Annotated in this window: 47 protein-coding genes, 1 tRNA gene and 1 riboswitch (2 of these 49 only partly in view); of the genes, 14 read left to right on the forward strand and 34 right to left on the reverse strand. The window is 64.2% G+C overall.

Features of this window, described 5'->3' with window-relative positions; all coding sequences use genetic code 11:
- Window positions 1-216: the 3' end of a cobyric acid synthase gene (locus tag ISM_RS05550; protein ID WP_040617883.1), read on the forward strand. 1,260 nt of this gene lie to the left of the window's left edge; the window shows 216 of its 1,476 coding nt (coding positions 1,261-1,476); the start codon falls outside the window, past its left edge; its stop codon occupies window positions 214-216.
- 21 nt (window positions 217-237) lie between these two features.
- On the opposite strand, the gene ISM_RS05555 is transcribed toward ISM_RS05550, so the two are convergent.
- From ISM_RS05555 to ISM_RS05570, 4 genes are all read right to left on the reverse strand, one after another.
- Window positions 238-1,329 carry a hypothetical protein gene (locus ISM_RS05555; protein WP_009813143.1) on the reverse strand — a complete coding sequence of 364 codons (1,092 nt, stop codon included), beginning with the start codon at window positions 1,327-1,329 and terminating at the stop codon, window positions 238-240.
- A 71-nt stretch (window positions 1,330-1,400) separates the two neighbouring features.
- Window positions 1,401-2,834, reverse strand: coding sequence for a TolC family outer membrane protein (locus ISM_RS05560; protein WP_009813144.1), 1,434 nt, complete (start codon window positions 2,832-2,834; stop codon window positions 1,401-1,403).
- A 104-nt stretch (window positions 2,835-2,938) separates the two neighbouring features.
- Window positions 2,939-3,592: a protein-L-isoaspartate O-methyltransferase family protein gene (locus ISM_RS05565; protein WP_009813145.1), complete on the reverse strand. Its 654-nt coding sequence runs from the start codon at window positions 3,590-3,592 to the stop codon at window positions 2,939-2,941.
- 193 nt (window positions 3,593-3,785) lie between these two features.
- Entirely contained in the window at window positions 3,786-5,723 is a 1,938-nt protein-coding gene (locus ISM_RS05570) for a polysaccharide biosynthesis protein (RefSeq protein ID WP_040617884.1), read from the reverse strand.
- 353 nt (window positions 5,724-6,076) lie between these two features.
- On the opposite strand from ISM_RS05570, the gene glpD reads away from it, so the two are divergent.
- The 3 genes from glpD to ISM_RS05585 all read left to right on the forward strand — a co-directional run bounded on the left by glpD (window position 6,077) and on the right by ISM_RS05585 (window position 9,781).
- Window positions 6,077-7,690 (forward strand): glycerol-3-phosphate dehydrogenase, encoded by a 1,614-nt coding sequence (gene glpD, locus ISM_RS05575; protein ID WP_009813147.1) that lies wholly within the window; start codon window positions 6,077-6,079, stop codon window positions 7,688-7,690.
- Window positions 7,691-7,700: 10 nt separating this feature from the next.
- A complete protein-coding gene (gene glpK, locus ISM_RS05580; RefSeq protein ID WP_009813148.1) occupies window positions 7,701-9,203 on the forward strand; it encodes a glycerol kinase GlpK in 1,503 nt (500 codons plus the stop codon).
- A 110-nt stretch (window positions 9,204-9,313) separates the two neighbouring features.
- Window positions 9,314-9,781: a YHS domain-containing (seleno)protein gene (locus ISM_RS05585; RefSeq protein WP_254655653.1), complete on the forward strand. Its 468-nt coding sequence runs from the start codon at window positions 9,314-9,316 to the stop codon at window positions 9,779-9,781.
- Window positions 9,782-9,854: 73 nt separating this feature from the next.
- Here ISM_RS05585 and hutU read toward each other — a convergent pair whose 3' ends face one another.
- From hutU to hutI, 3 genes are read right to left on the reverse strand one after another with little or no spacing between them, the layout of a single operon-like run.
- Complete coding sequence (hutU, locus tag ISM_RS05590; RefSeq protein WP_009813150.1) at window positions 9,855-11,528, reverse strand: urocanate hydratase; 1,674 nt, start codon at window positions 11,526-11,528, stop codon at window positions 9,855-9,857.
- Between the two features lie 27 nt (window positions 11,529-11,555).
- Window positions 11,556-13,094, reverse strand: coding sequence for a histidine ammonia-lyase (hutH, locus tag ISM_RS05595; RefSeq protein WP_009813151.1), 1,539 nt, complete (start codon window positions 13,092-13,094; stop codon window positions 11,556-11,558).
- On the reverse strand, window positions 13,091-14,293 hold the full coding sequence (gene hutI, locus ISM_RS05600) for an imidazolonepropionase (protein WP_009813152.1): 1,203 nt from the start codon (window positions 14,291-14,293) through the stop codon (window positions 13,091-13,093). Before hutI ends, hutH begins: the two co-directional genes overlap by 4 nt.
- A gap of 216 nt (window positions 14,294-14,509) precedes the next feature.
- Between hutI and ISM_RS05605 the strand changes: the two genes are divergently transcribed.
- The 4 genes from ISM_RS05605 to ISM_RS05620 all read left to right on the forward strand — a co-directional run bounded on the left by ISM_RS05605 (window position 14,510) and on the right by ISM_RS05620 (window position 16,768).
- A complete protein-coding gene (locus tag ISM_RS05605; protein WP_009813153.1) occupies window positions 14,510-15,196 on the forward strand; it encodes a ZinT family metal-binding protein in 687 nt (228 codons plus the stop codon).
- A 180-nt stretch (window positions 15,197-15,376) separates the two neighbouring features.
- The gene (locus ISM_RS18590; protein ID WP_009813154.1) at window positions 15,377-16,000 is read left to right on the forward strand and encodes a thermonuclease family protein; all 624 of its coding nucleotides are present in this window, start codon (window positions 15,377-15,379) and stop codon (window positions 15,998-16,000) included.
- A 41-nt stretch (window positions 16,001-16,041) separates the two neighbouring features.
- On the forward strand, window positions 16,042-16,263 hold the full coding sequence (locus ISM_RS05615; RefSeq protein WP_009813155.1) for a hypothetical protein: 222 nt from the start codon (window positions 16,042-16,044) through the stop codon (window positions 16,261-16,263).
- Between the two features lie 217 nt (window positions 16,264-16,480).
- Window positions 16,481-16,768, forward strand: coding sequence for a hypothetical protein (locus ISM_RS05620; RefSeq protein ID WP_156783320.1), 288 nt, complete (start codon window positions 16,481-16,483; stop codon window positions 16,766-16,768).
- A gap of 33 nt (window positions 16,769-16,801) precedes the next feature.
- Here the strand turns inward: ISM_RS05620 and ISM_RS05625 are convergent, their stop codons facing one another.
- From ISM_RS05625 to ISM_RS05645, 5 genes are all read right to left on the reverse strand, one after another.
- A complete protein-coding gene (locus ISM_RS05625) occupies window positions 16,802-17,623 on the reverse strand; it encodes a hypothetical protein (protein ID WP_009813157.1) in 822 nt (273 codons plus the stop codon).
- Window positions 17,624-18,001: 378 nt separating this feature from the next.
- Window positions 18,002-18,075, reverse strand: a tRNA-Cys gene (locus tag ISM_RS05630).
- 174 nt (window positions 18,076-18,249) lie between these two features.
- On the reverse strand, window positions 18,250-20,256 hold the full coding sequence (locus tag ISM_RS05635; protein WP_009813158.1) for a TonB-dependent receptor domain-containing protein: 2,007 nt from the start codon (window positions 20,254-20,256) through the stop codon (window positions 18,250-18,252).
- A gap of 104 nt (window positions 20,257-20,360) precedes the next feature.
- Window positions 20,361-21,860 (reverse strand): D-alanyl-D-alanine carboxypeptidase/D-alanyl-D-alanine endopeptidase, encoded by a 1,500-nt coding sequence (dacB, locus tag ISM_RS05640; RefSeq protein WP_040617886.1) that lies wholly within the window; start codon window positions 21,858-21,860, stop codon window positions 20,361-20,363.
- Window positions 21,861-21,909: 49 nt separating this feature from the next.
- A complete protein-coding gene (locus tag ISM_RS05645; RefSeq protein WP_009813160.1) occupies window positions 21,910-22,545 on the reverse strand; it encodes a nicotinate-nucleotide adenylyltransferase in 636 nt (211 codons plus the stop codon).
- Between the two features lie 121 nt (window positions 22,546-22,666).
- Here ISM_RS05645 and ISM_RS05650 point away from each other — a divergent pair, with 121 nt between their 5' ends.
- On the forward strand, window positions 22,667-24,526 hold the full coding sequence (locus ISM_RS05650; protein WP_009813161.1) for a putative bifunctional diguanylate cyclase/phosphodiesterase: 1,860 nt from the start codon (window positions 22,667-22,669) through the stop codon (window positions 24,524-24,526).
- Window positions 24,527-24,615: 89 nt separating this feature from the next.
- A complete protein-coding gene (gene ettA, locus ISM_RS05655; RefSeq protein WP_009813162.1) occupies window positions 24,616-26,271 on the forward strand; it encodes an energy-dependent translational throttle protein EttA in 1,656 nt (551 codons plus the stop codon).
- A gap of 422 nt (window positions 26,272-26,693) precedes the next feature.
- On the opposite strand, the gene ISM_RS05660 is transcribed toward ettA, so the two are convergent.
- Complete coding sequence (locus tag ISM_RS05660) at window positions 26,694-27,068, reverse strand: BrnA antitoxin family protein (protein ID WP_009813163.1); 375 nt, start codon at window positions 27,066-27,068, stop codon at window positions 26,694-26,696.
- A gap of 368 nt (window positions 27,069-27,436) precedes the next feature.
- On the opposite strand from ISM_RS05660, the gene ISM_RS05665 reads away from it, so the two are divergent.
- A complete protein-coding gene (locus ISM_RS05665) occupies window positions 27,437-27,643 on the forward strand; it encodes a cold-shock protein (protein ID WP_009813164.1) in 207 nt (68 codons plus the stop codon).
- Window positions 27,644-27,733: 90 nt separating this feature from the next.
- Here ISM_RS05665 and ISM_RS05670 read toward each other — a convergent pair whose 3' ends face one another.
- Entirely contained in the window at window positions 27,734-28,402 is a 669-nt protein-coding gene (locus ISM_RS05670) for an arylesterase (protein ID WP_420806180.1), read from the reverse strand.
- A 19-nt stretch (window positions 28,403-28,421) separates the two neighbouring features.
- Between ISM_RS05670 and ISM_RS05675 the strand changes: the two genes are divergently transcribed.
- Both ISM_RS05675 and ISM_RS05680 read left to right on the forward strand, forming a co-directional pair.
- Window positions 28,422-29,135 carry an ABC transporter ATP-binding protein gene (locus tag ISM_RS05675; protein ID WP_040617887.1) on the forward strand — a complete coding sequence of 238 codons (714 nt, stop codon included), beginning with the start codon at window positions 28,422-28,424 and terminating at the stop codon, window positions 29,133-29,135.
- Window positions 29,132-31,651, forward strand: a complete 2,520-nt coding sequence (locus ISM_RS05680) for an ABC transporter permease (protein WP_009813167.1) — start codon at window positions 29,132-29,134, stop codon at window positions 31,649-31,651. Before ISM_RS05675 ends, ISM_RS05680 begins: the two co-directional genes overlap by 4 nt.
- Window positions 31,652-31,655: 4 nt before the next feature.
- Here ISM_RS05680 and ISM_RS05685 read toward each other — a convergent pair whose 3' ends face one another.
- From ISM_RS05685 to ISM_RS05705, 5 genes are all read right to left on the reverse strand, one after another.
- The gene (locus tag ISM_RS05685) at window positions 31,656-32,606 is read right to left on the reverse strand and encodes a GlxA family transcriptional regulator (protein WP_009813168.1); all 951 of its coding nucleotides are present in this window, start codon (window positions 32,604-32,606) and stop codon (window positions 31,656-31,658) included.
- A 332-nt stretch (window positions 32,607-32,938) separates the two neighbouring features.
- Complete coding sequence (gcvP, locus tag ISM_RS05690) at window positions 32,939-35,788, reverse strand: aminomethyl-transferring glycine dehydrogenase (protein WP_009813169.1); 2,850 nt, start codon at window positions 35,786-35,788, stop codon at window positions 32,939-32,941.
- 95 nt (window positions 35,789-35,883) lie between these two features.
- Window positions 35,884-36,243 (reverse strand): glycine cleavage system protein GcvH, encoded by a 360-nt coding sequence (gene gcvH / locus ISM_RS05695; RefSeq protein WP_009813170.1) that lies wholly within the window; start codon window positions 36,241-36,243, stop codon window positions 35,884-35,886.
- Between the two features lie 21 nt (window positions 36,244-36,264).
- Window positions 36,265-37,389, reverse strand: a complete 1,125-nt coding sequence (gene gcvT, locus ISM_RS05700; protein ID WP_009813171.1) for a glycine cleavage system aminomethyltransferase GcvT — start codon at window positions 37,387-37,389, stop codon at window positions 36,265-36,267.
- Window positions 37,390-37,559: 170 nt separating this feature from the next.
- Window positions 37,560-37,645: riboswitch (glycine riboswitch) on the reverse strand.
- Window positions 37,646-37,706: 61 nt separating this feature from the next.
- Entirely contained in the window at window positions 37,707-38,489 is a 783-nt protein-coding gene (locus ISM_RS05705; protein WP_009813172.1) for an SDR family NAD(P)-dependent oxidoreductase, read from the reverse strand.
- 90 nt (window positions 38,490-38,579) lie between these two features.
- Between ISM_RS05705 and ISM_RS05710 the strand changes: the two genes are divergently transcribed.
- A complete protein-coding gene (locus ISM_RS05710) occupies window positions 38,580-39,161 on the forward strand; it encodes a gamma-glutamylcyclotransferase family protein (RefSeq protein ID WP_009813173.1) in 582 nt (193 codons plus the stop codon).
- On the opposite strand, the gene gltX is transcribed toward ISM_RS05710, so the two are convergent.
- The 15 genes from gltX to ISM_RS05785 form a co-directional block, all read right to left on the reverse strand.
- The gene (gene gltX / locus ISM_RS05715; RefSeq protein WP_009813174.1) at window positions 39,158-40,483 is read right to left on the reverse strand and encodes a glutamate--tRNA ligase; all 1,326 of its coding nucleotides are present in this window, start codon (window positions 40,481-40,483) and stop codon (window positions 39,158-39,160) included. The two genes, ISM_RS05710 and gltX, sit on opposite strands and share 4 nt — an antisense overlap.
- A gap of 180 nt (window positions 40,484-40,663) precedes the next feature.
- The gene (gene groL / locus ISM_RS05720) at window positions 40,664-42,307 is read right to left on the reverse strand and encodes a chaperonin GroEL (RefSeq protein WP_009813175.1); all 1,644 of its coding nucleotides are present in this window, start codon (window positions 42,305-42,307) and stop codon (window positions 40,664-40,666) included.
- A 68-nt stretch (window positions 42,308-42,375) separates the two neighbouring features.
- Window positions 42,376-42,663, reverse strand: a complete 288-nt coding sequence (locus ISM_RS05725) for a co-chaperone GroES (protein ID WP_009813176.1) — start codon at window positions 42,661-42,663, stop codon at window positions 42,376-42,378.
- A 157-nt stretch (window positions 42,664-42,820) separates the two neighbouring features.
- Complete coding sequence (locus ISM_RS05730; RefSeq protein WP_009813177.1) at window positions 42,821-43,714, reverse strand: CobW family GTP-binding protein; 894 nt, start codon at window positions 43,712-43,714, stop codon at window positions 42,821-42,823.
- Window positions 43,711-45,339: an amidohydrolase gene (locus ISM_RS05735; protein WP_009813178.1), complete on the reverse strand. Its 1,629-nt coding sequence runs from the start codon at window positions 45,337-45,339 to the stop codon at window positions 43,711-43,713. The genes ISM_RS05730 and ISM_RS05735 overlap by 4 nt, the downstream gene beginning before the upstream one ends.
- Before the next feature lie 21 nt (window positions 45,340-45,360).
- Complete coding sequence (locus tag ISM_RS05740) at window positions 45,361-46,947, reverse strand: N-acyl-D-amino-acid deacylase family protein (RefSeq protein ID WP_009813179.1); 1,587 nt, start codon at window positions 46,945-46,947, stop codon at window positions 45,361-45,363.
- 9 nt (window positions 46,948-46,956) lie between these two features.
- Window positions 46,957-48,246 carry a TRAP transporter large permease gene (locus ISM_RS05745; RefSeq protein WP_009813180.1) on the reverse strand — a complete coding sequence of 430 codons (1,290 nt, stop codon included), beginning with the start codon at window positions 48,244-48,246 and terminating at the stop codon, window positions 46,957-46,959.
- The gene (locus tag ISM_RS05750) at window positions 48,243-48,791 is read right to left on the reverse strand and encodes a TRAP transporter small permease (RefSeq protein WP_009813181.1); all 549 of its coding nucleotides are present in this window, start codon (window positions 48,789-48,791) and stop codon (window positions 48,243-48,245) included. The genes ISM_RS05745 and ISM_RS05750 overlap by 4 nt, the downstream gene beginning before the upstream one ends.
- A gap of 117 nt (window positions 48,792-48,908) precedes the next feature.
- Window positions 48,909-49,907, reverse strand: coding sequence for a TRAP transporter substrate-binding protein (locus ISM_RS05755; RefSeq protein WP_009813182.1), 999 nt, complete (start codon window positions 49,905-49,907; stop codon window positions 48,909-48,911).
- Between the two features lie 305 nt (window positions 49,908-50,212).
- Window positions 50,213-52,630, reverse strand: a complete 2,418-nt coding sequence (gyrB, locus tag ISM_RS05760) for a DNA topoisomerase (ATP-hydrolyzing) subunit B (RefSeq protein WP_009813183.1) — start codon at window positions 52,628-52,630, stop codon at window positions 50,213-50,215.
- Window positions 52,631-52,724: 94 nt separating this feature from the next.
- Window positions 52,725-53,834, reverse strand: a complete 1,110-nt coding sequence (gene recF / locus ISM_RS05765; RefSeq protein WP_009813184.1) for a DNA replication/repair protein RecF — start codon at window positions 53,832-53,834, stop codon at window positions 52,725-52,727.
- 45 nt (window positions 53,835-53,879) lie between these two features.
- The gene (dnaN, locus tag ISM_RS05770) at window positions 53,880-54,998 is read right to left on the reverse strand and encodes a DNA polymerase III subunit beta (protein WP_009813185.1); all 1,119 of its coding nucleotides are present in this window, start codon (window positions 54,996-54,998) and stop codon (window positions 53,880-53,882) included.
- A 134-nt stretch (window positions 54,999-55,132) separates the two neighbouring features.
- Complete coding sequence (dnaA, locus tag ISM_RS05775) at window positions 55,133-56,509, reverse strand: chromosomal replication initiator protein DnaA (protein ID WP_040617888.1); 1,377 nt, start codon at window positions 56,507-56,509, stop codon at window positions 55,133-55,135.
- Between the two features lie 465 nt (window positions 56,510-56,974).
- Window positions 56,975-57,238, reverse strand: coding sequence for a 30S ribosomal protein S20 (gene rpsT / locus ISM_RS05780; protein WP_009813187.1), 264 nt, complete (start codon window positions 57,236-57,238; stop codon window positions 56,975-56,977).
- A gap of 286 nt (window positions 57,239-57,524) precedes the next feature.
- Window positions 57,525-57,671, reverse strand: the final stretch of a protein-coding gene (locus tag ISM_RS05785; RefSeq protein WP_009813188.1) for an enoyl-CoA hydratase. The gene runs 630 nt beyond the window's last position; 147 of the gene's 777 nt are visible here — the last part of the coding sequence; the start codon falls outside the window, past its right edge; the stop codon is at window positions 57,525-57,527.

A 57,671-nucleotide genomic window follows, 5' to 3' on the forward strand; every position in this document is an offset into this window, starting at 1 on the left:
GTGCGCGGCAGTTACCTGCACGGGCTTTTGGCCTCGGACGCCTTCCGCGCCGCCTATCTGGCCGAGCTCGGCACCGAGTCGCAGCTCAACTTCGAGGCCAGCGTCGACGCCACGCTCGACCAGCTGGCGGCGCATCTCGAGGCCCATATGGATATTGATCTTTTGCTCAAGCTGGCAGCAGCACCCGCCTGTCTCGGCGAGGCGACGCCCGGCTGAGACGCGGCGTCCTCTTGCGGCCTATTCGAGGTCTTGAATGGCCATGGCGCGGTGAATTTCACGCCGCACCAGCTTGCGCACATTGCGGGTGATCCGCTCGCCCAGCGCGCCCTGAAGCTCGTCCCGGACAATCTCGGCCACCAGATCGCGCAGCGCCTCCTCGTCGAGAATGGCATCGCCCTCGGCGCCCAACGCGTCCTCTTTGGCGCGCTCCTCGCGGGCCTCGGCCACGGCGTCAGGCTCTGCGGCCTCCGGCGCAACATTCTCGGGCTCTGAAGCCTCAGGCTCTTCCGTCTCTTGCAGACGATCCTTGCCAAGCGGTGCCGGGTTCGCCATCGGCTCGGCCATCGCCTCCACCTCGGCCGCCTCATCCGCAGACGCCGCCACCTCCGACAGATCGTCGGAGCCGTTGAAATCTTCCCAGGGCAGCGCCTCGACCTGCCCGCCGGAATAGGCCTCAGAGGTGGTGCCATCGGGCTCCCAATCCTCTTCGCGGGTGGCAACGGCGGCCTCAAGCTCGGCAATCCGCGCCTGCAACGCACCCTCGGGCGCCCCCCAGGCCGCATCGGCATCGATCGTCGCACGGTCCTCTGCCGCGACCTCGGCCGCCTCGGCCATGGCCTGTGCCTCTTGCGGGGCCGGACCGGCATCGGCATCGGGCAATTCCGTCGCAGACAGCTCTGTGTCCAACAGCTCAGACAGGGCCGCATCCCGGCCGAGATCGGTCACATCCGCCAGATGTGGCGCGTCCTCGTCTTCGGCCTCGATGAACGGCGCTTCTTCGCCGGCATCCGGCAGATCCGACACCGCGTGAACCGGGCTGGCATCCGTGAGACTGACCGCGAAATCATCCTCGTCCTCGGCAGGCTCTACGCTCTCTGCCGCGTCCGATCCGGCCCCACTCTCGGGCTCCGAATCAACGCGCAGCGACGGCGTCAGAACAAGACGATCCATCCCCGCATCCACCGGTTTGGCCGCCCGCTCTGCACGGAAATCCTGCGATTTCTCAGAGGCTTGCCCCTGCTCTTCCGCAGCCTCGCCCGTATTGGAAACGAGTCGGCGGATAGAGGAAAGGACATCCTCGATTTCCACATTGGTCACGGGATCTGACATGTTTTTATACCACTCTTGCCTCGCCCCAGCTTACCGTCACCGGGGCAATCGCACAACAGATAGGCCGCGTTTTACTGTTTTCCGAGCTTTTGCAGGACCCGGTCGAGCTGCTTGCCTTGCTTGCTTCTGTTGGTGGGCGCGTCTTTGGCGAGATTGTAATAGGCCGCCGGATCATAGATCTGCACCGCAAGATTGAGGTCCCGCGCCGTGAGCTGCCCCATCGACGCCAGCACCGCATAGGCCGCGATATAGACGTCCGACTGGGCCGAGATCAGCGTCGATTGCGCGTTGAGCAATTCCTGCTCGGCGTTGAGCACATCAAGCGTCGTGCGCGACCCGAGCTTGGCCTCTTCCTGCACACCGCGGAAGGCGACACGGGCCGCCCGGATCTGCGACTGACCCGATTCGACCTGCGACTGCGCGGCGCGCAGGATCGCATAGGCATTGCCAACATTGGCCTGCACCGAATGGCGGATCACATGCTGCAACCCGCGCTGCGCATCGCGCTGGGCCACGGCCCGGCGCACCTGCGAGCTGAGCCGCCCGCCTTGATAGATCGGCCCGCTGAGCTGCACACCGACGCTGCCGGCATGGCTGTAAGAGCTCGAGTTGAACTCGTCATTGACCCCGAGGCTGCCGTTGAGCGTCACGGTCGGACGGGTCGCCGCCTCGGCCGCCTGCACCAAAAGCTCGGCGGCGGCAATGTCATGCTGGGTCTTGATCATGTCGGGATGGTGCCGCAGCGCCACCGACTTGGCCGACTCGACGCTGCGCGAAATCTTGGGCAGCGGTCCCGCCGAGGTGAGCCGCTTCGGGCGGTGCCCGGTCGAGGCCGCATATTCCTCGATCGCTTGCGCCAGATCGCCACGGGCTGCCGCCAGCGCGCTCTCCGAGGCCGAACGTCGGGCTTCGGCCTGCGCCACATCGGTGCGGGTCACTTCGCCCACGTCAAACCGTTCCCGCGCCGCGCGCAGCTCTTCGTCGATGAGCCGCAGGTTGTTCTGCCGCAGCCGCACCAATTCGTAATTGCGCTGCAGGTTCATATAGGCCTGTACCGCGCGCAACAGCACCTGTTGTTCGATCGACAGAAGCGTCTGGCGCGTCGCCAGCACGGTTTCCTTGGCCGCCTCGATCTCGAGCCGGGTGCGCCCGCCATCAAACAGCAAAAGCTGCGCCGCGAGCCCGACATTGGCATCGGTATCGCCGGACGAGATCGTGCCCGCCCCGGTGGCCGAGCTGCGCGAATTGGAGAAGCTGCGCGTCACATCCGCCGTCCAGTTGACGATGGGCCGCAGCCCCGCGACCGTCGACGCGACATCCTCATCCGCGGCGCGCAGCAGGGCGCGGTTCTGATCGAGAAGACCGGAATGGCTATAGGCCGCGACCATCGCATCGGCGAGTGTTTCCGCCTGAACAGGTGCCATGGCCACCGCCATCACAGAGGCCGTCGCCAGCATCTGCACCCGTCGTTTCGTCAGCCGTGCAAGCTTGTCAAAAACACTCATAAGATGTCCCATCCTGCCAATCCCGATGTCCCACCAAAATGGTCGGGTGTGTCTATTTTTAGACTTTATTGCTCTGCTCGACGGCCACGTGCCGCCCTAGAAAATCACAAGGTGAAAGCCGCGTGGCTTTCAAAACCGGGCAGCACAGGGGCGCCAGCATTGAAGGCGTAACGCCAGCTGATCTGCCCGTCGATCTTATAGCCGACACGCGCCACACCCAGCGCCCCTTCGGCAAAGAGACAGGCAATCCGCCCGCCATCCTTGAGCTGCGCCAAAATACCGTCCGGCAGATGCGCCACGGCACCCTGGATTGTGATCACGTCATAGGGCCCATGTTCGGCGGCCCCTTCGGCCAGCGGCCCGGTGTGCAAAATCACATTATCCGCGCCGAAATCCACCAGCAGCGATTGCGCCTCTTCCGCCAGGTCTTCGTCCTCTTCGACGGCGATCACGGCCTCGGCCATGCGCGCCATGACGGCCGAGGAATATCCCAGCCCACAGCCGATATCGAGCACCAGCTCGTCGCCAGTGATGTCCAGCGCATCGAGCATCTTGGCAAGGCTGCGCGGCTCGAGCACCACGCGGTTGCCGCCGAGCGAGACATTCTCGCCGACATAGGCCGCTTCACGCAGGGCCGAAGGCACGAAGGATTCGCGCGGCACACTCAGCATGGCGTCGATGATCGGGAATTTGGTGACATCCGAAGGGCGGATTTGCGTGTCCACCATCATCATGCGCCGGGCGGCGTAGTCGGTCATTGGCTAAACTCTTCTATTCTCAATCCGGTACCTCCCTTTGTGCCACAATTGCACGAAAGGGGCAACGGCGCGCGACGCCGAGACAGGCCAAGAGATTTGTGCTGTTGCGCACAGGTGACCCTTGAAAAACCGGCAGGCGGCGCGGATTTCGACAGGGCTGCGGCCAATTGCCCGCCCTACGATGACGCCCCGCCTATTCGCCGACTTCGAGCCGCAGTTCCGCCTGCCGACCGCTTTCCTCCCAGAGGAGATCGGCAATGGCGCTGTCGGGCCGATAGCCGGTGGGTGCCGCCGCGATCAGCTTGCGCAGCCGGGCCACGTCCTGCACCTTGCAAGCGCTCAGCAGGTTGTCGAGCAAGGTCTCGAGCGCGTCCGGCCCAAGGCTCTGTTCGGTGGCGGTCAGGATGCGCGGATGATGGGTCGGTTGCGAGGCCTCACCGATCAGCAGCTCTTCATAGAGCTTCTCACCCGGCCGCAGCCCGGTATAGGTGATCGCCACATCGCCCGTCTCACCCTGGAGCGCCACGCCATCCGGCCCGGTGTGATAGGGCTCGAGCCCGCAGAGCCGCACGATCCGCTCCGCCAAATCCGCGATGCGGATCGGCTCGCCCATGTCGAGCACGAAAACATCGCCGCCCTTGGCCATGGCCCCGGCCTGGATCACCAGCTGTGCCGCCTCGGGAATGGTCATGAAATAGCGGGTGATCTCGGGGTGGGTCACGGTGACCGGACCGCCCGCCTCGACCTGCGCGCGGAACCGCGGAATGACCGACCCGGAAGAGCCCAGCACATTGCCGAACCGCACCATCGAGAACACCGTGCCGGTGTTACGCGCCGCGGCCGCCTGACAGACCAGCTCGGCCAGCCGCTTGGACGCGCCCATCACATTGGTCGGGCGCACCGCCTTGTCGGTGGAGATCAGGATAAACGCCTCGACCCCGGCCGCAATGGCTTGATCCACAAGGGTTTTCGTCCCGAACACGTTGTTGCGCAGCCCCTCGACTACGTTATGCTCGACCATCGGCACGTGCTTATAGGCCGCCGCGTGATAGACGGTCTGCACACCGAACCGCTGCATCGCCGCCTCGACCCGGCCCGGGTTCTGCACCGACCCGATCAGCGGCACCAGCCGGATATTGCTGCCGCGCAGCTCAAGCTGTTCGCGCAGCTCCATATCGAGCGAATAGAGCGCCAGCTCCGACAGTTCCCACAGGATCAGCGTCTGCGGCTCATGATCGATGATCTGACGGCAAAGCTCGCTACCGATAGAGCCACCGGCCCCGGTGACCATCACCACCTTGCCGCGAATATTGGCCGCCATCAGCTCTGGCTCTGGCGGCACCGGATCACGGCCCAGCAGATCCTCGATCGCCACATCGCGCAGCTCGCTCACCCGCGCCCGACCGCTCACCAGATCGGCGACGCCGGGGATGGTCTGCACCCGCACCGGCAGTTTCTCCACGCGGGTCATGATCGCCTGCCGCTGGCTGCGGCTCGCGCTCGGCATGGCGAGCAGGATCACATCGGCCCGGTAGAGCGTCAGCAGCGCCTCGATATGGTCGGGCGAATGCACCCGCAGCCCGCTGATATCTGCGCCCTGAAGCTCGGGCGCATCATCGACAAAGGCCACCGGCGTGTATTCTTCGCCCTCGTCCAGCGACCGCTGCAACTGGCGGCCCGAGGCCCCGGCGCCATAGATGATGACCTTGTGCTGATCCCGGCCCGTGCGACCAAAGACCCGGCGCATCACCATCCGGATCCCGCCCAGCAGACAGGTCGCCAGCAGCGCATAGATCACCGGAACCGAACGCGGCACCGGCAGGTTGAGAAGCTGCGACACGAGAAACAGCGCCACCGCCGAAAACAGCACACCGATGGCCACGGTCTGCGCGGCGCGCAGCGAAATATAGCGAATCACCGCACGGTAGAAGCCGAGGCGGATAAAGGTATAGAGACTGATGGGCAGCGTGACGGCCAGCGCGAGCCAAATGGACGGATCGGCCAGCGGCGCAAAGCTCTCAAGCCTGAGAACCATCGCTGCGGCAAAACTCACCATCATAATCGCAATGTCGGCAATGACTTGTACCAGACGCTTGCGCCCGCGATCCAACCCCAACAAACCAAGGGTCATACGCTCAATCATAACACCCAGACCTTTCTGGCAAAATACCGGTCTTATTCACCACCTACACGTGTATTGCAACCCTGTCAGGCACGCAAAACCCGCTGTTCGGGTCCCGACATGCCACCGAATGGTTACAATCCTATGTCACACAACCGCGACCCCGGGCATGAGTCAAGACAGATGGGTTCCATCACCCCCTGCCGCCCAAACGAATTCGGCCAGTATTCGGCCATCAGAGATTAATATAGGGTTAACATCCGCGCAGTGATTGCTTTAGGTGAAATTTCGCCGGCCTCTCCCCTGATCGCCCGTCACAGGGTATATCGGCCCAGACCCCACGCGGCCGCAGGAGTTGCTTGATGCCAAGGACCACCGCCCCCGACCACACGACCGGCCCGGCCCCCGATTGCGATCTCTTCGTCATCGGCGGCGGCATCAATGGCTGTGGCATCGCCCGCGACGCCGCCGGACGTGGTCTGTCAGTGATACTGGCCGAGCAGGGCGATCTGGCCCAGGCCACCTCTTCGGCCTCGTCCAAGCTCTTCCACGGCGGCCTGCGCTATCTCGAGTTTTTTGAATTCCGCCTCGTCCGCGAAGCGCTCGAAGAACGCGAGATCCTGCTGCGCGCCATGCCGCATATCAGCTGGCCGATGCGCTTCGTGCTGCCGCTCGACCGCGACATGCGCTTCGAGACCGGCACGCCCGCGTCGAACATGCTCAGCCGCATCATGCCCTGGATGCGCGGCCGCCGCCCGGCCTGGATGATCCGGCTCGGCCTCTTTCTCTATGACCATCTCGGCGGCCGCAAAATCCTGCCCGGCACCGCCCGGCTCGATCTGACCCGCGACCCCGTCGGCGTGCCGCTCGATCCGCGCTACCGCCGCGCCTTTGAATATTCCGACTGCTGGGTGCAGGATTCGCGCCTCGTCGCGCTCAACGCCCGCGATGCCGCCAATCGTGGCGCGACGATCCTGCCCCGCACCCGGGTGACCGAGGCCCGCCGCGTGGATGATCTGTGGCGGCTTACCCTGACCGACCAACAGACCGGCACCACCCGTGAGGTCCACAGCCGCGTTCTGGTCAACGCGGGCGGGCCCTGGGTCGCCGACATCCTGCGCGATGTGGCGGGCCAGCAATCCAAGGAAACCGTGCGCCTCGTGCGGGGCAGCCATATCGTGACCCGCCGCCTCTTTGACCACGACCGCGCCTATTTCTTTCAGGGCCGCGATGGCCGCATCATCTTTGCCCTGCCCTACGAGCAGGAGTTCACCCTGATCGGCACCACCGACAAGGATCACCCCGCCCCCGACAGCCCGGCCCAGATCACCGAGGAAGAGACCGACTATCTCTGCGCCTTCGCCTCTGGATATTTCGCCAAACCGGTCACCCGCGATGACATCGTCTGGTCCTATTCCGGGGTCCGGCCGCTCTATGACGACGGGGCAAGCTCGGCCACCGCCGCCACCCGCGAATATGTGCTGAGCCTGAACGAGGACGGCCCCGCCCCCCTGCTCAATATCTTCGGCGGCAAGATCACCACCTATCGCCGCCTCGCCGAGGCCGCCATGGCGCGGCTCGCGCCCTACTTTCCCGACATGGGGCTGAACTGGACGGCAGGCGTGCCGCTGCCCGGCGGCGATTTCCCGGTGGCCGAGGCCGCCGAGATGCCCGACCGGCTGCGCGCCGATCACCCGTTCCTCAGCGCCCCCGAGGCACAGCGTCTCATCCGCGCCTATGGCACCGAGGCCTGGACGATCCTCGCCGGCGCCAAAGACCGCGCCGATCTGGGCCGCGATTTCGGCGCCGGGCTCACCGAGGCCGAGCTGCGCTGGCTCATCCGCCATGAATGGGCCCGCACCGCCGAGGACGCGGTCTGGCGACGCACGCGTCTGGGGCTCAGGCTGACCCCGGACCAGATCGCCGAGATCGACGCCGCCATGGCGGAATGGACAAGCCCGGCCACCGCCGACTAGGCTAGCTTTCATGAGCCAGAGCCGCCGCCATATCCTCGCCATCGATCAGGGCACGACCTCGTCGCGCGCCATCGTCTTTGACGCAGGCCTGAGCCCCGTGGCCAGCGCCCAAGAGGAATTTGCCCAGCATTTCCCCGCCTCCGGCTGGGTCGAACACGACCCCGAGGATCTGTGGCAAACGACGCTCGCGACCTGCCGCGCGGCGCTCGACAAATCCGGACTCACGGCCGATCAGATCGCCGCCATCGGCATCACCAATCAGCGCGAAACCACGGTGATCTGGGACCGCGACACCGGCAAGCCGCTGGACCGCGCGATTGTCTGGCAGGACCGGCGCAGCGCCGCCATCTGCGCCACGCTGCGCGACGCCGGGCACGAGCCGATGATCTCCGCCCGTACCGGGCTTTTGCTCGATCCCTATTTCTCCGGGACCAAGGTGAAATGGCTGCTCGACCAGCACGAGGGCGCCCGCGACCGCGCCGCCCGGGGCGAGCTGCTCTTTGGCACGGTCGACTGCTATCTCATCTGGCGGCTGACCGGGGGCCGCACCCACGCGACCGACGCCACCAATGCCTCGCGCACCCTGCTCTATGACATCCACCAAGGCGACTGGTCCGACGAGATTTGCGCCCTGCTCGACCTGCCCCGCGCCATGCTGCCCGAGGTCCGCGACTGTGCCAGCGATTTCGGCCAGTCCGATCTCGCCCATTTCGGCGCGGCGATCCCCATCTGCGGCGTCGCCGGGGATCAACAGGCCGCCACCATCGGACAGGCCTGTTTTGAGCCGGGGATGATGAAATCCACCTATGGCACCGGCTGTTTTGCCCTGCTCAACACCGGCAAGGACCCGGTCGCCTCGCAAAACCGCCTGCTCACCACGCTGGCCTATCAGCTGGACGGCACGCCGACCTATGCGCTCGAAGGCTCGATCTTTGTCGCGGGCGCGGTGGTGCAATGGCTGCGCGACGGGTTGGGCGTGCTGGCAACCGCCCAAGACAGCGCCAGCCTCGCGGCCCAAGCCGATCCCGAACAGGATGTGATCATCGTCCCCGCCTTCACCGGCTTTGGCGCGCCCTATTGGAATGCCGAGGCGCGCGGCGCGAGTTTCGGCCTGACCCGCGCCACCGGCCCGGCCGAGCTCGCCCGCGCGGCGCTGCAAAGCGTGGGCTACCAGACCCGCGATCTCTGGGAGGCGATGCGCGCCGATTGGGACGCGGGCGACAGCTGCACCGCCACGCTGCGCGTCGATGGCGGGATGAGCGCCTCCGACAGCGCCATGCAATTCCTCGCCGACATCATCGGCGCGCCGGTCGACCGGCCGCGCATCCTCGAGACCACGGCGCTCGGCGCGGCCTGGCTCGCCGGGCATCACATTGGCCTCTGCCCGGGGCCCCAAGAGTTTGGCCGCGACTGGGCGCTCGACAGACGTTTCGATCCTGCCATGGCCGAGGACGAACGCGCCCGCCGCTATGCCCGCTGGTCCCGCGCCGTGGCCGCCACCCTGTCGGTCTGATCCGGGCCGCCCGCGCGCCGATCACAGAGCGTTCACATTCCCGCGGAGCCGCTAGGCAAAGGCCACCACCGCCGCCATCTTCGGATCAGCATCCAGAAGAGGAGACCTCGATGCCCATGATCCAGACCACCCGCCGCAGCCTGCTGACCGTCAGCGCCGCCGCCCTCGCCCTCGCCACCCTGCCCCGCGTGGCACTGGCCGCGACCGCACCGATCTTTGCCGAAGGTGGCATCGCCATCAACGGCACCGATCCCGTGGCCTATTTCACCGAAAACCGCCCCGTCGCCGGCGACCCGCAGTTCAGCACCGACTACATGGGCGCGACCTGGTATTTCGCCTCGGCCGAAAACCTCGACCAATTCCGCAACGCCCCCGAGGAATTCGCCCCGCAATTCGGCGGCTATTGCGCCTATGCGGCCTCCAAAGGCTATATCGCGCCCACCGTCCCCGAGGCCTGGACCATCTACGAGGGCAAGCTCTATCTCAACGCCAACCTCCGCGCCCGCGAGCTCTGGCTAGAAGACATCCCCGGCAATATCGCCCTGGCCCAGGACAATTGGCCCAACATCCTCAAGTAACCGGCATCCTAAAATAAAACGCAAAACGGGGCGCAGATCGCGCCCCGTTTCCTAACTTACCTAAACCTCAGCCTCAGTTGCCGAGGATCCCCGGCAGGCGCAGACCATGCTCGCGCGCACACTCGAGCGCCTCGTCATAGCCCGCATCCGCATGACGCCACACGCCCGAGGCCGGATCGTTCCACAGCACCCGCTCAAGCCGCTTGGCGGCCTCCGGCGTGCCATCGGCACAGATCACCACACCGGCGTGCTGGCTGAACCCCATGCCAACGCCGCCGCCATGGTGCAGGCTGACCCAGGTCGCGCCCGAGGCGGTGTTCACCAGCGCATTGAGCAGCGGCCAGTCGCTCACCGCGTCCGAGCCATCGCGCATGGCTTCCGTCTCGCGGTTGGGCGAGGCGACCGACCCACTGTCGAGATGGTCGCGCCCGATCACCACCGGCGCCTTGAGCTCGCCGCTCGCCACCATTTCGTTAAAGGCGAGACCCGCGCGATGCCGATCGCCAAGCCCGATCCAGCAGATCCGCGCCGGCAGGCCCTGGAACGCGATCCGCTCCTGCGCCATGTCGAGCCAATTGTGCAGATGGGTGTTCTCCGGGAAAAGCTCCTTCATCTTCGCGTCGGTCTTGCGGATATCCTCCGGATCACCCGACAGCGCCGCCCAGCGGAACGGCCCCACACCCCGGCAGAACAGCGGCCGGATATAGGCGGGTACGAACCCGGGGAAGGCAAACGCGTCCTCAAGCCCCTCTTCGAGGGCCATCTGACGGATGTTGTTGCCATAATCGACGGTCGGCACGCCATCCTTGTGAAAGGCCACCATCGCCGCCACATGGGTTTTCATGCTGGCCCGCGCGGCCTTTTCGACCTCCTTCGGCGCGCTCTCGCGCTTTTCCTTCCACTCCGCCATGGTCCAGCCCTGCGGCAGATAGCCATTGACCGGGTCATGCGCCGAGGTCTGATCGGTCACGATATCGGGACGCACGCCGCGCTTGTGGATCTCGGGGAAAATATCCGCCGCATTGCCCAGGAGCGCCACGGATTTCGCCTCGCCCGCCTCGGTCCAGCGCGCGATCATCTCGAGCGCCTCATCGAGACTGTCGGTCTTCTCGTCCACGTACCGCGTGCGCAGACGGAAATCGATGCTGTCGGGGTTGCACTCCACCGCCAGACAGCAGGCCCCCGCCATCACCGCGGCCAAGGGCTGCGCGCCGCCCATGCCGCCCAGACCCCCGGTGAGGATCCACTTGCCGGTGAGGCTGCCGTCGTAATGCTGACGCCCGGCCTCGGCAAAGGTCTCATAGGTGCCCTGCACGATGCCCTGACTGCCGATGTAGATCCACGACCCGGCGGTCATCTGGCCGTACATCATCAGGCCCTTCTTATCGAGCTCGTTGAAATGGTCCCAATTCGCCCAGTGCGGCACCAGGTTCGAGTTGGCGATGAGAACGCGCGGCGCATCGGCATGGGTGCGCACGATGGCCACCGGCTTGCCCGATTGCACGACGAGGGTCTCATCCGCCTCCAGCGACTTGAGGCTGTCGACGATCAGATCGAAATCCTTCCAGGTCCGCGCCGCCCGGCCAATGCCGCCATAAACGACAAGCTCATGCGGGTTCTCGGCCACATCGGGATGCAGATTGTTCATCATCATCCGCATCGCCGCCTCGGTGAGCCAGCTCTTCGCGGTGATCTCGGTCCCGGTCGCGGGATAGATGTCACGGGTGTTCTTGCGGGGATCAGTCATTGTCAGTCTCCGTAGGTCAGATGGCGGTCAGGCGTCGAGCAGCGGCAGCTCGACGCCGCAGGCACGGACGAGCTCCGCCTCGGCGACAAGCCGGGACGCGGTTTCAAGATCGGGCGCGAGGTAACGGTCCTCGGCCAGGGTCGGGATGGTGTCACGCAGCCGCGCGAGAACCTTCTGCAACGGCGCGCTCGTCTCCAGAGGCGCGCGGAACTCGATGCCCTGCGCCGCGCAGAGAACCTCGACCCCGAGGATGCGCTGCAGGTTCTGCGCCATCCGCGTCAGGCGTCGCGCGCCATGGGCCGCCATGCTGACATGGTCCTCCTGGTTGGCGCTGGTCGGCGTGCTGTCGGTGACGCAAGGATTGGCCAGATGCTTGTTCTCGCTCATCAGCGCAGCAGTCGTCACCTCGGCAATCATAAAGCCCGAGTTGAGCCCCGGATCAGGCGTCAGGAAGGGCGGCAGATCATGGCTCAGCGTCGGATCGACCATGAGCGCAATGCGCCGCTGCGAAATCGCCCCGATCTCCGACAGCGCCAGCGCGATCATATCGGCGGCAAAGCCCACCGGCTCGGCATGGAAATTGCCACCCGACACGATGAGATCGGCATCGCGCAGCACCAGCGGGTTGTCGGTCGCCGCATTGGCCTCGGTCACGAGGGTCTGCGCCGCCTGACGCAGCACATCCATCGCCGCCCCGGTCACCTGCGGCTGACAGCGGATGCAATAGGGGTCCTGCACCCGCGCATCATCCTCGCGGTGGCTCTCGCGGATCACCGACCCGTCGAGCACCCGGCTCATCGCCTCGGCCGCCTCGATCTGGCCGCGATGGCCGCGCAGGCTGTGGATTTCCGGCTGCAAGGGCGCGGTCGAGCCCATGATCGCATCCGTCGACATAGCCGAGATGAGCAGCGCATTCTGCGCCGCCCGCCACGCCTCGAACAGCCCCGCCAGCGCGAAGGCCGTGGAAAACTGCGTCCCGTTGATGAGCGCCAGCCCCTCCTTGGCGCCAAGCTCGACCGGGACCAGCCCCGCCGCCGCCAGCGCCTCGGCCCCGGGCATCACCCGGCCCTCATATTCGGCCTCGCCCGCGCCCATCATCACCGCCGCCATATGCGCCAGCGGTGCCAGATCGCCCGACGCACCGACCGAGCCTTGCGCCGGGATCACCGGCGTCACACCGCGCGCCAGCATCTCTTCGAGCAGGTCGATCAGCTCGCCCCGCACCCCCGAGGCTCCACGCCCGAGGCTCAGCAGCTTGAGCGCCATCATCAGCCGCGCCATGCGCACCGGCACCGGCTCGCCCACGCCACAGCAATGGCTGAGGATCAGGTTGCGCTGCAATGTCGCCGTATCCTTGGGCGCGATCTTGACCGAGGCCAGCTTGCCAAAGCCGGTGTTGACCCCATAGACCGCCTCATTGCCCGCCGCCGCCCGGGCAATCCGCCGCGCCGCCTCTTCGATATCGGGCCGGCACGCCGGGTCGAGCCGCAGCCCCGCGCCCTCCCAATAGAGCGCCGCCAGATCGTCGAGCCGGGCCGCGCCCGGCATCACCACCAGTTCCGTCATATCTGACCTCCGAAAATACGTTTGTAGAGCGGGTTGAACCCGATGCGATAGGCAAGCTCAGCAGGCTCCGCCACGTCCCAGACCGCAAGGTCCGCCCGCTGCCCCGCCGCGATCTGACCGCGATCCTTGAGGCCGAGCGCCGCCGCGCCCTCGCGGGTCACCCCCGCGAGCGCCTCTTCCGGCGTCATGCGAAACAGGGTGCAGCCCATGTTCATCGTCAGTAACAGCGAGGTGAGCGGCGACGAGCCCGGGTTGCAATCGCTGGCAAGCGCCATCGGCACGCCCGCCCGGCGCAGCGCCGCCACCGGCGGCATCTGCGTCTCGCGCAGCGTATAGAACGCGCCCGGCAGCAGCACCGCAACAGTGCCCGCCCCGGCCATGGCATCGACCCCGGCCTGATCGAGATATTCGATATGATCCGCCGAGAGCGCGCCATAGTGCGCCGCCAGTTGCGCGCCGCCGAGATTGCTCAGCTGCTCGGCATGGAGCTTGACCGGCAGGCCAAGCTCACGCGCCACGTCAAACACCCGCGCGATCTGCTCGGGCGCAAAGGCGATGCCCTCGCAGAACCCGTCGACCGCATCGACAAGCCCCTCACCATGGGCCGCCCGCAACGCCGGGATGCAGACCGTATCGATATAGTTATCGGGATCATTCTTGTGGCTCTCGGGCACCGCATGGGCCCCAAGGAACGTCGTCACCACGGTGAGCGGCCGCAGTTCGCCAATCCGCCGCGCCACCCGCAGCATCCGCAGCTCGGTCTCCTGGTCGAGCCCATAGCCCGACTTGATCTCTAGCGTGGTCACCCCTTCGGCGATAAGGGCATCGACACGCCCCAGCGCATCGGCCAGCAGCGCCTCTTCCGAAGCCTCGCGCGTCGCCCGCACCGTCGATACGATGCCGCCGCCCGCCCGCGCCACCTCTTCATAGCTCGCGCCATTGAGCCGCATCTCGAACTCGCGCGCCCGGTTGCCGCCAAAGACCACATGGCTGTGACAATCCACCAACCCCGGCGTCACCAACCGCCCGCCAAGCCGCGTCTCGGCCCAGCCCGCATAGCGCTCGGGCAGATCGCCCCGCGCCCCGGCCCAGACGATCTCATCGCCCTCGATGGCAATCGCGCCCTCGGGGATCAGCCCATAGGCCCCCGCGCCCGCCAAACTGGCGAGCTTCAGCTCGGTGAGAATGTGATTGCCCATGACATGCTCCGCGTTGTGGTGATCTGAGGTGACTCGTCTCTTCGCCAGAAGTTCTACCCGGTTTTTTCATTATGTCCATACATAATAATGCGAGGGGCAGCCATAACCCGCATTTTCGCCGCAGCCCCGGTGCCGAGCCCCCGCAATCCGCTTGCCCTCCGGCCCACCGCGCCCTATGGATCGCTACGTTATATCATAACTACTTTTGGAGACCCCATGCCCCGCACATCCCCCCTCACCGCTCTCACGCTGGCCGCAGCACTTGCCCTCTCAACCACCCCAGCGCTCGCCGGCTCCAAATCCTCGGATCACGGCCACAGTCATTCCCATGACGATCACGCCCACGACCACGCCAAGGACGACGAGGCCAAGGCGATCTATAAGGGCTATTTCGACGACGCCGACATCGCGCCCCGCCCGCTCTCTGACTGGCAGGGCGAGTGGCAATCGCTCTACCCCTATCTGCAGGATGGCACGCTCGACCCGGTGATGGCCCGCAAGGCCGAGAGCGGCGACAAATCCGCCGCCGATTACCGCGCCTATTACGACACCGGCTACGCCACCGATGTCGACCGGATCACCATCGCGGGCGACACCGTGACCTTCACCAGCGCAAGCGCGACCCTCACCGGCACCTATGCCAGCGACGGCTATGAAATCCTGACCTATGCCAAGGGCAACCGCGGCGTCCGCTACATCTTTGCCAAGACCGATGGCGACGCCGACGCGCCTGCCTATATCCAGTTCAGCGACCACCGCATCGCGCCCGAGCCCGCCGATCACTATCACCTCTACTGGGGCAATGACCGCGCGGCCCTGCTCGACGAAGTGACCAACTGGCCGACCTACTACCCCGCCGCCCTCAGCGGCGCCGCCATCGTGGCCGAAATGCTCGCCCACTGACCCTCCGCGCGGGCCCTCCCGGCCCGCGCCCCCCCCTGCGCCCCCTTGCGCCTCCCTCTGGCCCGCGCCTGCCCCAAACTTGACAAACACAGCGGCAAAAGCGTCGAATGCCCCCATTAGGTTAAAGAATTGGCCGCGTGCTTTTTCAGGCCATTGAGTTTTTCAATAGAGCATTGACCCGTGGATATATTTTTCTACTGTCTCATAGTCGTCGGGATCTTCGCCTTCGGCAAACGCGGCCGACGCAGACGGCACCGCCCGCCACCCCGCGTCACACGACCCGAGCGGTCCCGATCCCCCAGACCACCCAGAGCCCCCCGGGCACCGCGCGCGCCCAGACCCGTAGAACCTCCCCCCTTCGACACCACCACCGCCGCTCCCGCGCCACAACTCACCTGCCTCACCGGCCCCGCCCGCATCATCGACGGCGATTCCATCGTCATCCGCAAAACCCAGATCCGCCTCTTCGGCATCGACGCCCCCGAGATCAATCACCCCTACGGGCAAAAGGCCAAATGGGCGCTCGTCCGCCTCTGCAAAGGTCAGGCCATCCGCGCCGAAATCCTCGAGACCGACACCCACGGCCGCACCGTCGCCAAATGCTACCTCGAAGACGGCCGCGACCTCTCCTGCGAAATGGTGAAACTGGGACTGGCCATCGACTGGCCCAAATTCTCCGGCGGCAGATACCGCCACCTCGAACCCCCCGACGCCCGAAAAAAGATGTGGCTCGCCGACGCCCGCCAAAAAGGCCACATGCATGTCTGGGCCAAATTCGAAGCCCGGAAAGACCAATCACCCTGAGGCACAGGCAAAGCCATTGATACACCCAACAGGAGGGACAGATGTTCACGACTCTAGGCTATGTTGCGAGCTTCTTCGCATTGGGAATTGGCGTCGCGGCGATCGTCGGCGCCTTCATCGTGGCGCCCGACATGTTCGCCCCAGACTTCGATCGCATGGACATGCGCCAATCCACCCTGTGGATGAGACAAGGCGCAACATTGATCTTCTTGGGACTGGTTCTCGGGGTACTCTGCGAAATCAGCGAAAAGGTTGAAAAGTAACCGTCGCCGCTCTTCCATCCAACCCGCTCGACCACCCTCTCCAGACCGGCGCACAATCCGAACGCCCAGACACACGCCCACGCGTCAACAATCATCTAAATGCTTGGAGTCGGTGGATGAAATCGTGACCCATCCGAAGTATTCTGTCATCCACTTTGCAACGGCGGTTGAACTGATCCTGAAAGCGCGACTGATGCGGGAGCATTAGACTCTTGTCGTGGAGCGCGCATCCGATGTCACATTGGACGATTTCCTGATGGGAAAGGCAAAGACCGTATCGCAGGCGGATGCGATCAAACGGTTGAAGAATGCTTGTGGCGAGAACATCCCATCGGATGCCGCTACCCAGTTTGGCAAGATCGCCGCGCATCGCAATCGCATGATTCATTTCTTCCACGAGGCAGGGAGGAAAGAAGCCCAGATCGGCGGGGGCGATCTGGAACACAGCCACTATACCGGCTGCGAGTTCTGCGACGGGCACGAGCGCTGGATGAAAGACGACTGACTATCCTTGCGCCTAGCGCGCGGGATCGCAGGCTTATGCCCAGCCTTTCGAAGCGGGGTATCTTGTGCCCAGCATGTAGAGGCCCGAGTGAACGTCGATCATGCTCCATCCTGATCTGCCTTGGAGAAGTTCGGCCATCAGGGCGTTGTTCTCGTAAATCGAGCCGGGTTCAAAGGCTTCGTCGTCGAGTTCGTTCCCGGATGGAGGTGTTTTAAGAATCTTGGCTTTGTGCAGGATTTTCAGACCGTTGAAGATCGGACCACCTGGCGGCAACATGACTTCACGATCGCTCAGAGTCGCCGCCAGTGCGGGCTTGGAGAACAGGGCCACCATGAACATCGCGGTTGCGTTCCAACTGCCGATATACTTCGGCCTGTCCATCGAAGGCGACACGAGCGGCGAAAGCCATCGTTCCTGCGCACGCCCAATCATCCGCAATTCGTCAGGCAGGGTCGCGGGCAGATTGACCCTTTGAAACATCAGGTAGCCGCCGCGGAGCGACTGTTCGATGGGGGTCGGGCCACGTTCCAGGTGGAAGGCCGTTGCTACGCTCAATGCGGCGGGGTCTAGGTCGGTCAGCACCTCGATAGCGGCGGCGGTGAAGTCTTCGTCGATCTTCGCCAAATGTCCCCAGCCCAAGCCCACGGCAAAGCAGACGTGCCACGGGTTCGCGGACGAAAACGTCTTCAGATGCTGCGAGATTTCATCGAAAGCCATCTTGTTCAGTGTCTTGCTGCCGTTATGCAGCAATTCCTGAACCTTGGTGCGCGCTGGTCCACCACCCGCGCCGCCGCCTTTAGCGCAGAGTTCGTTGAATTCGACCTGTACCGGGTTCAAAGGGTTTGCGATTTTCATTTCGTTTTCCTACCCAAACCACTCATTCCTGTTCGTTCAACAACGGCAGGCCGCTTTCGTTGAGTACCGTTGACGCCAACCCACGGAGTCCGTGGATCATAGTTCAAACGATACAGCCCGTAGAACATTGTGTTTTTCCTTGGTTCTCCCGTGGGATCGGGCTTCGCGCCATGGCACGTTACATCTGTGAGAGGCATGGGAATCTGTCCTGCGAGAGTGTGAGTATCCTTGTTTCCGAGAATACCCACATTCGATACCCACACAAGCTGGCTGCCCACAGTCAATCTTGTTCCTGAAGATGGGCGGTAATCTAATTTCCAATGAAATCAGTGGGCCTAATTTGCCCAGACTGCAAGAAATCTATCGGAAACGTGGTGATGGAGGCGAGTACCGGAATCGAACCGGTGTACACGGATTTGCAATCCGCTGCGTCACCACTCCGCCAACTCGCCGTTCCGTCGTGGTGTCGGACGTTTAGGCGATTCCGGGGGCAGGCGCAATAGGCTCGCGCGGCGCGATCTGGCGGGACGTCACAGAGCTTCACGAGGCCTCACCGGACCGCACAGAGCCTCACCACAGGACACAGGGCGGCACGGTATCCCACCGCGCCGCCCCGGGCCTTTGGATCAGAAGCTCACCCGCGCTTCGATCTTGAACGACCGCCCCGGCTCGTTAAGCGGCACCACCGTGCCGAACTCCTGGCCATAGGTGGCGCGGCTCACATATTCGGCATCGAAGAGATTGTTGACCTCGCCGCGGATGGTCACATTCTCCATCCCGCGCGGCTGATACTCGAGGAAGGCATTGACCACCTCATACCCATCGAGAGGCTGCCCCGCCGTGCCGCTATAGGGGTCATAGCTCACTTCCGAGAACACCACCTGCGCATCGCCGCCAACCCGGAGCCCGGTGCCCGCGAACTCATGCGCCACCGCCAGCGACAGGATCTGCCCGATCGGCGTGGTCAGATAGCGGCCAAGGTCGCTGTCGGCGGGCTGATCGTTGATCTCGGTGTCGATATCCGCAAAGGCCAGCCGCGCAAAGCCTGCGCCCCAGCTATAGCCGACCGAGAGCTCATAGCCGCGCGTCTCGACATCGGAATAGAGATCCGCCCCGCCGCCATAGCTCGGGGTGCGGGCATTCTCGATCTCGGTCTGAAAGAGCTTGGCCCGCAGGCTCCACGCCCCGAGCTCGGCCCCGAGCGCCACATAGATATTGTCCGCCTCCATGCTGCGCAGCCCCTCGGCCGGATAGGTCCAGCCCGGGTTGGCGATGTAATTCTCCGCCAGCGTCGGCCCCGCCCAGACATGCGAATAGCCCGCCGCCAGCGTCACCGCCTGGCTCAGGTCATATTCCCCCGAGAGATTGCCGGAAAATCCCGAACTGTCGCTGGTCGAGCCATCGACGCCCTCGAACCGGTGCCAGTCATGACGCCCGCCAAAGGACACCCGCGCCCGCTCGCTCAGATCGAACCGCGCCTGCACGAAAAGGCCGATGTTGCGCGCCGCCTCGCCGGTCTCGTAATTCCACGCCGGCGTGTCGAGGCTGCGATAGTCGATCCGCGCGCTGTCCTCGTAGAAATCGAGCCCCACGTCGACCGTCCCGGACCCGAGGCTGAACTGGTTGCTGATCTCGCCATTGAGACTGTCGGTCATGCCATAGGTGGTCTCATTCACCAGCGCATTCGGATAGTCGATCGTCGCCAGATCGGTCACCGAATAGGCGATGCGCGCCGTCGGGTTCCAGAACTCACTCGGCTGCGTCGTGCTGTAGCTGAGCACCACATTCTGCCGGTCGAGATCATAGCGCCGCGTGGCGGGCACCGGACGGCCCGCGGTGATCGCCGACAGGTTGCCGCGATAGGGCCGCGCGTCGTCGTCATTGACCCGCTCATACGAGAGCTCGATCCGGTGGCCGCTCTCCGCCTCATAGGCGATCTTCACCAACCCGCTGAGCAGATCGGTGCCGGAGGCGAGAATATCGTTGCCGCCGCCATCTTCGCGGTCGCCGCCGGTGGCATATTTGAGATAGCCCAGCGCCTCGAACCCGCCTTGGCGGCCAAAGACACTGGCGGCATTGGTGAAGATATTGCCGTTGCTCTCATAGCTGCTGCTGAGAAACCCTCCGAAATCATCGCCCTCGGTCAGCATATCGCCCACATCCCGCGTCTCATAGGCGATGGAGCCCGCCATCGCCCCCGGCCCCGCATCCGCCGGGGCCACACCGGGCGCCACCCGCACGGATTTGAGCAGCGCCGGATCGATGAGCGTCGTCGCATTGTGGTGAAAGATCTTGTTGTTCTGACGGCTGCCATCGACGGTCACGGCCAGGTTGGTCTCTTCGACCCCGTTGACATAGACCTTTTGCGACATCGGGATCGACGATCCCACCTGCACCGTCGGCTCGCCCTTGAACAGATCCTGAAGATCGGCGGGCTGAATGCGGTTCAAATCCTCGGCCGTGACCTCGACATCCTTGCCCTCACCGGCCTCTTTCGCCCCCGCCTCGAGAACAATCGTCCCGAGCTCAAACTCGCCCGCCGCCTGGCCCCAGGCCGTCCCCGCAGAAATCCCCGCAGAAAACCCAGTAGATACCCCGGCGCTCAGCGCCAGAATGGAAACCCCAAATCGCATGGTCTTACCCCTCGCAGAAAATATGATTGCGAGTGGCTAGGGTGTCTCTGTCCTGGCTGCCTTTGGCGGCCAACCATCATTCCTGAGGCAAAAAGTCAAGTTCTTCAGCCCGCGTAGACCCCGACCCAGCGCTCGATCAGCGCCTGTTGGAGCTTCTTGGCCTTGCGGTTCCACACCGCCGCCCCCGGCGGGCTGTCCTGCGTCGCCCGGTCCGAGGCGGCGCGCTTGTCCTCATTGGCGGTAAAGATCGCAAAGGCGAGCCGCTTGCCATTCGGTGCCGTGGCATAGCCCGCCAGCGCGCTGACAAAGACCAGCGTGCCGGTCTTGGCAAACACCTTGACCTTGTGATTGCGGTCGACCCTGCCATCGCGGCCATAGAGGGCAATCGGCTTCATCAGCGGCGCGATGAGCGCCTCATCCTCCGCCGCCGCCAGCGCCCGCGCCAGCGATCCGGGCTCGATCATGCTCTCATCGCCGAGGCCCGAATGATCGACAAACCGCGCGTCCCTGAGGCCAAGAACCTCCTGCGCCCAGCTGGTCATCACCGCCGCCGAGCCGCGCAGGCTCTCGGGGCGCAATCCGTTGCGCTTGGCCGTCGCCGTCATCCCGATCAGCTCGGCGGTGAGGTTGGTGGAATATTTCATCATGTCGCGCACGATCTCGCGCAAGGTCTCGCTCTGATGGGTGACGAGGACCCGGCCCTCGGGCGCCGCCTCTGCCGCCGCACCCGGCTCGAGGATGATGCCATGGCTGCGCGCGAAACTGGCAAAGACCTCGCCCGCATAGCGCGCCGGATGCCGCACCGGCAGCCACCGCGCCCCGCCATTGCCCAGCGCCGGCTGCGCCACGGTCCAGGTGTCGTGATCGCCCTCGTTGCGATAGGTGTAGAGCGGGCTCTGCCGCGCCACGAGCCCCATGCGCGCCACCCGCACCGCCGGACGATGGCTGCCCGACCGCGCATCCATCGACACCTCGTAATTCTGCCCGGCGCGTTTCCATTCGAAATGCACCCGGTTGAAATTGAGATTGAGCCCCGACACCGCCGGGTTATAGCTCGCATGCACCGGCTGAATATCGTCGATCCGCTCGACATAGGGCAGGTCGCCGCCCCAGACCCGGAACTTGCCATCGACCCGATGCACCCCCGCCGCCTTGAGATCCGACGCCATCTGCGCCAACGCATCGGTGTCGAGCAGCGGATCACCGCCCCCCGCCAGCACCAGATCGCCCTTGATGACCCCTTCGCTCACCGGGCCCGTGGCCACCAGCCGGGTCTCGAACCGATACTCCGGCCCGAGCGTGCGCAGCGCATAAAGCCCGGTCACCGATTTCGCGACACTGGCGGGCGGCAGGCCGGTTGCCGGGTTATAGCCCTCAAGGAACCCGCCCGTCGCCACATCCACCACCGCAAACCCGACCGAACCACCAAGCCCCGCCGCCTCGATCAGGCTTTCTGCCGTGGCCGGCTTGCTGCTGCCGGGCCGCGCCACCGGCCGTTTCGACCGGGCGGGCGCTTCGGCCAGCGCCGCACCGGGGATCGTGCCCGCCAACGCCGCCATCGCGGCCCCGGCGAGGAAAAACCGTCTCGTGGGAAAATCAGACATCTCTCTTGCCACCTTCGGCTGCCAGTTTCGGCGTTGCTCGGGGCCACGCTCAGCCTTGCGGCGCGGCCTCTTCCCCTGAGGATTTAGGCCAATGCCCTGCCTTTCTCAACTGGGTCGACGACAGGGTCGACATCGGCACGTTGATGAAACACCACGCCGGGGCCGCATGATGGATGAGCTCGTGACTGCGTTTGCCCGGCAGCCGCGCGCCGTCATAGACCTTGGCCGCCTTGGAGCTGCGCGCCGAGGTCCGCGTGCCGGGCCGCGCCAACACGCCCACCGGCACCGTCTCCATGATCTTGCGCCAATCCTGCCAGCGGTGAAACTGATGCAGATTGTCCGCCCCCATGAGCCAGACAAACCGCACACCGGGCCGCAGCGCGATCAGCGTCTCGAGCGTCTGCGCAGTATAACGCGTCTCGATCTGGGCCTCGAAATCGGTGATGTCGACCCGCGGATGATCCATGATCCGGCGCGCCGCCGCCATCCGCCGCGCCATCGGCGCCGGCCCTTCGGCCTTGAGCGGATTGCCCGGGCTGACGAGCCACCATACCCGGTCGAGCCCGAAACGCTTGAGCGCCTCGCGGGTGATGTGGGCATGGCCCTCATGCGGTGGATCGAACGAGCCACCGAGTAACCCGATGGTCTGGCCCGGTCGGGACGGGGGCAGGCGAATGTCGATCACCGCACAATATCTCCTCAACTCCAACGCTTTGCTTAATATCTTGGAAGGGATTTGGCCACCGGATATTAACTGCTGCCTGCCATGGTCGCCTGTGATGAGTGACACTTAGGACAGGTGCGACGTGCCTCAGGACGAAGACAAGACCCGGCCCCGGCTGCAACTGCCCGGCTGCGAACCGACGGATCGCCCGCTCTCCGAACTGGTGCTCGAACATCTGCGCGACGGGGTCGCGGTGGTCGACATGCGGGGTCGTGTGGTCTGGATGAACCGGGCGCTGGAACGGATGATCGGCTATAGCAGCGCCGAAATCTGTGGCCGCCACCCCTCCGAATTTATCCTGCCCCCCGATCAACGCCCCTCGCCCGAGGACCTCGCCAATTTCCGCTACCGCCCCGATGGCGGCCTCTTCGATCGCTTCCGGGTGAGCGAACATATGCGCGCCGATGGCAGCCGCTTCTGGAACCAGCAATCCCATGCGCTGATCACGCTCGACGATTGCGACGGCAGCGACGGTGACAGTGACGGGCAGCTGGTCATCATCGGCTGCCGCGACATCACCGATCAGGTCGACACCGAATCGGCCCTGCACCGCGCCAAGGATGAGCTGGAATATGCCGCCTTCCATGACGATCTCACCGGGCTCGCCAACCGCAAACGGCTCACCGCCTATATGCGCTCCGACCCGGTGCTGCAGTATATCCGCGACGGCCAGATCGGCGTGCTGCAGATCGACCTCGACAAGTTCAAGGAGATCAACGACACGCTCGGCCATGCGGCGGGCGACGCCACCCTGCGCCATGTCGCGGCGGGGCTGAGCCGCAACGCCGGCCCCGACGATCTCGTCTGTCGCACCGGCGGCGATGAATTCCTGCTGATCTGCGCCCGCGTCGCCACCCAGGATGCGCTGATGACCCGCGCCGAACTGGTGCTGCGCGACATCGCCGTGCCGCTCGACTGGGACGAACAGACCATCCATGTCGGCATTTCCATCGGCGCCTCGATGGCCGGCGCCGACACCGTCTCGGGCGAGGCGCTCATCCAGCAGGCCGATCAGGCGCTCTATTCCGCCAAGAACGGCGGCCGCGGTCAGGTCGTGTTCTACACCGACTTCCTCGGCCGCCGCTACCGCGCCCAACAGAAACTCGCCCGCGAGCTCCGCGAAGCCGTCGAAGAGAACCAGTTCGAGGTCTATCTGCAACCGCAACTGCGGCTCGAATCCGACACGATTTCGGGCTGCGAGGCGCTCATTCGCTGGAATCACCCCGAACGCGGCACGCTCCTGCCCGGCGTCTTCCTCGAAGAGGCGCGCCGCTCACAGCTGCTCGCCGATGTCGATTACATCTCGATGAACCTCGCCCTCGACGCGCTGCAGGCGCTCGATCAGGCCGGCCATCATCACCTCACCATGTCGATCAACGTCTCCTCGCCGGTGCTCGCCGATGAAAACTACCCCGGCCTGCTCGACTGGGCGCTGCAATCGCGCAACCTCGCCCCCGGCCGGGTCTGCGTCGAGATCCTCGAAACCACCATCCTCGACGGCGGCGAGCTTGACGTCGTCACCGCCGTCGACCGGCTGCGCCGTCTCGGCGTGCATGTGGCGCTCGACGATTTCGGCACCGGCTATGCCGGGCTCGCCCATATGTCGGCCTTTGAAATCGACGGGATCAAGCTCGATTTCTCGATGATCCGCCGCCTCGAAAGCGATCCGCGCAACCGGGTGATCACCCGCTCGCTGATCCGGCTCTGCGGCCTACTGGGCATGGATGTGGTTGCCGAAGGCGTCGAAACCCAGGGACAGCTCGACATCCTGCGCCGCGCCGACTGCCCCTGCATTCAGGGCTTCGGCCTCGCCCGCCCGATGCCAGTGGCCGACATGCTGAGCTGGCTTGACGAGATGCTGCCGCTGCCCTCGCCGCTCTTCTTCACCGACCAGGGCCCCCGCGCCCACCCCATCGCCCTGCCCGACATCAGCAATGGCTAGCGCAGACAAGGCCGCCGCCCCATTGCCCCCGGCCCGCCGCCCCGTTACACAGCCTGCCAAACGCAGCTATTCGTGACGGAGCCCGACCCATGGCAGCCTATCAATATGTCTATCACATGCAGGATGTGTCCAAGACCTATCCCGGCGGCAAGAAATGCTTCGAGAACATCCATCTGAGCTTTCTGCCCGGCGTCAAAATCGGCGTCGTCGGCGTCAACGGCGCCGGTAAATCCACCCTGATGAAAATCATGGCCGGGCTCGACACCGATTTCACCGGCGAAGCCTGGGCCGCCGAAGGCGCCAAGGTCGGCTACCTGCCGCAGGAGCCGCATCTCGACGACACGCTCACCGTGCGCGAAAACGTCATGCTCGGCGTCGCCGAGAAAAAGGCCAAACTCGACCGCTTCAACGAACTGGCGATGAACTATTCCGACGAGACCGCCGATGAGATGGCGGCGCTGCAGGACGAGATCGACAGCAACAACCTCTGGGATCTCGACAGCCAGATCGACGTCGCCCTCGAGGCCCTGCGCTGCCCGCCCGACGACGCGAGCCCGGCCGATCTCTCGGGCGGCGAACGCCGCCGCGTCGCGCTGTGCAAACTGCTGCTCGAAGCGCCCGACATGCTGTTGCTCGACGAACCGACCAACCACCTCGACGCCGAAACCATCGCTTGGCTGCAACAGCACCTGATCGACTACAAGGGCACCATCCTGATCGTCACCCACGACCGCTATTTCCTCGACGACATCACCGGCTGGATCCTCGAACTCGACCGCGGCCGCGGCATCCCCTACGAGGGCAATTACTCCGCCTGGCTCGAACAAAAGGCCAAGCGCCTCGAACAAGAGGCCCGCGAGGACAAGTCGAAACAGAAAACCCTCGAACGCGAACTCGAATGGATGCGTCAGGGCCAAAAGGCCCGCCAGGCCAAGCAAAAGGCCCGGATCAACGCCTATAACGATCTCGCCAACCAGTCCGAGCGCGAGAAAATCACCCGCGCCCAGATCGTCATCCCCAACGGCCCCCGCCTCGGCTCCAAGGTGATCGAGGTCGACGGGCTGCAAAAGGCCATGGGCGACAAGCTCTTGATCGAGAACCTGACCTTCTCGCTGCCGCCCGGCGGCATCGTCGGCGTCATCGGCCCCAACGGCGCCGGCAAATCGACCCTGTTCAAGATGCTCACCGGGCAGGAAACCCCTGACGCCGGCACCATCGAATATGGCGACACCGTCGATCTGAGCTATGTCGATCAGTCGCGCGACGACCTCAAGGACAATGAAACCGTGTGGGAGGCGATCTCGGGCGGCGCCGAAATCATCGAACTGGGCGACGCCCAGGTCAATTCCCGCGCCTATTGCTCCTCCTTCAACTTCAAGGGCGGCGACCAACAGAAAAAGGTCTCGTTGCTCTCGGGCGGCGAACGCAACCGGGTCCATATGGCGCGTCTGCTCAAAGAGGGCGGCAACGTGCTGCTCCTCGACGAACCGACCAACGACCTCGACGTCGAAACCCTCCGCGCCCTCGAAGACGCGCTGGTCGATTTCGCCGGCTGCGCCGTGGTCATCTCGCACGACCGCTTCTTCCTCGACCGGATTTGCACCCATATCCTCGCCTTCGAAGGCGAGGCCCATGTCGAATGGTTCGAAGGCAACTTCGCGGATTACGAAGAGGACAAGAAACGCCGCCTCGGCCCCGACGCGCTCGAACCGAAACGGATCAAGCACAAGAAATTCTCGCGCTGATCCCGGCCCCGCGCCCGCCGCAAACCCCTCACCGCCCTCGCAGCCCGCTGCGGGGGCGTTTCTTATCCCTCAAGACGGCCCCAAGACGCCAAGCCGGTCAGCGCCCGACCGCGGGTGGGCAAGTGCTCGGCTGCTTTGGGCAGTTTATCTCGCCCCCCCGCGCCACGCCTCTGCCTCCCGGCACCTCAGCAAGAGCCCGCCCGGGGGGCGGTCGGGCTCTGCCCGGCGGGCTGCGCCCTTGCTCCGGGCCAACAGGTCCACCGCCCGGCGCAGCCGGGCATCGCCCGACCTCCCCGCCGATCTCTTTCGCGAGGGCGATTTAGCTAGGTTTCAAACTGAAGCACACGCATCTCGTTGGGCGAGGGCCGCGCGCCATAACTGCCCGCCCATCGCCCTCTAGGTCGGGCGCTACCCTCCCCTCTTCACTCCACCCCCGCCCGCCGCGCCAGATGCGCGTCGAGCTGCACCTCGCCCGCGATCTTCATCTGCGCCCAGGTCGCCAAGAGCCGGTTGATCCGCGCGTGATAGCCGCGCCCCATCTGCCGGTAAAACCGCGCCACCGACCGATCGAGATAGAGCGTCACCTTCTCCTTCGGCTCGCGCACATCCACATCCGCCTCGAGCGTATGCCACGCCTCGGGGATCTCCTCGCGCAGCACCCGGTCGAGCCAACCGTCGCCCTGCAGCTCGATCAGGCTGCGCATCAGCCCATCCCGCGCCAGCCGTTCCGACTTGGTCAAACGGCCCTGACGCGGCGCGCGGGCATTGGGGGACTGCGGGGCGGAACGATCGGTCATCGGGATCTCCTTCTCGGCTGCAACGCGGCGAATTTACCGCCTCCCAACCCTGCCCGACGGTCCGTTAACATTGTCCTTGCCCCCCGCACGCCGCCACCGACGCGATACCGCCGCAACACCGACGGGATGCGGCGAATCCCCGAAAACGACCTCGTTAACCTCGGTGAACGCTGACCTCACGGCATCTAAACGCCTATGGGGCATGGGAAAAATAATTCCCCTTGTTTTATTTCACCGCAGGGAACATATCGGGAATGCGACGTTACCACTATCGATACCTGCTCCTCTACACGGCTCAGTCACTCGATTCTGCACTGACGGGCCGGGCTGCCGCACGACGTGGGCAGCATAATGAAGGAGACTACGGAATGGCCAATGGCACCGTAAAATGGTTCAACACCACCAAAGGTTATGGCTTTATCGCCCCCGATGATGGCGGCAAAGACGTGTTTGTGCACATCTCTGCTGTCGAGCGCGCGGGCCTCACCGGCCTCGCCGACAACCAGAAGGTCACCTACGACCTCGAAGCCGGCCGTGACGGCCGCGAATCGGCAGGCAACATCGTTCTGGCCTAAGGCCTCAGCGACACGCTTTTGAAGGGCCGTCCCACCGGGGGCGGCCCTTTTCCTTTGCGCTCGCCTGTGCCGGGGCCAGATCCGCGCCCCTCACGGCGCCACCACCTCATCGATGAGCCGCTGCACATCCGGGCCAAGCCCCGCCACGATGCGCCTCACCCCCCGCGCATTGGGATGCAGCCCGTCCTCCTGGAAATACTGGCGGAGCTTATCGGGGTCCCGCTCCGGCAACCCCTGAAAGAAGCTTTCCGCCAAGAGCGCCCCATGCTCTGCCGCCAACTCGGGATAGATCGCATCGAACGCGGCCTTATACTCCGCGCCATAATTGCCCGGCGCGGCCATCGCCACCAACAGAACCGGCACCTCCCGCGCCTCCGCCTCGCTCAGGATCGCGTCGAGGTTCTGACGGCTCACCGCCGGATCGATGCCGCGCAGGAAATCATTGCCCCCCAGCGCCACGATCATCGCATCCACCTCGGGACCAAGCCCCCAGGCCACCCGCGCCGCGCCCCCCGCCGTGGTGTCCCCCGACACCCCGCCATTGATCACCTGCACCTCCTGCCCCGCAGCGCGAAGCCAGGCCTCGAGCTGCGGCACAAACCCCTCTTCCTCGGGCAGGCCATAGCCCTGGGTGAGGCTATCCCCCATCGCCAACAGGGTAATTTCCTGCGCCACAGCGCCGCGCAACGGCAAAACCGCTAAAATCGCCAGCAAGGCGACCTTGCCCATCCGGGCCAAACCCCCATATGTCAAAGGCATATTCACAAGGTGTTTTCGCATGACCTCGCCCCTTTTGTCGCTCCGCAACGCTGACTTGTCACTTCGGTCGAACGCGGGAGACGTCAACATACTTCGCGACATTTCCCTCGATGTCCATGCCGGGGAAACCATCGGCGTGACCGGGCCGTCGGGCTCTGGCAAATCTTCGCTGCTGATGCTGATGGGCGGGCTCGAACGGGCCACCGGCGGCACCGTCACCGCCCTCGGGCAGGATCTCGGCCAGCTCGGCGAAGACGCTCTGGCCCGGCTCCGGCGCGACAATATCGGCGTGGTGTTTCAATCCTTCCACCTGATCCCGACGCTCACCGCGCTGGAAAACGTGGCCACCCCGCTCGACCTCGCCGGCGCCCCCGATGCCGAGGCCCGCGCAGAGGCCGAGCTGCGCGCCGTGGGCCTCGCTCATCGGATGCACCATTACCCGGCCCAGATGTCCGGCGGCGAACAGCAACGCGTTGCCCTCGCCCGCGCCGCCGCCCCCCGGCCCCGGCTCATCCTCGCCGATGAACCGACCGGCAATCTCGACGGCAGCAATGGCGCGGCCATCGTCGATCTGCTCTTCGACCTGCACGACCGCCATGGCGCGACGCTGGTGCTCGTGACCCATGACATGGGCCTCGCCGCCCGCTGCGCCCGCGTGCTGCACCTGACCGACGGCCGCCTCGACGAAGACCGCGCCGCCGCCCCCCGCACATCCGAGGGCCTTCGCGCATGAGCCTGCGCAGCGCCACGCGGCTGGCCCTGCGCGAGCTGCGCGGCGGGCTCGGGCCGTTCTGGGTCCTGCTCGCCTGCCTGATCCTTGGCGCCGCCGCCATCGCCGCCGTCGGCAGCACCCGCGCCGCCATTCAGGCGGGCCTCACCTCTGAAGGCGCCCGGCTCTTGGGGGGCGATGCCGAGGTCGAGCTCACCTACCGCGCGCCCGATGCCACCGAACGCGCCTGGCTCGAGGCCCGCGCCGACCGGCTCTCGCAGGTGACCGAATTTCGCTCCATGGCCGTGACCCCCGACGGCAGCCGCGCGCTCACCCAGGTCAAGGCGGTGGATGATCTCTACCCGCTCGTGGGCCGCGTCCGCCTCAACCCCGACATGCCCCTTTCCGACGCGCTCGACGGCGCAGAGGGCTTGCCCGGCGCGGTGCTCGACCCGGCGCTCATGGCAAGGCTGGGGATCGTGGCGGGCGACAGGATCACGCTCGGCGAACAGGCCTTCCATGTGAGCGCCGCGCTCGAGTTTGAGCCCGACAGCATCACCGGCGGGTTCGAGCTTGGCCCCCGCAGCCTGCTGCGCGAGGCCGATCTCGCCAGCTCCGGCCTGCTCGCCCCCGGCACGCTGTTCACCACCCGCACTCGGCTCGACCTGCCCCCCGGTGCTGATCCCGATGCGCTCTTGTCCGAGCTGGGCCGCGCCTTTCCCGACCGGGGGCTGTCCTGGCGCGATGCCCGCAACGGCGCGCCCGGCGTGGCGGAATTCGTCGACCGGCTCGGGGCATTTCTCATCCTCGTCGGGCTGAGCGGTCTCGCCGTGGGCGGCGTCGGCATCGCCACCGCCGTGCAGGCCTATCTCGCGGGCAAGGTCACGGTCATCGCCACGCTGCGCACGCTCGGCGCGTCGCGGCGGGTGATCTTTCTCACCTATTTTATCCAGATCGGCATCCTCACCGCGCTGGGCCTCGCCATCGGGGTCACCCTCGGCGCGCTGGTGCCCTGGCTCCTCGGCCCCTATCTCGGCACCCGCCTGCCGGTCCCAGCCGAGTTCGGCCTCTATGGCGCACCGCTGGCCGAGGCCGCGATCTATGGCCTGCTCGCCGCGCTGATCTTTACTCTCTGGCCGCTGGCCCGCGCCGCCGATGTGCGCGCCGCCACGCTGTTTCGCCCTTCTGAGCGGCGCGATTGGGCGCTGCCCGGCTGGCCCTATCTCGCCACCATCGCCGGGGCCACCGCCCTTCTGGTGCTGCTCGCGGCGCTGTTTTCCGGCAATTGGCGGCTGACCGTCTGGACCGCAGGCGGCATCGCCGGGGCGCTCTTGCTGCTCACCCTCGCAGGCCTCGCCATCGAACGGCTCGCCGCCCGCGCCCGGCCGCTGGCCCGCCGCCGCCCGGCGCTGCTCTGGGCGCTCGGCGCCATCGGCGGACCGGGCCGCTCGGCGCTGCCGGTGGTGCTCTCCCTCGGCCTCGGGCTGAGCGTCCTCGCCGCCGTCGGCCAGATCGACGGCAACCTGCGCAGCGCCATCCGGCAGGACCTCCCCGACAAGGCCCCAGCCTTCTTCTTCGTCGACATCCAGAAGGACCAGATGCCCGCCTTCCGCCAAAGGCTCGACAGCGATCCCGCCGTCGACCGCATCGACAGCGCGCCGATGCTGCGCGGCATCATCACCCGGATCAACGGCCAACCGGCGCGCGAAGTGGCGGGCGATCACTGGGTGCTCAACGGCGACCGCGGCATCTCCTATGCGGACGCCCTGCCCGACCGCACCCGCCTCACCCAGGGCACCTGGTGGCCCGAGGAGTACAGCGGCACGCCCCAGCTCAGCTTTGCCGCCGAAGAGGCCGCTGAAATGGGGCTCGCGCTCGGCGACGAGATCACCGTCAACATCCTTGGCCGCGACATCACCGCGACGCTCACCTCCCTGCGCGAGGTCGATTTCTCCACCGCCGGCATGGGGTTCATCATGGTGATGAACCCCGCCGCGCTCGAGGCCGCACCGCATAGTTTCATCGCCACGGTCTACGCCACCCCAGAGGCCGAGCCCGCCATCCTGCGCGACATCTCCGAGGCCATGCCCAATGTGACGGCGATCCGCGTCCGCGACGCCATCGACCGGGTGTCGGGGCTGCTGGCAGGGCTTGCCGCCGCCACCGCATGGGGCGCGGCGGCGACGCTCGTCACCGGGTTCTTGGTGCTCATCGGGGCCGCCGCCGCGGATCAGCGCAACCGCATCTTCGAGGCCGCCGTGCTGCGCACCCTCGGTGCCGGACGCGCCCGCATCCTCGCCAGCCACGCGCTGCGCGCCGCGCTTCTTGGCGCCGCCGCCGGGGCGGTGGCGATCCTCGCGGGCATTCTCGGCGGCTGGGCGGTGAGCCATTTCGTCATGCACACCGGCTTTGCGGTGATCTGGCCCTCGGCGCTGATCATCGTGGCGGCGGGCGTCGGCGTGACGCTGCTGGCCGGGCTCGGCTTTGCCTGGGCCCCGCTCAAGGCCCGCCCCGCCCGCGTGCTTCGCGCGCAAGAGTGACCGTTCAGGTCAGCCGCGACCGCTGTTCGCCCGGCGACACCCCAAAGGACCCGCGATAGACCCGCGCGAAATGGGTGACGGATTTGAACCCCGCCGCCATCGCCACCTCGGTCACGCTGCATTCACTCTGGATGAGCAGGTTGCGCGCCTTGTTGAGCCGCAGTTCGAGGTAATATTTGCTCGGCGAACAGTTGAGATAGCGCCCAAAGAGCCGCTCGAGCTGCCGCGTCGAAATCCCCACTTCCCCGGCGATATCCGAGGTGTGGCGCGGGTCTTCGATCGCCTCGCCCATCAGGCCAATCGCCCGCGCCAGATGCGGGTTGCGCATCCCGTGCCGCGCCTGAAGCGACGCCTTCTGCTCGGCGCTGGCCTCGCGCACCCCGCTATAGACCATCTGATCGGCGATCTCATTGGCCAACCCCTGACCATGGGTCTCGCCAATGAGATGCAGGATGAGATCCGCCGGCGCGGTGCCCCCCGAGGCGGTGATGAATTTCTCATCCGCCACAAAGACATTGCGCACCACCGACACATCGGGAAACTCTTCCATGAAACTGTCGTGATATTCCCAATGCACCGCCGCCCGACAGCCATCGAGGAACCCGGCATGGGCGAGCACATAGGCCGCCGAACACATGCCCCCGATCCGCGCCCCATGCGACCGCTCGCGGCGCAGTGCATTGATCAGACCCGGGGTGATATGTTTCCAGGTGTTGAGCCCCGACATCACAAAGAGCCGGTCGGATTTCACCCGATCCTCGAAACTGTAGTCAACGATGCTGGTGACCCCGTTCGAGGCGCGCACCGTTTCGCCATTCTCTGACGCGAGCTTCCATTCATAGAGAGGCTTGCCGCTCAGATGATTGGCCAGCCGCAAGGGCTCGACCGCGCAGGAGAACGGCATATGGGTGAAATCTTCGATCAGATAGAAGAGATAGGTTTCCGTCTTGGTCATCGCCCGGGGACCTCGGCCTTGCGCGCTTGGTGGACAGTTCTGTACAGTCCGCGCGCGAAAACGCAAAGAGAAAATGTCGCTCCATTTACCCTTACGCGCAGGCCCGGAACAAGGCCGCAGGCCGCCGGGCCAGCGCCTGCCCGTCCCGGCGGGCTGGCGCTTTGCCCAATCTCGCGCATTCAGGCCAAGCCGGAGGAATGAGGAGGGATAAAGCGCCTCACCGAGATCGCGGGATGCGCCACCCCACGGGCAGGCGCCGCCCCTCTCCCCCAGACATAAAAAACGCCCCGGCATCCCACCGGGGCGTTCTCGTCATCGGTATCGCGCGGCGCTTACTCCGCCGCCTCGGCATACTCCTCCATCGGCGGGCAGGTGCAGACGAGGTTGCGGTCGCCATAGACATTGTCCACCCGGTTCACCGGCGGCCAATATTTGTCGACCCGGAACGCCCCGGCCGGGAAACAGGCCTGTTCGCGGCTATAGGGCCGGTCCCATTCGCCCACCAGATCCTCGACCGTATGCGGCGCGTGTTTGAGCGGGTTGTTCGCCGCGTCGATCCGGCCTTCCTCGATGTCGCGGATCTCCTCGCGGATCGCCAGCATCGCATCGCAGAACCGGTCGAGCTCGGCCTTGGTCTCGCTCTCGGTCGGCTCGACCATCAGCGTCCCGGGCACCGGAAAGGACATGGTCGGCGCGTGGAACCCGTTGTCGATAAGACGCTTGGCAATGTCATCGACCGTGACACCGGCGCTCTCTTCAAAGGGCCGCGTGTCGATGATGCACTCATGCGCCACCCGGTCATTGCGCCCGCGATAGAGCACCTCATAGGCCCCTTCGAGCCGCTTCGCGATATAGTTCGCGTTGAGGATCGCCACCCGCGTCGCCTGGGTGAGACCTTCGCCCCCCATCAACAGCGTATAGGCCCAGCTGATCGGCAGGATCGAGGGCGAGCCGAACGGCGCCGCCGACACCGGCCCTTCGCCGCCCCCGGTCGAGGGATGCCCCGGCAGATAGGGCGCCAGATGCGCCTTGACGCCAATCGGCCCCATGCCGGGACCACCGCCGCCATGCGGGATGCAGAAGGTCTTGTGCAGGTTGAGATGGCTCACATCGCCGCCAATATCGCCGGGCCGGGCGAGCCCCACCATGGCGTTCATATTGGCCCCGTCGATATAGACCTGACCGCCATGCTCATGGGTGATCGCGGTGATCTCCTTCACATGTTCCTCGAACACGCCATGGGTCGACGGATAGGTGATCATCGTGCCAGCCAGCGTCTCGGCATATTGCTCGGCCTTGGCGCGGAAATCGGCAAGATCGATATCCCCGGTTTCGGCGGATTTGACCGGCACCACCTTCCAGCCCACCATCTGCGCGCTCGCCGGGTTGGTGCCATGGGCCGACATCGGGATGAGGCAGACATTGCGGTGCCCCTCGCCCTGCGCCCGGTGATAGGCGGCAATGGTCAAGAGACCGGCATATTCGCCCTGCGCCCCCGAATTGGGCTGCATCGAGATCGCGTCATAGCCGGTGATCTCGCAGAGCTTGGCGCTCAGATCGTCGATCATCACCTTATAGCCCTCGGCCTGATCGACCGGGCAATAGGGATGGAGCCGCGAAAACTCGCGCCAGCTCACCGGCATCATTTCGGCGGCCGAGTTGAGCTTCATCGTGCAGCTGCCAAGCGGGATCATCGCCCGATCCAGCGCCAGATCGCGATCCGCCAGCCGCCGCATATAGCGCATCATCTCGGTTTCCGCCCGGTTCATGTGGAAAATCGGATGGGTGAGATAGGCGCTGGTCCGGTGCATGTTTTCCGGCACGCGGTATTCGGGGGTGAAATCCTCATCCGCCCGGGTGATGCCAAAGGCCCGCCAGACCGCTTCGATATTCTTCGGCCGCGTCGCCTCGTCGAGGGAAATGCCGACCCGGCTCTCGCCGACACGACGCAGGTTGATCCCCTCGTCCACCGCCGATTTCAGAACCGCCGCCTGCAGCGGCCCAACATCCACGGTGATCGTGTCAAAGAACACCTGCGGATCGACCTTGAACCCCGCCTCTTCGAGCCCCTTGGCCAGCCGCACCGTCTTGCGATGGATGCGCTGCGCAATGGCCTTGAGCCCCTTCGGCCCGTGGAACACCGCATACATCGACGCCATCACCGCCAAGAGCGCCTGCGCCGTGCAGACATTCGACATCGCCTTCTCGCGGCGGATATGCTGCTCGCGGGTCTGCAGCGACAGCCGGTAGGCCCGGTTGCCATGGGCGTCGATACTGACCCCGATGATCCGCCCCGGCATCGACCGCTTATAGGCATCCTTGCAGGCCATATAGGCCGCGTGCGGCCCCCCATAGCCCATCGGCACGCCAAACCGCTGGGTCGAGCCGACAGCAATATCCGCCCCCATCTCGCCTGGCTCCTTGAGCAGGGTGAGCGCCAGCGGATCCGCCGACATCACCGCAATCGCCTTATGCTCATGCAGGGCCGCGATGTAATCAGTGAAATCGCGCACATGGCCATAGGTGCCCGGATACTGGAAAATCGCGCCGAACACTTCGGACGCCTCCATCTTGTCCGGGTTGCCGACGATCACCTCGATGCCGAGCGGCTCGGCCCGTGTCTGGATCACCGCGATATTCTGCGGATGACAGTCGCGGTCGACGAAAAACGCCTTGGCCTTCGATTTCGACACCCGCTGCGCCATGGTCATCGCCTCGGCACAGGCCGTCGCCTCGTCAAGCAGCGAGGCATTCGCCACTTCGAGCCCGGTGAGATCGGAAATCATCGTCTGGAAGTTCAACAGCGCCTCGAGCCGCCCCTGGCTGATCTCCGGCTGATAGGGCGTATAGGCCGTGTACCACGCCGGGTTCTCGAGGATGTTGCGCTGGATCGCGGGCGGCGTCACCGTCCCGTAATAGCCCTGACCGATCATGTTCACCATGACCTTGTTCTTCGACGCGGTGAGCCGCATGAAATGCATGAGCTCGCGCTCGGACTTGGGCTTGCCGAAATTGAGAGGCACCTCCTGCCGGATGGATTTCGGCACGGTCTGATCGATCAGATCGTCGAGATCCCCGGCCCCCACCACCTGCAGCATCTCCTGCATTTCCTCGGGCGACGGCCCGATATGGCGGCGGTTGGCGAAATCATAAGGAAGATAGTCGGTGGGTTCGAATGCCATGACGGACTCCGGTCTGCGGACGGGGGCCACTTGGCCCGCACCGCCCTGAAAACTCTTGAGAGAGCGGGGCCACGAGCGCGGCCCCGCCAGCGGGATCAGCCGATAAAGGCCTTGTAGGCGGCTTCATCCATCATGTCGTCCATCTGCGACGGGTCCGACGCCTTGATCTTGAAGAACCACGCATCGCCCAGCGGATCGTCATTGACCTTGGCCGGCTCATCGGCGAGCACGCTGTTCACCTCGACGATCTCGCCATCGATGGGGGCGAGGATATCCGACGCCGCCTTGACGGATTCGATCACCACGACCTCGTCATCCTTGGCCACTTCGGTGCCTTCCTCGGGCAGCTCGACAAAGACCACATCGCCAAGCTGCTCTGCCGCATGCTCGGTGATGCCGACGACGATAAGCCCGTCTTCCTCGCGCAGCCATTCATGTTCTTCTGTGAATTTCATCTTGGGGTCTCCCTCGTTGGATCAGCGTTTGAAATTGGCCGGGGTAAAGGGCAGCGCCGCGACCGTGACGGGCTGGCGCTTGCCGCGCACATCGCCAAAGAGCTGCGTACCCTCTGCGCTGACATCTTTGGGCACATAGCCCATCGACATCGGCGCTTCGATTGTGGGGCCGAATGCGCCGGAGGTCACGCGCCCAATTGGCGTGCCGCCCTCGGCCTCGGCATAAAGTTCGGTGCCCTCGCGCATCGGCGCCCGCCCCTCGGGGCGAAGCCCGACCCGGTGCCGCGCCGCCCCATCAGAGAGCTCGGCGAGAATACGCTCGGCCCCCGGAAAACCACCTTCCCGCGCGCCACCCGCGCGGCGCAGCTTCTGGATGGCCCAGGTGAGACGCGCCTCGACCGGGCTCGTCTCTTCGTCAATGTCATGCCCATAGAGGCACAGCCCCGCCTCGAGCCGCAGACTGTCCCGCGCCCCAAGACCGATCGGCTCCACCGCCTCATGGCTTAGCAGCGCCCGGGCAAATTCCTCGGCCTCGCTCGCGGGCACGGAAATCTCATAGCCATCCTCGCCGGTATAGCCCGACCGCGAAATCCACAGCTCGCCATACTCCGACGCCATGATCGCCACATCCATGAACCGCATATCCGCCACGCCCGGCACCAGCGCCTCGAGCACCGCCTCGGCCTTTGGCCCCTGCAGCGCGAGCAGCGCGCGGTCGCTGATCTCTTCGACCTCACAGCCCGTCAGATGGGCGCGCATATGGGCAATATCGGCCTCCTTGCAGGCCGCATTCACCACCACAAAGAGATGATCGCCGCGATTGGCGAGCATCAGATCATCCATGATCCCGCCCGCCTCATTGGTGAAAAACCCATAGCGCTGCCGCCCAGAGGCCAGCCCCGCGACATCCACCGGCACCAGGCTCTCGAGCGCCAGCGCCGCCGCCTCGACCCCATCGGGATGGCGCAGGATCACCTGCCCCATATGGCTCACATCAAAAAGCCCCGCCTCGGCGCGGCAATGCAGATGTTCCTTCATCACGCCGAGCTTGTATTGCACCGGCATGTCATAGCCCGCGAAAGGCACCATCTTGGCGCCCAACTCGCGGTGCAATGCGTTCAATGGGGTGACCCGCAGATCGCTCATGGCATTCTCCCAACCTCTGGCCGGGGCGATGTTCCTTGTGGGAAATCAGACCGGCACCGTTCTCGCGCCCGGTCCTACGACCTGCGCCACGATGCCCCCTCTGTCCTTTCGCCTGAGATCGCTATCCCTTCGGCGGCGCGGGCTGATCCGCGCACTCTCCAGAGTTCCTCGATATCGAAGCGGTCCTTTGGCCTGAGAGTTTCCGGGGCGGTTGCTCCTTCGGCACCGGCATGGCCGGTTCTCCCGTTTCGATATCTGTATGCTTTAGTATGCGGGCCGAGTCGCGGCAAGTGATTTTCCGAGGCAGGTCCCCCCTCTCACCGCGCGCCCAGCGTCGCGCCGCCATCAATGACCAATGTTTCCATGGTGATATGCCGCGCCAGATCCGACAGCAGGAAAAGCGTAAGATCGGCCACATCCTCGGGCGCCGCCACCCGGCCCAGCGGAATGCCGAGCCGCCACAGATCCGGGTCGCCCTTGATCAGCCGCTCCGGTTCGGCGGCATAGCTCGTGGCCCCGGAGGCGAGCATCGGCGTGTCCGTCGTCCCCGGCGCCACCACATTCGCCCGGATGCCATGCTGCGCCAGCTCGAGCCCCAGCGACCTTGTGGCATGACCGATCCCCGCCTTGGACGCCGGATAGCTGCCGAGCCCCATGCGCGGCGTCGTGCCCGAGTTCGACCCGATGGTGACAATGCTGCCGCCCGCCCCACCGGCGATCATCCGCAGCGCCACTTCGCGCAGCGCCAAAAGCGTGGCGGTAAAGTTGATCTCGATCACCTCGCGGATGTCCTCTTCGCTCGACGAGAGCAGCGACACGGGCCGCAAAATCCCCGCCGCCGCCACGTGATAGCGCAGCGGCCCATGGGCATTTTCCGCACTGTCGAGATACTGTCGTAATACCGACAGGTTACCGATGTCGCATTCTGCCTCGAAAACCCGATCTTTCGGCACGCCGGCCTCTTCGGCGAGACCCGCCAATTTGCCCCCGTTGCGGCCCAGAGCCATCACCGTGGCCCCCGCTCCGAGCAGCCTGAGCGCGATGCTCCGCCCGATCCCCTGCCCCGCTCCCGTGACCAATGCCAGCCCGCTGAGTTCCATATCCGCCCCCCTGATTTTGGGCCAATCTGAACGGTCGCAAGCCCCCCCTGTCAAGCTTGCATTGCCGCCCCGCAGCGGCGACAAGAGGCCATGACAGAACAGCAGCTTTCCGACCATCACGCCTATTTCTTCGGCTACGGCAGCCTGGTGAACCGGGCCACCCATCACTTCTCCGACGCCCATCGCGCCCAGCTCCGCGGCTGGCGCAGATCCTGGGTCCCCACGACCCTGCGCGAGGTGGCCTTTCTGACCGTAACCCCTGATGAATATTGTGAAATTGACGGTCTGATCGCCGCTGTCCCGGCCGATGACTGGGCCGCGCTGGACGAACGCGAACGCGCCTATGACCGCGTTCCAGCGAGCCATCAGGTCGCCCATGACCTGACCCATACGGCCGAGATCGCGGTCTATTCCGTGCCCGCCCGCAACGCCCGCGCGACGGGCGAGACAAGCATTTTGCTAAGCTATCTCGATGTGGTGGTGCAGGGCTATCTGACCGAGTTCGGCGAGGCCGGCGTGGCGCGGTTTTTCGCGACCACCGATGGCTGGGACACGCCCATCCTCGACGACCGCGCCGCGCCGCTCTACCCGCGCCATCAATTGCTGACCCCGGCCGAACGCGCCCTGACCGATCACCACCTCGCCACGCTCAACGCCCGGCTGATCGCCTAGCCCCGCGCCCGGATCACCTGCAGCAGCGGCAAAAACTGCGCCATATCCGGCCCATGCGCCTGCCCCGTCAACGCCTTACGCAGCGGCATGAACAGCCCCCGCCCCTTGCGCCCGGTGGCCTCTTTGACGGCGCTCGTCCACTGACCCCAGGTCTCGGTGTCGAACGGGCCTTCGGGCATCAACCCCATGGCCTGGCTGACAAATTCCCGGTCCTCTTCGTCGATCACCGGCTCGGCCCCGTCGCGGCAAAGCACCCACCAGGCGTCAAGATCCTTGAGCGTGGTGATGTTCTCGCGGGTCACCGCCCAGAACTGCGGCGCGAGCTCTTCGGGCACGCCCGTGGCCAACACCGTCTCACGCACCGTCTCATAGGGCAGCGACTGCAAATGCCGCGCGGTCAGCGGATAGAGATCCTCGGCATCGAACTTGGTCGGCGCCGAACCAAAGCGCGAAATGTCGAACCCTTCGACCAACTCACCAAGCTCGCCGCGAACCTCGACCGGGTCGGACGAGCCCAGCCGCGCCATCAGGCTCAAAAGCGCCATCGGCTCGACCCCGGCCGCCCGCAGATCGCGCAGCGACAACGTCCCAAGTCGCTTCGACAGCGACTCGCCCTGCGGCCCGGTGAGCAGCGAGTGATGCGCAAACTGCGGCACCGAGCCACCAAGCGCCTCGATGATCTGGATCTGCGTCGCCGTGTTGGTCACATGGTCCGACCCGCGCACCACATGGGTCACGCCCATCTCGGTGTCATCCACCACCGAGGCCAGCGTATAGAGAACCTGCCCATCGCCCCGGATCAGCACCGGGTCACTGACGCTCGCCGCGTCGATGGAAATATCGCCAAGAATGCCATCGGTCCACTCGATCCGCTCCTGATCAAGCTTGAACCGCCAGACGCCATTGCCCCGCTCGGCCCGCAGCGCCGATTTCTCGTCTTCCGACAGCGCGAGCGCCGCGCGGTCATAGACCGGCGGCTTGCCCATGTTGAGCTGTTTCTTGCGCTTCAGGTCGAGTTCTGTCGGGGTCTCGAACGCCTCGTAGAACCGCCCCATCTCGCGCAGCTTGTCCGCCGCCTCGGCATAGCGGTCGAGCCGCTCGGACTGCCGCTCGACCCGGTCCCAGGTCAGGCCCAGCCACTCGAGGTCCTGCTTGATCGCGTCGACATATTCTTCTTTCGACCGCTCCGGGTCGGTGTCGTCGATCCGCAGGATGAACGTCCCGCCCGATTTGCGGGCGATGAGATAGTTCATCAACGCGGTGCGCAGGTTGCCCACATGGATATAGCCGGTGGGCGACGGGGCGAAACGGGTGACGGTCATGACAGATGCTCCAATGCTTGCGCGGGCTTTGTCACAGCTCGGGTGATTTGTCCAGAAATGGCGGCCCTGCCGTGGGGCAACGGGCCTCTTTCTGGTGACAAATACCCATCTCTGAGACTGGCCCCAAACGAAAAGGGGCCGCCCGAAGGCGACCCCGATCATCCAACAGGATGGCGTGACTTACATCATGCCGCCCATGCCGCCCATGTCGGGCATGCCGCCACCGGCGCCTGCGCCTTCTTTGGCGGGCTTGTCAGCAACCATCGCTTCGGTGGTGATCAGCAGGCCAGCAACCGAAGACGCATCTTCGAGCGCGGTGCGCACCACTTTGGCGGGGTCGATTACGCCGAACTTGAACATGTCGCCATATTCTTCGGTCTGGGCGTTGAAGCCAAAGCTCAGGTCCGAGCTTTCGCGGACCTTGCCGGCAACCACGGCACCGTCAACACCGGCGTTCTCGGCGATCTGACGCAGCGGCGCCTCGATGGCGCGACGCACGATGGCGATACCAGCGTTCTGGTCGGCATTGGCGCCTTCCAGACCGTCGAGCGATTTGCCGGCCTGAACCAGAGCAACACCACCACCCACAACAACGCCTTCTTGAACGGCTGCGCGGGTTGCGTTCAGAGCGTCATCAACACGGTCTTTGCGCTCTTTCACTTCGACTTCGGTCATGCCGCCGACGCGGATCACGGCAACACCGCCGGCCAGTTTGGCCACGCGCTCTTGCAGCTTCTCACGGTCGTAGTCGCTGGTGGTTTCTTCGATCTGGTTGCGGATCTGAGCGACGCGCGCTTCGATCTCGGCCTTCTCGCCGGCACCGTCAACGATGGTGGTCTCGTCTTTGGTGATCTGGATTTTCTTGGCCGTGCCAAGCATATCCATGGTCACCGACTCGAGCTTCATGCCGAGGTCTTCCGAGATCACCTGACCACCGGTCAGGATCGCGATGTCCTGCAGCATTGCCTTGCGACGATCGCCAAAGCCCGGAGCTTTGACAGCAGCGATCTTCAGGCCGCCGCGCAGCTTGTTGACCACGAGGGTCGCCAGCGCTTCGCCTTCCACGTCTTCTGCGATGATCAGCAGCGGCTTTTGCGACTGGATCACTTGCTCGAGCAGCGGAACCATCGGCTGCAGCGACGAGAGTTTCTTCTCGTGCAGCAGGATCATGCAGTCTTCGAGCTCTGCAGTCATCTTGTCGGCGTTGGTCACGAAATAGGGCGACAGGTAGCCGCGGTCGAACTGCATGCCTTCGACGACATCGGTCTCGGTCTCGAGGCCTTTGTTCTCTTCGACGGTGATCACGCCTTCGTTGCCGACTTTTTGCATCGCGTCGGCGATTTGACGGCCGATTTCAGCTTCGCCATTGGCGGAGATGGTGCCGACCTGTGCGACTTCGTCGCTGTCGGTCACGTCGCGGGCCGCAGCTTTGATCGCTTCGACGACTTTCGAGGTCGCCATGTCGATGCCGCGCTTGAGGTCCATCGGGTTCAGACCCGCTGCAACCTGCTTGAGACCTTCCTTGACGATGGCTTGCGCCAGAACCGTCGCGGTGGTGGTGCCGTCGCCGGCCTCGTCATTGGTGCGCGAGGCGACTTCTTTCACCATTTGCGCGCCCATGTTCTCGAACTTGTCTTCCAGTTCGATTTCCTTGGCAACCGACACACCATCTTTGGTGATGCGCGGGGCGCCAAAGCTCTTGTCGAGCACAACGTTACGGCCTTTGGGGCCCAGGGTGACCTTGACCGCATCGGCCAGGATGTTCACGCCGCGCAGCATTTTGTTGCGGGCATCGGTATCGAATTTGACGTCTTTAGCAGCCATATCTCGATTTCCTTCGAATTAGCGTTTCAATTGGTGCGCGGTCCAGCCCCGCACCGGAGAGGCGGTGATCAGGCCATTACGCCCAGAATGTCGCTCTCTTTCATGATCAGCAGCTCTTCGCCGTCGATCGTGATCTCGGTGCCCGACCATTTGCCGAACAGCACGCGATCACCGGCTTTCACAGCCATCTCGATCAGCTCGCCGCTGTCTTTGCGGGCGCCGTCGCCACAAGCAACAACTTCGCCTTCGCTGGGTTTTTCCTTGGCGCTGTCGGGGATGATCAGCCCGCCAGAAGTTTTCTCTTCGCTTTCAACGCGGCGAACAAGCACGCGGTCATGCAGCGGTTTAAATGCCATCTTCGAGGCTCCTTAGGCTCAAAGTTACTCCCTATGGCCCGGATCCGGGCCGTTAGCACTCAGTCCCTCCGAGTGCTAACGGCGTATAGCTAGGGAGTCCGCAAATGTGAGTCAACAGAGTTCGCATGAATTTTTGGCGTCAATTCGCGCGATACCCTCAGGCGGGGTCCGCGTGGCCCCCGTTTACCTGCCACCACAGGTCACAGGCCTCGCTGGTCAGCGCGCCGTGCAGCCCGATGGCCACCACGCCCGGCGTTACATCGCCCGCCCTGCGGCGCAGTTCAACCTGTTGGCCCACCACCTGCACTTCCCAAAACCCCTCGGGCGCAGGCAGAAACCCCTTGAGCCGAAACACCGCCTCGGGGCGCCGTGCGAGTAGATCGCGCAGATCGTCGCGCGACAGGACCCTCTCAGTCGTCCCGTGCCAGCGCGTATAGGCCGGATGCCCGGTGCTCTCGCCTCTGTCCAACCGATGCGGGTGCCGGTCAAGCAGCAGCCGCAGCGCCAGATCATTGTCGGTCAAAAGCGGCGGACGGCCGCTCAGCCCCTGCAACCTCTCGGCCAAGGCGGGCGGCAAACTGTCTGCCTTGGAGACCAGAACCATGTCGGCGCAGGCGACCTGCCCGGCAATCTGTGGCGCGATGAGCGGGTCAGCATGGAGCCTCTCGAACTCCTGCGCATCGACCACCGTGACAATCCCGGCATAGCTCAGATCCGGCTCGCTCTGGGCCACGCGGGCGATGCGCGCGGGATCAGCGATGCCGCTGGCCTCGATCACCAGATGATCCGGCCGCGGCGCCCGGTCGAGCACCTTGCCCACCGCTTGAAAAAGATCCGCCCCCATGGTGCAGCACACACAGCCATTGGTCAGCGTGAGCGTATCCTCATCGGCACTTTGCAAAAGCTCGGCATCGATATTGATCGCCCCGAAATCATTGACCAGCACCACGATGCGAAGCCCGTGATCCGCCGCCAGAAGACGGTTGATCAGCGTCGTCTTGCCCGCGCCCAGATACCCGCCAATGACCGTCAGCGGCAGTCGTTCCGTCACAGCAGATGCACCTCGCCCCCCAAGACCGTGCCATGCACTGGCACATCCTTGAGCGCCTCGGGCGCGAGCATCAGCGGGTCATCGCCCAGCACCGCGAAATCGGCCCGTTTGCCACATTCTATACTCCCGATCTCGTCGTCCATCTTGAGCGTCTGCGCCGCGCCGAGCGTGATCGCATAGAGCGCCTCGGCGACGCTGATCCGCTGCGCCGCGCCAAGCACCCGGCCCGATCCCGTCAACCGGTTGACCGCACACCAGGCGGTAAAAAGCGGCCCCAAGGGCGTCACTGGCGCGTCCGAATGCACCGCCACATTGAGCCCCGCATCAAGCGCGCTGCGGCAGGCATCCATCCGCCGGGCGCGATCCTCGCCGATGGTCAGCGCCGCATGTTGGTCGCCGAAATACCAGATGTGATTGGCAAAGATGTTGACGCTCAGCCCCAGCTCGCGGCAGCGGCGGAACTGGTCCGGTCCCATCATTTGGCAATGCTGCAGCACATGGCGATGCCCCGGCCAGGAGGCCTTGCGCGCCGCCGCCTCGATGGCGTCCAGAACCACCTCAGAGGCCTCATCGCCATTGACATGGATATGCATATGCACACCCTCGCGATGCATCACCTCGCAGAGCTCGAAAATCTGCTCGGGCGCGAGGTTCCAGATGCCATTGGGCTGGCCACCGACATAGCCGGGCCATTTGACCCGCGCCGTCCAGCCCTGGATCGAGCCATCGGTCATCAGCTTGACCGCCCCAAGACGCAGCCGATCCGTCGAATGCGCCCGCAAAGCCTTGGCCCGCGCCGCGATGTTTTCGGCTGTGTCACCCACAGCGCCCATCACCGGCACCACGCGCAGCGGATAGCCCGGCTCTGAGGTGACGCGCACCATCCGGGCCACATCCTCGTCTTCGAGCGTGGCAAAGAGGTCGGTCATCGTGGTCACGCCCTCGCGCCGTGCCACATCGCCAAAACGGCGGATGACCTCGTCCTTGCGGCCCAGATCGGAAAAATCGATGCCAAGACGGCGCATCACCGGGAACATCGCCGCCATTTCCTGCAACTCGCCCGTGGGCTCACCGCTCGCATCCCGAAGCACGCCTTCGACATTCGTGTCGCGGTCATATTGCGCGAGTTCCAGCGCCTTGCTGTTGGCACAGAGCAGGTGGAAGTTGGAAAAGATGATCGCAATCGGTCGGTCGCGGCTGATCTCGTCGAGATGCGAGCGGTTGAGCCGCTCGCTCGTCAGAAAGATCGGATCGAACCCCCAGCCGACAATCGGCGCGCCCTCGGGCAGTGTCGCGGCATAATCCTTGAGCCCCGCCACCACCTCCTCGATCGTCTGGCGCCCCGGCCAGAGCCTGCCATCCGGGTCGGTCCGGTCGTGATAGCCGCAATAGGCATAGCTCCACATGGCGCTTGCCATAATATGGGCGTGACCTTCGACAAAACCGGGAGTCAGAACCTTGTCGGCAAGGCTCCGGTCATGGCGGCCACCGCCCCATTGATCCGCGCAGGCCGCATCGCCCACCGCGAGGATATAGCCATCGCGCACCGCCACATGGGTGGCCTCGGGCCGGTTCGGGTCCATGGTGAGGATCTTGCGCGCCTCGAAAACGGTTATCTCGGTCATGGTCTCTCTCACCTGCTTGGATCAGTGGCGCAGAACTTCACCCGCGTTCACCGGCTGACGCTGGCCATCGCGCATGGCAAACTTGCCGTTGACCAGAACATGTGCAACCCCCGTCGCATAGCGGCGCGGCTGTTTGGCGGTGGCATGGCTGGTGATCGCTTCGGGGTCAAAGACACAGATATCGGCCCGCGCCCCCCGGGTCAGACGCCCCCGATCCTTGATGCCGAGACGCTCTGCCGGGACCGCAGTGATCCGCCGGATGCCATCGGCCAGCGATAGAACCTGCCGGTCGCGCACGTAATATTGCAAGAACCGCGCGGCCCAGCCATAGCCGGTGATCGACCCCACCGCATCCTTGAGGATGCCATCAGAGGCCGCCGCGATCGTGTCCGATATCACCGCGCATTCGGGCTGTTGCAAGCAGAGCTCGACATCGCGGTCCTGAAAGGATTTCGACGCCCAGAACACGTTCATCATGTTCTGCCCATCCTCGAGCAACAGATCAAGCACCACATCATAGGGGTGGCAATTGCGCATCCGCCCGATCTCGGCCAGATCCGCGCCCACCAGTTCCTTGTTGGCATCCGATTTGAGCAGGACGATATCCGACCATTTCTCGGCCTTGACGATGAGCCACATAGGTTTGGGGTTGGCCTTGATCCGGGCGCGATCCTCGGGATTGGCGAGCCGTTTGAGCACCTCATCGACGCCGCCCGCCTGCGCCCATTTCGGCAAGATCGCCGCCATGAGCGTGTTGTTCCAATCATGCGGGATCACGTCGAAAGCCACGTCGACATCATGCCGCCGCGCCACGTCGATCATTTCGAGCGTATGCTCCATCGCATAATCCGGCGCGCCGAACTTGGGCTGAATATGCGAGATTTGCAGCTTGGCCCCCGATTGCCGCGCCGTGGCCAGCGCCTCGGCAAAGCCCAGATCATATTGCGTGTCGCGGTTGCGCACATGGGTGGCATAGAGCCGGTCATGTTTGCGCGCCACCTCGCACATCGGAACGAGATGATCGGGCGCGGCCATGATCCCCGGCCAATATTCGAGCCCTGATGAGAGCCCCCCGGCCCCTTGATCCATCGCCTCATCCACGAGGCGGGCCATTTCCTCCACCTCGTCGGGTTCGCCCGCGCGCAGCTCATTGCCGAGCACCGCCCGATGCACCGTGCCATGGCCCACAAAGGCCATCACATTGACGCCAAGCGCAGTGTTCTCCAGCGCGTCGAGATACTGTCCAAAGCCAAGCCATTTGGGGTGATCATGCTCGGTATACCAGGGCGAGACATGCCGGATGTCGCCATGGTTGCAGACCGGCGCACAGCTGAGCCCGCATTGCCCCACCACTTCGGTGGTGACGCCCTGGTGGACCTGACTTTCGGCCCGACCATCGGCGATGAGCGTGAAATCCGAATGGGTGTGCATGTCGACGAAGCCCGGCGAAATGGCCAAGCCCCCGACATCGATCACCTCGGCCTCACCCGCCTCGCCAATATCGCCAATGGCCTCGATCGCGTTGCCCCGCAGCCCGATATCACCACGCAGCGGCGGGCCACCCGACCCATCATAAATGACGCCATTTTTGAGAACGGTATCGAACATGACAAACCCCTAGCGTGAGAGCCCGTAGAACCAGTTGGGCAGGAAGAGGGTCAAATCGGGGAAGAGAATCAGGATGATCATCCCCACGATATAGGCCCCGATGAACGGCAGAACCGCGACGGAAATCTTCTCCATCGTCACCCCGGACACCCGCGCCGCAACCGTCAGGTTGGCCCCAAGCGGTGGCGTGAGGAATCCGATCTCGCAGGTGATCACGGTGAAGATGCCAAAGAGCACGGGATCAACCCCGAGCGAGGTCACCAGCGGCAGGAACACCGAGGTGAAAAGGATGACCTGCGCGATGGATTCCATAAACGTGCCGATGAAGATGTAGAAGATTCCGATCAGCAGCAGCACGAGGAACGGGCTCGACGTGATCGAGGTGATCGCCGTCTCGATCGTCGCGGGCACATCATAAAACGCCGTGAGCTGGCCAAAGGCGAGCGTCGGCGTCAAGAGGATCAGGATACCGGTCAGCAGCGCGGTGAAGCGCAGGGAATCGATCACCTTCTTGATCGTCAGCTCGCGGTAGACAAAGAGACCGACAAAGAGTGCGTAGAACACCGCCACGGCCGCCGCCTCGGTCGGCGTGAAGATGCCGCCATAGATCCCGCCAAGGATCAGCACCGGCGCGCCAATGGCCCATTTGCCGTCCCACATCGCGTTAAGAAACGGCCGCCATGTGAACCGCGCCTCGGTGCCGCCATAGCCACGGCGCACCGAGATGATGAATGTCACCGCGACCAGCAAAAGCGTCACGAGAATGCCCGGAATGACCCCTGCGAGAAAGAGCCGCGGGATCGAGGTTTCGGACACCAGACCGTAGATGATGAGCAGGTTGGAGGGCGGAATGAGACTGCCGAGCGCGCCAGCACTTGCCGCGATACCGGCGGCGAAAGGCACGTCATAGCCTTCGCGCTTCATCGCCGGCACCGTGACCGACCCGATGGCAGCTGTGGTCGCCGGGCCAGAGCCCGACAGCGCCGCGAACAACATGCAGGCAAAGACCGTGACGATCCCCATCGACCCGCGATAGGCCCCGACGAGCCGCGTGGCGATAGCGATCATCCGGTTGGCCATTCCGCCCACTTCCATCAATCGTCCGGCGAGGACAAAGAGCGGGATGGTCAGCAGCGGAAAGGGCGTCAGGCTGGTATAGCCCGTCTGCGCCATGAGCGTGTAGGGAATGTCGATCAGGAAAATGGCCAGCACCGTGGCCAGCCCCACCGACACAAAGAGCGGCGCCCCGATCAGCGTCAGGATCAGGAAGGCGAGAAGAACGATAATAAGCGGGCTCACAGGTGACCCTCCGTGGCAGCATCTTCAGACGGCTCCAGCCCCATGTCTTCGGGGCGAACACTCGGATAGCCTTGGCGGCCATTCATCCACCAGCGGACATAAAGCTGAACCAGACGCAGCAGGATCAGCGCATAGCCGATGACGATGACGCTCTGCGGATAGAATTCATTGATGCCGAGGCTCGCGGTGCGGCTGGGATATTTCCACAGCACACCGAGATACTCGATCCCGACCTTGATCATGAAGGCCGCGAAAAAGGCGAAACAGAGATCGGCGAGGAAAATCATCCAGATCGGCAGCCGTCCGGGCAAGGAGGCTGCGCCGACGAGGATGCGAATATGAAACCTTTCGCGCACACAGAACGCCGCGCCCATATAGACGGCCCAAGCCATCGAAAAGGCCGCGACCTCTTCGGTCCAATGTGGCGCCGAGCCAAAGGCATAGCGCATGACAACCTGAAAGAAGACGCTACAGGCGATCACGCTCAGCGCGATACAGCACAGGGCCTCTTCTAGGTGACGTTCCAACCAGCGAAACAGTCCCATTGATCTCCCTTTCGGAATGTCGGCGGTGGGATCGGGCCTTCCATGGCCTTTGATCTCTATCCGCCGATGAGGAACCGGAGGCGCAGCACGCCCCCGGCTATCGGTCAGGCTGCGCGATTACTCGGCAGCAGCGCGGATCTCGGCCAGAAGCGCGCGGAACTCATCGTCGCGATCTTGGGCGAACTCTTCCTGCACGCCTTGGGCGGCGGCGATGAATTCGGCCTTGTCGGGACGGGTCATCTTCATGCCACCCTCTTCGACCAGCCAGGTCCGAACCTCTTCGAGCTCCTTGAGCACAATCTCGGTATGCTCTTTGCTGGCGCGACGGCCCGCCTCATACATGGCGGCGCGCTGCTCCTCGCTCAGCTTGCGCATGAACACATCTGACACGATCAGCGGCGCCATCGACATGAAATGTTCGAGGATCACGAGGTGCTCTTCAAACTCATAGAACTTCATGTCGCGGATAAAGGTCGTGCCATTGTCGCCACCATCGACGGTGCCGGTTTGCAATGCGGTGGGGGTTTCCGACCATGCCAGCGGCACAGGCTCGGCGCCAAAGGCTTCGAACGTGGCCAGCATGACCTCGTTCTTGGGCACCCGGATCTTGAGACCCTCCATATCGGCCATCGTGTTGATCGCGCGCTTGGAATTGTAGAAATCGCGATATTGCGGCCCGCCAAAGGCCACCAGATGCAGGCTCGTCGCCTCCTGCATCATCTTTTGCATCTTTTCACCCACCGGACCGGCGGAGACCGCCAGCATATGCTCGGGGCTCTGGAAGATGTAGGGCAGCACCGTCACATCCATCAGCGGCCAGTGCGGCGAGATATTGTTGGTGGTGATCACATAGGCATCGACCGTGCCGAGCTGCATCGCCTTGAAGGCAGTGTCTTCCGACGAAATCTGACCGCAGCAGCGGATCTTGATCTCGATCTCACCATTGGTGAGCTCGGTCAGGTGCTTGTTAAAGAGGTCGGCAAACACGCCATAAACGGATTTCTCCGGCGCGGCATAGCCGAGGTTCATCGTCACTTTGTCAGCGAGCGCCGGGCCGGCCAAAGCCACCGCCGACAGCGCGCCGAGAACGGTTCTGCGCATAAAGGACTGCATCATTTTTTTGACTCCCTATTGGTTATTGCCACCATTAGAGGGTCAACCTCCCCGTTCGCGCAAGGCGCGTTGCCGGTCGATTCCAGCGATTTCTGGTTTTTCCTAATTAATGGGAAATCTTTTTTAGCCTTCCGAATGCGACTTTCGGAAATGCCGATGCTGGCGCTCAGATAATGACCTTTCTATGGGCGAACCTGCTAAGTTCATAACGCTCACTTATAGATTCGAACCCCAATCGCAGCCGAACAAACGACAACGGCGCGCGAAAATCCGCGCGCCGTCCCGATAGCTTGCGAACGTGACGAGGATCAGAAATCCAGATTCTCGACGTTCAGAGCGTTTTCCTGAATGAACTCGCGGCGTGGTTCGACCACATCGCCCATCAGTTTGGTAAAGAGGTCATCCGCCTCGGCCACGTCATTGACCTTGACCTGCAACAGCGTCCGCGCCTCAGGGTCGAGCGTCGTTTCCCAGAGCTGATCCGGGTTCATCTCGCCAAGACCTTTGTAGCGTTGCAGCGACAGGCCTTTTTCACCCTCTTTGAGGATCGCATCCAGGAGATCCAGAGGCCCGTTGATCGCCTGCACCCGGTCCTTGCGCACCAGGGTCGCCTGCGTGCGATAGACATCCTGCAGCACCTTGGTCATCTGACCGATGCGACGGCTTTCGCCCCCGCGCAGGATCGGACCGTCGAGCGTGCGCACCTCTTCGACACCGCGCAGCATGCGGGTCAGGCGGATGCCGTGATCCTGAGTGATCCGGCCCGTCCAGCCGCGCTCATATTCGAGCGCGATGAGATCGAGACGCGCGGCGACCGCATCGGCCACGCCTTGCAGATCGGCATCGGCCCGGCCTTCGGAAAACGCCCCGGCGATGGTCGCCTGTTCGACGATATTGCGCGGGTAATGCGTCGGAAACGCCTCGATGATCCGCTTGGCCTGCCGCGCCTCTTCCACCACGCGGACAAGATCACGCCCGGTGATCTCTTCGCCGGTGCCGAGCCGCAGCATCGCATCGTCGGTGCCCTGCTCGATGAGGTAATCCTCCATCGCGGCCTGATCCTTGAGATAAACCTCGGACTTGCCGCGCGACACTTTGTAGAGCGGCGGCTGCGCGATGTAGAGATAGCCGCCATCGATCAGCTCGGGCATCTGCCGATAGAAGAAGGTGAGCAGCAGCGTCCGGATATGCGCCCCATCCACGTCGGCGTCGGTCATGATGACGATCTTGTGGTAACGCAGCTTGTCGATGTTGAACTCGTCCCGGCCGATGCCGGTGCCGAGCGCCATCACGAGATTGCCGATCTCCTGGCTGCCGAGCATCCGGTCGAACCGCGCGCGTTCCACGTTAAGGATCTTACCCTTGAGCGGCAGGATCGCCTGCGTGCCCCGGTCCCGCCCGGTCTGGGCAGAGCCCCCCGCGCTGTCACCCTCGACGAGGAACAGCTCGGTCTTAGACGGGTCCTTTTCGGAACAATCCTTGAGCTTGCCTGCGAGAAAATTCACATCCATCGCGGTTTTGCGCCGGGTCAGCTCGCGCGCCTTGCGCGCCGCCTCGCGGGCCAGCGCCGCCTCGATGATCTTGCCGACGATCATCTTGGCCTCGTTGGGATTTTCTTCGAACCACTCGTTGAGCTTTTCGTTCATCAGCCCTTCGACCGCCGGGCGCACTTCAGAGCTCACCAGCTTGTCCTTGGTCTGGCTCGAGAATTTCGGATCGGGCACTTTGACCGACAGAACACAGGTCAGCCCTTCGCGCGCGTCGTCGCCGGTAAAGTTGACCTTTTCCTTCTTGGCGATGCCGCTCGACTGGGCGTAGTTGTTGATCGTCCGGGTCAGCGCGCCACGGAACCCGGCCATATGGGTGCCGCCATCGCGCTGCGGGATGTTGTTGGTAAAGGGCAGCACCGTCTCGTGATAGCTGTCGTTCCACCACATCGCCACTTCGACGCCGATCTCGTCCCGCTCGCCGGTGATAAAGATCGGCTCGGGAATCATCGGGCTCTTGTGCCGGTCGAGATATTTGACGAATTCCTTGACGCCGCCATCGTAATGCAGCTCGGTCTCGAGCGGCTCTGCGGGGCGTTCGTCGCGCAGGATGATCCGCACGCCGGAATTCAGAAAGGCCAGTTCGCGCAGGCGTCGTTCCAGCGTCTCGAAACTATATTCGAGATTGGAAAACGTATCGGTCGAAGCGAGAAAGCGCACCTCGGTGCCCTTGCGGCCATTGGCGTCGCCCACGACCTTGAGATGCTCTGCGGTGTCGCCACGTTCGAACCGGGCGACATGTTCCTTGCCATTGCGCCAGATCCGCAGCTCGAGCCAATCGCTCAGCGCGTTGACCACCGAGACGCCGACGCCATGCAGACCGCCCGACACCTTGTAGGAATTGCTGTCGAACTTGCCGCCCGCATGGAGCTGGGTCATGATGACCTCGGCGGCGCTGACGCCCTCTTCCTCATGGAGATCGACCGGAATACCGCGGCCGTTGTCGCTCACGGAAACGCTGGAATCGTCGTGGATCGTCACCGTCACATGGTCGGCATGACCGGCCAGCGCCTCGTCGATGCCGTTATCCACCACCTCATAGACCATGTGATGCAGGCCAGAGCCATCATCGGTGTCACCGATATACATGCCGGGGCGCTTACGGACCGCCTCCAACCCTTTGAGAACCTTGATCGAATCTGCGCCATATTCTTCCGGCGCGGCTGCTGCCTCGGACATTCGGACATCCCTTGTTCGTTTGGCCATTTTATACGGGGTTCGGGGGGGATTGTCACGCAAGTGACACGACTATTTCCGACCAGCTCGGGGCGGCTCAGATACCGACCTGCACCACCTCGGAGGCCCCGGCAGTTTCGCGCACTTCCACATGCTGCGCCCGCGCGCCGAGTTCGGCAAAAAGCTCGGGCCCGGTGCCGGTCATCCACGCCTGCGATCCGAGCGCGCAGATCTCGTCATAGAGCGCCGCCCGCCGCCCCGCATCCAGATGCGCCGCCACCTCATCCAGAAGCAGGATCGGCGGCGCGCCGAAATCTTCGCGCAAGGCCCGCCCATTGGCGAGGATGAGCGACACCAAGAGCGCCTTCTGTTCGCCGGTCGAGCAATCCTTGGCCGCGACACCCTTGGCCGCATAGACGCCCTGCAAATCCGCCCGATGCGGCCCCAGAAGCGTCCGACCCGCCGCCAAATCCCGCCGCCGCCCCTCAGAGAGCGCATCGCGGTACTCTGCCTCTCCGTCGGGCAGTGCCCCCTCGGCCATCTCAAGCGTCAGATCGGCGGCCGGAAAAGCCGTCGCCGCCCCCTCCTGCGCCTGCGCGAGCCGGTCGATCACCCGCTGACGATTGGCCTGTATGGCAAGCCCGGCCTCAGCCATTTGCCGTTCAAGCGCCACATACCAATGGCCGTCCCGCACCTGATCCTTGAGCAGGCGGTTGCGTTCGCGCATCGCCTTTTCATAGGCCAGCGTCACATCGGCATGATCGGGGACAAAGCTCATCACCATCCGGTCGAGAAACCGCCGCCGCCCCTCGGCGCCCTCAATCCAGAGCCGGTCCATCGAGGGGATAAGCCAGAGCACCCGCGCAATCCGCGCCAGCGCCACCTGCGCCGCCGGTTTGCCGTCGATCCGTGTCTGCCGCGCCGCGCCGCCCTCGGACCAGATTTCGAGCTCATGCACCTGATGCAGGCTGTGCAACACGCCGCGCAGCTTCCAGCCGAGCGCCTCGGGCTGCCGCCCCATGTCCTGCGCCGCCGCCCGGCGCAGCCCGCGCCCCGGCGAAATCAATGAGACCGCTTCGATCAGATTGGTCTTGCCCGAGCCATTGTCGCCATGGATGGCCACCGGCCTCGGGTCCAGCTGCAACGCCGATCCCAGATGAGACCGGAAATGCGACAGCTTCAACTCTGACAGATAAAGCCCGGCCATTTACGGCCCTTCATCTTGCCGAAAACAGGTACAGTCCAAACCGCGTCAGACGCGCATCGGCATGACCACATAGACGGCGCTCGTGTCATTGCCTTCGCGCATCAAGGTCGGATCGCCGGAGGAATTGAACATGAACACGGCGTTTTCACGGTCCACCTGGCTGGCAATCTCCAGCAGATATTTCGCGTTGAACCCGATTTCGAGCCGCTCATCGCCATAGGCCACGGCGAGCTCTTCTTCGGCGGCGCCGCTGTCGGGCGCGTTGACCGACAGGATCAGGCGATCCTCATCCAGCGCCAGCTTGACCGCGCGCGACCGTTCCGAGCTCACGGTGGCGACACGATCGACCGCCTTGGCAAACTCGGCCGCGTCCACTTCGAGACGGCGGGTGTTGCCCTGCGGAATGACGCGGGTGTAGTCGGGGAACGTGCCGTCGATGACCTTGGAGGTCAGGGTGATCTCGGGCGTGGCAAAGCGCACCTTGGTTTCCGACACCGACACGGCAATCACCGCGTCATCATCGTCAAGCAGCTTGCGCAGCTCGCCCACGGTCTTGCGGGGCACGATCACGCCGGGCATGTCGCCCGCACCATCGGGCAGATCGGCGTCGATCCGGGCCAGACGGTGACCATCGGTCGCCACACAGCGCAGCACCTTGCCGCCATCGCCATCCGACACATGCATGTAAACGCCGTTGAGGTAATAGCGAGTTTCTTCGGTGGAAATGGCGAATTTCGACTTGTCGAAGAGCCGCCGCAGCACCGGCGCCTTGGCCGAGAAATTCGACGCATATTCCGAGCTGGCCATCACCGGGAAATCTTCTTTCGGCAGGGTCGCGAGGTTAAAGCTCGACCGGCCTGCCTCGACCGCGAGCCGCCCGGCGGCGCCGTCATCGGTCAGCGTGACAAGCGCGCCATCGGGCAGCTTGCGCACGATTTCATGCAAGGTGACCGCCGAAACCGTCGTCGACCCGGCGCGTTCGACCTTGGCCGGGGCCTTGTCGACCACTTCGATATCGAGATCGGTGGCGCGGAACTGCACCGTGTCGCCTTCGGCCTCGATCAGCACGTTGGCCAGGATCGGGATCGTGTTGCGGCGCTCGACCACGGATTGCGCTTGCGACACTGCCTTAAGCAGAATGCCCCGTTCGATGCTGAACTTCATGCCATGCTCCCTCGGTGGACGCCCTGGGGCGTCGGGAAGGGCAAGTTATCAGCTTCACCCTGCCACTCAAGACTTTTGTGGGTTTTTTGGGACGTTAGCGGGCGGGCGTCAAGAGGCCCGCCGCTTTGCGTGCCTTATTCTTCCAATGTACGGCGCAGAAGCTCGATATCTTCGGCAATCTGCACATCCTTGCGGCTGAGCTCTTCGATCCGGCGCACCCCATGCATGACGGTGGTGTGATCGCGCCCGCCGAAACGACGCCCGATTTCCGGCAGCGACCGCGAGGTCATCTGCTTGCACAGGAACATCGCCATCTGACGGGGCCGGGCGTAGACGCGCAGGCGTTTCGGGCCGACGAGGTCGCTGAGGCGGATGTTGTAATGCTCGGACACCTGACGCTGAATCTCTTCGATGGTCACCTGACGCTCAGAGGCGCGCAGCACATCGGCGAGACAATCCTGCGTCAGTTCGAGGGTGATTTCCTGGCCCACCAGCGAGGCAAAGGCAAAGAGCCGGGTCAGCGCGCCTTCGAGAACGCGCACGTTCTTGGTGATGCGATGCGCGAGGAATTCGAGCACCCCATCGGCCAGCATCAGATCCGGGTATTGCCCACGGTAATATTCGACCTTGCTCTGCAGGATGCCGAGACGCAGTTCGTAATTGGTCGGGTGCAGATCGACGACCAGCCCGCATTGCAGCCGCGAGCGGATGCGCTCTTCGAGATTCTCGATCTCGCCCGGCGCGCAATCGGCGGAAATGATGATCTGCTTGCGCTGATCGACCAGCGCGTTGAACGTGTGAAAGAACTCTTCCTGCGTGCTGTCCTTGCCGGCGATGAATTGGACATCATCCACCATCAGCACGTCGACAGAGCGGAACATTTCCTTGAAATCCATCATTTTGCGTTCGCGCAGCGCCTGCACAAAGCGGTACATGAACTGCTCGGCCGAGAGATAGACCACATTGAGCCCCGGCTGCTGCTCCTGCAGCTCCCAGGCGATGGCATGCATCAGGTGCGTTTTACCAAGACCGACGCCACCATAGAGAAACAGCGGGTTAAAGGTCACCGGGCCGCCTTCGGCGACGCGCTTGGCGGCGGCATGGGCGAGCTCGTTCGGCTTGCCCACGACGAAGGTGTCGAACTTGAACCGCGGATCGAGCGGCGCGGTCGGAATGCGCGTGTCGGCCATGGTCTCGGCGGGCTCGGACGGCGCGGCCTTGGGGCGCGGAGCGGGGGCCCGGCGCGGCGCTTGCGGATCGTTGGAGGCGGTGCTGGGCACCGCGAAATTCACCCGGCGGATCGATGGATCGATGGCGCGCAGATGATAGAGAATCTGATCGCCAAAGGTCTGGGCGACATAGTTTCCGAAAAAGCTGGTGGGCACTGCAAAGGACGCAACCTCGCCCGCGACATCGTCGAGCTCGAGCGGTGCAATCCACGTGGTAAAGTTATTGCTGCCGACTGTTTTCTTCAGTTCCTGCTTGAGTTGGCCCCATTCGTTTTTGGTCATTATGCCTTGGTCCACGATCGTCAGTTTCATACAAACCGGCAGTGATGCCGGTACTCCCAAACGATCCACGGACCGCAGATGCGGTCATTGTTCCATCAGTCAAATGGCAATAGCATACGAGCCCCAGAAACTGGGGTTGCACACCTACCAAAAACAACACTGTTGAGGGCATAACGGCCATCCCCGAGCCGCGGGCCTCTGGAACACGGACGCGCCATAAGGTGCCGAAAACATCGGCCTACCGTCCCGAACTGCACCAGGCATCCCCTGCCAGCGCCATATTCGGGAATCGGCTCGTCCCCCCAAGCGTGAATCGCAAGGCCACGTTACCAACCGCTCTGCGGAGCGGGCAACTGATCTTCGCGCTTGACTCATAGATTGGTGGAAAAGAATCTCTGACCGTGTCGCACACAAAAAAGGCGTCCTCAAAGGACGCCTTTTTCGATCAATGATTTAAGGGCGGTTTCAGCCCAGAGCCTTCACACGAGCCGACAGGCGCGAGATTTTGCGCGATGCGGTGTTCTTGTGGAAAACCCCTTTGGTGACGCCACGCATCAGCTCGGGCTGGGCGGCGCGGAGGGCGGATGTTGCGGCATCTTTGTCACCCGACGCGATGGCCTCTTCGACCTTGCGGAGGTAGGTACGGATGCGCGAACGGCGGGCTTTGTTGACGGCGAAACGCTTCTCGTTCTGACGGGCGCGTTTCTTGGACTGAGGCGTATTTGCCATGATGTCTGGACCTTTTCTTCGGGTTCAATCTTCAAATGTCGCTGCACGAGAAACAACCCGATCCGGCAGGGTCTCAGCCGGTGTGATTCTGGCCAGAGCGGGCCTCACGCGCATGTATAGCGGCGGCATATAGCGAAAAGCGGAGGCTTTGGAAACCGCAAAATTCCCATGTCGGTAACACGTCGGTATTACGACGGCAAAGCGACTGTGGCCATTTTCGCCCCCGCCAACGCAAAACCGGCGCCCCGAGGGACGCCGGTTCAGAGCTTTGGGCAGCGCCGCGCGATCACTTGTCGCGGAACTGGGCCTCGCGTTTTTCGGCGAAGGCGGACATGCCCTCTTTCTGGTCTTCGGTGGCAAAGAGCGACTGGAAGACGCGGCGCTCGAAAAGAAGACCTTCGCGCAGCGGCACCTCGTAGGAGCGGTTCACCGC

The sequence above is a fragment of the Roseovarius nubinhibens ISM genome, assembly GCF_000152625.1.
Classification (GTDB): Bacteria; Pseudomonadota; Alphaproteobacteria; order Rhodobacterales; family Rhodobacteraceae; genus Roseovarius; species Roseovarius nubinhibens.

Coding starts and splice junctions, on each gene's coding strand:
- ISM_RS05555 (WP_009813143.1), bottom strand. CDS start 1,329: ATGTCAGATCCCGTGACCAATGTGGAAATCGAGGATGTCCTTTCCTCT.
- ISM_RS05560 (WP_009813144.1), bottom strand. CDS start 2,834: ATGAGTGTTTTTGACAAGCTTGCACGGCTGACGAAACGACGGGTGCAG.
- ISM_RS05565 (WP_009813145.1), bottom strand. CDS start 3,592: ATGACCGACTACGCCGCCCGGCGCATGATGATGGTGGACACGCAAATC.
- ISM_RS05570 (WP_040617884.1), bottom strand. CDS start 5,723: ATGACCCTTGGTTTGTTGGGGTTGGATCGCGGGCGCAAGCGTCTGGTA.
- glpD (WP_009813147.1), top strand. CDS start 6,077: ATGCCAAGGACCACCGCCCCCGACCACACGACCGGCCCGGCCCCCGAT.
- glpK (WP_009813148.1), top strand. CDS start 7,701: ATGAGCCAGAGCCGCCGCCATATCCTCGCCATCGATCAGGGCACGACC.
- ISM_RS05585 (WP_254655653.1), top strand. CDS start 9,314: ATGCCCATGATCCAGACCACCCGCCGCAGCCTGCTGACCGTCAGCGCC.
- hutU (WP_009813150.1), bottom strand. CDS start 11,528: ATGACTGATCCCCGCAAGAACACCCGTGACATCTATCCCGCGACCGGG.
- hutH (WP_009813151.1), bottom strand. CDS start 13,094: ATGACGGAACTGGTGGTGATGCCGGGCGCGGCCCGGCTCGACGATCTG.
- hutI (WP_009813152.1), bottom strand. CDS start 14,293: ATGGGCAATCACATTCTCACCGAGCTGAAGCTCGCCAGTTTGGCGGGC.
- ISM_RS05605 (WP_009813153.1), top strand. CDS start 14,510: ATGCCCCGCACATCCCCCCTCACCGCTCTCACGCTGGCCGCAGCACTT.
- ISM_RS05615 (WP_009813155.1), top strand. CDS start 16,042: ATGTTCACGACTCTAGGCTATGTTGCGAGCTTCTTCGCATTGGGAATT.
- ISM_RS05625 (WP_009813157.1), bottom strand. CDS start 17,623: ATGAAAATCGCAAACCCTTTGAACCCGGTACAGGTCGAATTCAACGAA.
- ISM_RS05635 (WP_009813158.1), bottom strand. CDS start 20,256: ATGCGATTTGGGGTTTCCATTCTGGCGCTGAGCGCCGGGGTATCTACT.
- dacB (WP_040617886.1), bottom strand. CDS start 21,860: ATGTCTGATTTTCCCACGAGACGGTTTTTCCTCGCCGGGGCCGCGATG.
- ettA (WP_009813162.1), top strand. CDS start 24,616: ATGGCAGCCTATCAATATGTCTATCACATGCAGGATGTGTCCAAGACC.
- ISM_RS05660 (WP_009813163.1), bottom strand. CDS start 27,068: ATGACCGATCGTTCCGCCCCGCAGTCCCCCAATGCCCGCGCGCCGCGT.
- ISM_RS05665 (WP_009813164.1), top strand. CDS start 27,437: ATGGCCAATGGCACCGTAAAATGGTTCAACACCACCAAAGGTTATGGC.
- ISM_RS05670 (WP_420806180.1), bottom strand. CDS start 28,402: ATGCCTTTGACATATGGGGGTTTGGCCCGGATGGGCAAGGTCGCCTTG.
- ISM_RS05675 (WP_040617887.1), top strand. CDS start 28,422: ATGACCTCGCCCCTTTTGTCGCTCCGCAACGCTGACTTGTCACTTCGG.
- ISM_RS05680 (WP_009813167.1), top strand. CDS start 29,132: ATGAGCCTGCGCAGCGCCACGCGGCTGGCCCTGCGCGAGCTGCGCGGC.
- ISM_RS05685 (WP_009813168.1), bottom strand. CDS start 32,606: ATGACCAAGACGGAAACCTATCTCTTCTATCTGATCGAAGATTTCACC.
- gcvP (WP_009813169.1), bottom strand. CDS start 35,788: ATGGCATTCGAACCCACCGACTATCTTCCTTATGATTTCGCCAACCGC.
- gcvH (WP_009813170.1), bottom strand. CDS start 36,243: ATGAAATTCACAGAAGAACATGAATGGCTGCGCGAGGAAGACGGGCTT.
- gcvT (WP_009813171.1), bottom strand. CDS start 37,389: ATGAGCGATCTGCGGGTCACCCCATTGAACGCATTGCACCGCGAGTTG.
- ISM_RS05705 (WP_009813172.1), bottom strand. CDS start 38,489: ATGGAACTCAGCGGGCTGGCATTGGTCACGGGAGCGGGGCAGGGGATC.
- ISM_RS05710 (WP_009813173.1), top strand. CDS start 38,580: ATGACAGAACAGCAGCTTTCCGACCATCACGCCTATTTCTTCGGCTAC.
- gltX (WP_009813174.1), bottom strand. CDS start 40,483: ATGACCGTCACCCGTTTCGCCCCGTCGCCCACCGGCTATATCCATGTG.
- groL (WP_009813175.1), bottom strand. CDS start 42,307: ATGGCTGCTAAAGACGTCAAATTCGATACCGATGCCCGCAACAAAATG.
- ISM_RS05725 (WP_009813176.1), bottom strand. CDS start 42,663: ATGGCATTTAAACCGCTGCATGACCGCGTGCTTGTTCGCCGCGTTGAA.
- ISM_RS05735 (WP_009813178.1), bottom strand. CDS start 45,339: ATGACCGAGATAACCGTTTTCGAGGCGCGCAAGATCCTCACCATGGAC.
- ISM_RS05740 (WP_009813179.1), bottom strand. CDS start 46,947: ATGTTCGATACCGTTCTCAAAAATGGCGTCATTTATGATGGGTCGGGT.
- ISM_RS05750 (WP_009813181.1), bottom strand. CDS start 48,791: ATGGGACTGTTTCGCTGGTTGGAACGTCACCTAGAAGAGGCCCTGTGC.
- ISM_RS05755 (WP_009813182.1), bottom strand. CDS start 49,907: ATGATGCAGTCCTTTATGCGCAGAACCGTTCTCGGCGCGCTGTCGGCG.
- gyrB (WP_009813183.1), bottom strand. CDS start 52,630: ATGTCCGAGGCAGCAGCCGCGCCGGAAGAATATGGCGCAGATTCGATC.
- recF (WP_009813184.1), bottom strand. CDS start 53,834: ATGGCCGGGCTTTATCTGTCAGAGTTGAAGCTGTCGCATTTCCGGTCT.
- dnaN (WP_009813185.1), bottom strand. CDS start 54,998: ATGAAGTTCAGCATCGAACGGGGCATTCTGCTTAAGGCAGTGTCGCAA.
- dnaA (WP_040617888.1), bottom strand. CDS start 56,509: ATGACCAAAAACGAATGGGGCCAACTCAAGCAGGAACTGAAGAAAACA.
- rpsT (WP_009813187.1), bottom strand. CDS start 57,238: ATGGCAAATACGCCTCAGTCCAAGAAACGCGCCCGTCAGAACGAGAAG.